The following is a 56,589-nucleotide window of genomic DNA, read 5'->3' as shown; positions in this document are numbered from 1 at the left end:
CCTGCAGATGGCCCAGATGCGCGCGCTCGAGGCCGGTCGCTGGATGATCCGCGCCACCAACAACGGCGTGACCGCGCTGATCGACCCGTTCGGCAGGATCACCGCGCAGATCCCGCAGTTCCAGAGGGCCGTGCTGTACGGCGAGGTGGTGCCGATGCAGCAGCTGACGCCTTACCTGCAATGGCGCTCGTGGCCGCTGGCAATTGTCTGCGTGCTGTTGCTGGGCTGGGCGCTGCTGGCCGGGCGGATCGCCAAGACCGTCTGAGCGACGACGCCTCCCGTGTAGGAGCGGCCTCGTGCCGCGAAAGGGCTGCGAAGCAGCCCCGGGGTCTTGGCGTACATGCACAGATCGCGGGGCCGCCTTGCGGCCCTTTCGCGGCACGAGGCCGCTCCTACAGAGGGCCGTGTGCGCTGGGCATCAGTAGAACAACCGATACCCCAGCAAACCCACCGCTTCATTCAGCAACTGCCCGCTCTGCCACATGGCCCGGCTTTCCGGCAGCAATCCCGCGAACGGTCTTGCATGATCGCGCCCGAGGAAACCCACCGGCGCCGGCACCACCTCGAACCCGGCCCGTTCAAAGCTCCAGCGTGCACGCTGCATGTGCCAGGCCTGGGTCACCACCACCACCCGCCGGATGCCCAATGGCTGCAACACCTTCGCGCTGAACTCGGCGTTTTCCCAGGTGGTGTGGCTGGCTTCCTCCTTCCAAGTGACCTTCACAGCGAAATCGGCCTGTAGCCGATCAGCCATCAGCTGAGCCTCGCTGGGTGGCGTGCCATAGTGCAGGCCACCACTGGTCAGCACCGGCAATCCCGAGGCCTTGGCCAGGTGGGCGGCATAGCGCATGCGCTCCAGTGCCACGTAGGTCGGCTGGTCAGTACCGGCCCACGCCGGATCACCGCGCTCGCGCCCGGCGCCCAGAACCACAATGGCATCGGCCCTGGCCGCCAGGCCCGCCCATTCATCCGCCATCAACGCAGGTTCTGTTTCAAGGGCCCGGGCCACCTGCTCGACGGTCAACGGCAGACTCATCAGCCACAAACCACCCACGCCCAGGGCAAAGCAGGCCGCCGCCAGGCGTGGACGGCGACGGCGCCACCACCAGGCGACCAGCAACAGCAGGAACAGGATGCCGGGCGGCATCAGCCATTGTTTGATGAAAAAGCGGATCGGCATCACACACCTCCATGGAAGGCGTGCAGCCTAAGAGGATCGGCACCGGGCCTCAAGGGCAACCGGCGCCGATCGATGCGTGCATTGTGAAAAACCGGCGCGTAGTACCGCGCCTGCAACCCTGAACGGCTATCGGGACGGCAACGTCCTGGAGCTGGCTGGGGCGCCGGAGCGCTTGCGGTCCTTGAGCCAGACGATCCTGGCCGAGGACGGCTCCGGTTGCGGGTAGGCACCGGCACTGGCAAAACGGCCCTCCGGGAGGGATTCCAGGTAGGCCTTGATGACCTCGAACTCGGCATGGCTCAGGCCACGCAACTCCAGTTCGGCAGGCATCTCGTCGCGCAATCGCACCGAGGTCCGGGCCACTTCCAGTGCCAGGCCCAGGCGGTCGATCAGGCGTTCGTAAAGCTCCGGCTTGTTTGCGGTTAGTTGCGACTCTCCCATCCGTTCACCTCATTGAAGGTAAGAATATCTCCCCCCACAGATGAGCTTAGCGTCACTCGCAAAAGCGGCCGGGCGCTGCGACCAACGGCCCGCGCGACGGGCGATGCAATCAGGGTTTCCCACGACGCGCGGCGCTCATGTATGCTACGGCGTTCACTCTCATAAGATCCCGGAGTGCCGGACGCAGCGAGGTCGAGCTGCCTGGAACATGTCTCTTATTCCTCTCAATACAAAGTAGCCATGCACGAACAATACACGCCCCGTGATGTAGAAGCCGCCGCCCAGAATGCCTGGGACGAGCAACAATCGTTCGCTGTCACCGAACAGCCAGGCAAAGACACGTACTACTGCCTATCGATGTTCCCGTACCCGAGCGGCAAGCTACACATGGGCCATGTGCGCAACTACACCATCGGTGACGTGATCGCCCGCTACCAGCGCATGCTGGGCAAGAACGTCCTGCAACCGATGGGCTGGGACGCTTTCGGCATGCCGGCGGAAAACGCCGCGATGAAGAACAACGTCGCTCCGGCCAAGTGGACCTACGAGAACATCGACTACATGAAGACCCAGCTCAAGAGCCTGGGTCTGGCCATCGACTGGTCGCGTGAAGTCACCACCTGCAAGCCGGACTACTACCGCTGGGAGCAGTGGCTGTTCACCCGCCTGTTCGAGAAAGGCATCATCTACCGCAAGAACGGCACCGTGAACTGGGACCCGGCGGACCAGACCGTACTGGCCAACGAGCAGGTCATCGACGGCCGTGGCTGGCGTTCGGGCGCGCTGATCGAAAAGCGCGAAATCCCGATGTACTACTTCCGCATCACCGACTACGCCGACGAGCTGCTGGAAAGCCTCGACGAGCTGCCGGGCTGGCCTGAGCAGGTCAAGACCATGCAGCGCAACTGGATCGGCAAGTCCCGCGGCATGGAAGTACAGTTCCCGTACGATCAGGCCAGCATCGGCCACGAAGGCACCCTGAAGGTCTTCACCACCCGTCCCGACACGCTGATGGGCGCCACCTACGTCGCCGTCGCCGCCGAGCACCCGCTGGCCACCCAGGCGGCCCAGGGCAACCCGGCGCTGCAAGCGTTCATCGACGAGTGCAAGAGCGGCAGCGTTGCCGAGGCCGACATGGCCACCCAGGAGAAGAAGGGCATGGCCACTTCCCTGTGCGTCGAGCACCCGCTGACCGGCGAGAAGCTGCCGGTATGGGTCGCCAACTACGTGCTGATGCACTACGGCGATGGCGCCGTGATGGCCGTGCCGGCCCACGACGAGCGCGACTTCGAGTTCGCCCACAAGTACAACCTGCCGGTCAAGGCAGTGGTGCGCACCAGCGTCGGCGACGAAGTCGGCAGCGAGTGGCTGGCCGCCTACGGCGAGCACGGCCAGCTGATCAACTCCGGTGAATTCGACGGCCTGGACTTCCAGGGCGCCTTCGACGCCATAGAAGCCGCGCTGATCCGCAAGGACCTGGGCAAATCCCGCACCCAGTTCCGCCTGCGCGACTGGGGCATCAGCCGCCAGCGCTACTGGGGCTGCCCGATCCCGATCATCCACTGCCCGTCCTGCGGCGATGTGCCGGTGCCGGAAGACCAGCTGCCGGTCACCCTGCCAGAAAACGTGGTGCCGGACGGCGCCGGTTCGCCGCTGGCGCGGATGCCCGAGTTCTACGAGTGCACCTGCCCGAAATGCGGCAGCGCGGCCAAGCGCGAAACCGACACCATGGACACCTTCGTCGAGTCGTCCTGGTACTTCGCCCGCTATGCCTCGCCGAATTACGACAAGGGCCTGGTCGATCCGAAAGCCGCCAACCACTGGCTGCCGGTGGACCAGTACATCGGCGGCATCGAACACGCGATCCTGCACCTGCTGTACGCGCGCTTCTTCCACAAGCTGATGCGTGACGAAGGCCTGGTCACCTCCAACGAGCCGTTCAAGAACCTGCTGACCCAGGGCATGGTCGTCGCCGAAACGTACTACCGTGTCGCCAGCAACGGCGGCAAGGACTGGTTCAACCCGGCCGATGTCGAGATCGAGCGTGACGCCAAGGCCAAGATCATCGGCGCGCGCCTGAAGACCGACGGCCTGCCGGTGGAAATCGGTGGCACCGAGAAGATGTCGAAATCGAAGAACAACGGTGTCGACCCGCAGTCGATGATCGAAGCCTACGGCGCCGACACCTGCCGCCTGTTCATGATGTTCGCCTCGCCACCCGACATGAGCCTGGAGTGGTCCGACTCCGGCGTCGAGGGTGCCAGCCGCTTCCTGCGCCGTGTCTGGCGCCTGGCCCAGGCCCATGTGGCCCAGGGCCTGCCGGGCCAGCTGGACATCGCCGCCCTGAGCGACGAGCAGAAGGTCATCCGCCGCGCCATCCATGCCGCCATCAAGCAGGCCAGCACCGACGTGGGCCAGTACCACAAGTTCAACACCGCCATCGCCCAGGTGATGACCGTGATGAACGTGCTGGAAAAGGCGCCACAGGCCAGCGCCCAGGACCGCGCCCTGCTGCAGGAAGGCCTCGAGGCCGTCACCCTGCTGCTGGCGCCGATCACCCCGCACATCTCCCACGAGCTGTGGAAGGCGCTGGGCCACGACCAGGCGGCAATCGACGCGGCCTGGCCGACGGTCGACGAAAGCGCCCTGGTGCAGGACACCGTGACACTGGTGGTGCAGGTCAACGGCAAGCTGCGTGGCCAGGTCGAGATGCCGGCCGCCGCCAGCCGCGAGGAAATCGAAGCCGCCGCCCGCAACAACGAGAACGTCCTGCGCTTCACCGACGGCCTGACCATCCGCAAGGTCATCGTCGTACCGGGCAAACTGGTCAACATCGTCGCCAACTGATGGCAACGCCCGCCTGCACACCCTGCAGGCGGGCGTAATCGGTCCACGAGGGAGCAACACACATGATCAAACGCAATCTGCTGGTAATGGGCCTGGCTGTCCTGCTCAGCGCCTGCGGTTTCCAGCTGCGCGGCACCGGCACCACCGAGCTGACCATCAAGGAGCTGGACCTCAGCGCACGCAACGCCTATGGCGAAACGGTCACCCAACTGCGCCGCACACTGCAGAACAGTGGCGTGAAGGTCTATACCGGCGCACCCTATAAGCTCGTGCTCACCAACGAGCAGGAATCCCAGCGTGCCGCCACCTACAGTGGTGGCAACCGCTCGGCGGAGTACGAGCTGACCGTCGTGCTGAACTACGCGGTCGAAGGCCAGAACGACACGATCCTGCTGGAAGACAAACTGCAGGTGCAGAAGTATTACGTGTACAACGGCAACAACATTACTGGTTCCGGCCAGGAAGCCGTCCAGGTACGCCAGGAAATCCGTCGTGACCTGGTACAAGGCATGATGGTCCGCCTCCAGCAATTGACCCCGGCACACCTCGACGACCTGCAGCGCAAGGCCAACGAGCGTGCCGAAGCCGAAGCCCGGGCCATGCAGGAAGCCCAGCGCATCCAGGACGAGACGCCCCAGCAGTCGCCGCTGGAAGTCCCGGCTCCCTGAGCCTGATCGGGGCACCTGAGGTGCCCCGCCTATTCCCATGAAGCTCGCTCCCGCCCAACTCAACAAGCACCTGCAAGGCCAGCTGGCGCCCGTCTACATCGTCAGCGGCGACGATCCGCTGCTGTGCCAGGAGGCCGCCGACGCCATCCGTAGCGCTGCTCGGCAGCAGGGTTACGACGAACGCCAGGTATTCAGCGCCGACGCCAACTTCGACTGGGGCAACCTGCTCCTGGCCGGCGCCAGCCTGTCACTGTTCGCCCAGCGCCGCCTGCTGGAACTGCGCCTGCCCTCGGGCAAACCCGGCGACAAGGGTGCCGCCGCGCTGATGGAATACTGCGCCAACCCGGCCGAGGACACGCTGCTGCTGATCAGCCTGCCCAAGCTCGATGGCAGTGCGCAGAAGACCAAGTGGGGCAAGGCCCTGATCGAAGGCGCGCACTGCCAGTTCATCCAGATCTGGCCGGTGGACGCCCAGCAGTTGCCACAGTGGATCAACCAGCGCCTGTCCCAGGCCGGTCTTTCGGCCCAGCGAGACGCCGTCGACCTGATCGCCGCCCGGGTCGAGGGCAACCTGCTGGCCGCCGCCCAGGAGATCGAGAAGCTCAAGCTGCTGGCCGAGGGTAACCAGATCACCGTGGAGACCGTCCAGGCCGCCGTCGCTGACAGCGCCCGCTTCGATGTCTTCGGCCTGGTGGATGCCATTCTCAACGGCGAGGCGGCCCACGCCTTGCGCATGCTCGAAGGGTTGCGCGGCGAAGGTGTCGAGCCTCCGGTGATTCTCTGGGCCCTGGCCCGCGAGCTGCGCCTGCTGGCAGGGCTTGCACAGCAGTTCAGCCAGGGGGTGCCACTGGACAAGGCGTTCAGCCAGGCACGCCCCCCGGTGTGGGACAAACGCCGCCCGCTGGTGAGCAAGGCCTTGCAGCGCCTGTCAGCTCAGCGCTGGGCCATGTTGCTGCAGGATGCCCAGCGTATTGATGCGCAGATCAAGGGGCAGGCCGAGGGCTCGCCCTGGACCAGCCTGGCGCGGTTGTCGCTGCTGATGGCCGGACAGCGATTGGCACTGCCTGCCGAGTAAAACTCATCGCGGGTCAAGCCCGCTCCCACAAAGATGTCGTGGGAGCGGGCTTGACCCGCGATGAGGCCCGCCGCCATAAACACAATCAATTGGCTCAGGTAGCGCTACAGGCCTAAAGTGCGCGCGCCATCCACCCAGACCGGGAACCCACCATGAGCAAGAAACCGAAAAAGCACGGCCCCAACAAGGCCAAGTCCATCGTCGCCCAACCGCTGTTCCGCTGCCGCCAGGAACGACCGGAAAAAGGCAAAGGCAGCTACCGCCGCGAAGCCTTCCAATCGAGAGATTGGGAGGCTTCCTGCTTTATGGCGGCATGAAAGGCATGAAATGCGCAGGCATGGTATGGTCGGCACCTGACCTGCAATTCTGGATCTGTGCATGCCCTCTCGTCTCACTCTCCGCTGGCAACCCCGCCAGCTGATCGCGGCCACAAGCTTCATCCTGCTCGTCGCCTGCGCCGAGAAACCCACCGCCGCCGACGCCCTGCCGCTGGCGCCCGCCCAGCCCGCCCCCGTCGCCACCCAGCCCGGCACCGCGCCCGAGGCCAACGGTGAAATCCAGCCCCTGCAGACCTTCGCCCAATGGCAGGCCGGCTTCCGCCAACAAGCCCTGCAAGCCGGTATCAGTGCCAGCCTGTTCGACCGCGCCTTCCTCGGCGTCACCCCGGACATGGACGTGATCAAGGCCGACCGTAGCCAACCCGAGTTCACCCGCCCGGTGTGGGAGTACCTGGACGGCGCCCTGTCGCCGCTACGCGTGCGCAACGGCAAGAAACTGCTCGAGCAGAACGCCGATCTGCTGACCCGCATCGAACAACGCTACGGTGTCGATCGCCAGGTTCTGGTCTCGGTATGGGGCATGGAAAGCAACTTCGGCCAGTTCCAGGGCAGCAAGTCGGTGATCCGCTCACTGGCCACCCTGGCCTATGAGGGCCGGCGTCCGCAGTTCGCCCAGGACCAGCTGATCGCCGCCCTGCAGATCCTGCAGAACGGCGATATCCAGCCCGATGCGATGCGTGGCTCCTGGGCTGGCGCCATGGGCCAGACCCAGTTCATCCCGACCACCTACCTGACCCACGCCGTGGACTTCGACGGTGACGGCCGTCGCGACATCTGGAACAGCACCGCCGACGCCCTGGCCTCCACCGCGCACTACCTGCAGGCGTCCGGCTGGAAACGTGGCCAACCCTGGGGCTTCGAGGTGCAGGTGCCCGCCGGCTTCGACTACTGGCTGGCCGATGGCAGCCAGCGCAAGAGCGTCAACGAGTGGCTGCAGCTGGGCGTGAAACTGCCGGCCGGCACCACCCTGCCAACCGGCAGCGACCAGCTGCCCGCCGCCCTGTTGCTGCCCGCAGGTGCCAAGGGGCCAGCATTCCTGGTACTGGACAACTTCCGCGCCATCCTCAAGTACAACAATTCGTCGTCCTACGCGCTGGCGGTGAGCCTGCTGGGGGATCGTTTCTCCGGATGGGGGTTCATTGCCGGCAGCTGGCCGAAAGAGGACCTGCCGCTGAGCCGCAGCGAACGAATCGAGTTGCAGACCTTGCTCAATGCCAACGGGCATGAAGCAGGCAATCCGGATGGGATCATCGGCGCCAATACCCGCAAGGCAATCCGCAATGCGCAGCAGGCCCAGGGTTGGCCGGCGGATGGTTATCCGACCCACAAGCTGCTTGATAGCCTGCGCCGCTAGAGAGCGCAGAGGGGCGCTTTGCGCCCCTTTCGCGGCACAAGGCCGCTCCTACAGGCGATTGCAATCCCCTGTAGGAGCGGCCTTGTGCCGCGAAAGGGCTGCAAAGCAGCCCCGGCGATCTCAACCCCTGAACAGATCCTGCAACAGCACCAGACTCTGCTCTTCAGCATCCAGTCGCACACTTGCCCCCATCGGCAAGCACACATTCGGATCACAGTGCCCACTGCGCCACCCGGCCAGCACCGGCACCCCGAGCGGGCCGAAGATGTCCAGCAGCAGCGGCGTCATCGCCGCCACCGTGATCCCGGCAAAGTCCCCCACCAGCACCCCTCGCACCTCTTCCAGCTTGCCGGCCAGGCGCAGTTGGGTCAGCAGTCGGTCGACACGGTAGAGCGGCTCGTTGACGTCCTCGATGAACAGGATGCTGTCCCGGGTGTCGACTTCCGCCAGCGTCCCCAGCGTGGAGCCGAGCAGCGACAGGTTGCCGCCAACCAGACGCCCGCTGGCAATCCCGGGCACCACGCTGGTGAGCGGGAACTCGACAGGGTGGTCAATCACATCACCCGCCCCCAGCCGCCCCCGTAGCTGTCCGAACAGTGAGCTGACGGTGGGCTCGAGCTTGCCCCCCTGCAGGTCGGCATTGAGCATTGCACCATGGAAGGCCAGCATCCCGGCATGTCGGTTGAGCGCCGAATGCAGGGCGGTGATGTCGCTGTAACCCACCAGCGGCTTGGGATGGCGTCGGATCAGTTCGAAGTCGATGCGGTCCAGCAGGCGCATGCTGCCGTAACCGCCGCGCATGCACAGGATGGCGTCGATGTCCGGGGCGCTGAATGCATCGTGCAGGTCACGCAGGCGTTGCTCGTCGCTGCCGGCAAGGTAACCGTCCGCCTGCAGCACCCCAGGGTAGATGCGGCACTGCTGGCCACGGCTTTCGAACCACTGACGGGCCTTGTCGGTGTCCAGCCGCGCCGGCCCGGCCGGGGCGACGATGGCGAAACGGGCGTTGTCAGGCAAGGCCTTGGGCAACAGGTATTCAGCAGTTTCCAGGCAATTCATCGCGCCACTCCTTGCAGCTTGTCGCTTGAAACAGATCGCTCAAAAACAAAAATGCCGATGCCGCCTTCCGGCGCGCATCGGCATGTCCCGCTCAAGCCCGGTTCAGAGCTTGATCTTGGCTTCGTGGGCCTGCTGGTCGGCGTGGTACGACGAGCGCACCAGCGGGCCGGAGGCGACGTTCTTGAAGCCCATCTTGTAACCTTCCTCGGCGAACCAGGCGAAGGTGTCCGGGTGCACGAAGCGCTGTACCGGCAGGTGGTTGCGCGACGGCTGCAGGTACTGGCCGAGGGTCAGCATGTCGATGTCATGCTCGCGCATGCGGTGCATGACCTCGATCACCTCGTCGTCGGTCTCGCCCAGGCCCAGCATCAGGCCGGACTTGGTCGGTACGTGCGGGACCATCTGCTTGAACTTCTGCAGCAGGTCCAGCGACCAGTCGTAGTCCGAGCCCGGACGCGCGGCCTTGTACAGGCGCGGTACGGTCTCGAGGTTGTGGTTGAACACGTCGGGCGGGGTCTGCGCGGTGATTTCCAGCGCCACGTCCATGCGCCCACGGTAGTCCGGCACCAGGGTCTCCAGCTGGACGCCCGGCGACAGCGCGCGGATTTCGCGGATGCAATCGGCGAAGTGCTGGGCACCGCCGTCACGCAGGTCATCGCGGTCCACCGAGGTGATCACCACGTACTTCAGGCGCAGGTCGGCGATGGCGATGGCCAGGTTCTTCGGCTCGTCCAGGTCCAGAGGCTTCGGACGGCCGTGGCCGACATCGCAGAACGGGCAGCGACGGGTGCAGATGTCGCCCATGATCATGAAGGTCGCGGTGCCGCCGGAGAAGCACTCGCCCAGGTTCGGGCAGGAGGCCTCTTCGCACACGCTGTGCAGTTTGTGCTTGCGCAGCAGTTGCTTGATGCGGTCGACCTCCGGCGAAACCGGGATGCGCACGCGAATCCAGTCAGGCTTTTTCGGCAGTTCTTCGGTGGGGATGATCTTCACCGGGATGCGCGCCACCTTCTCGGCGCCGCGCAGCTTCACGCCGGCCTCGACTTTCTTCGGCACAGGGCGCGGGGTCACGTCTTGCGTGGGGATCAGGTTCGGCACGGCTTCTTGCACAGTTGTCATAATCAGTCGATTCCGCCCGTCAGGGTCGTCTGCTCAGCATAGTCGAGGTGCCTGACCAGCTGTCCGCGCAGCCTTGTCCTGACCTCGTCAAGTTCGATCGGGCCTGCCAGGTCGCGCAGCTGGGTCATGGCCAGCCCCGCATACCCACAGGGGTTGATTCGGCGGAATGGCGCAAGGTCCATGTCCACGTTCAGGGCAAGGCCGTGGAAGGAACGACCGTTGCGGATTCGAAGGCCAAGGGACGCGATCTTCGCGCCATCGACGTAGACGCCCGGGGCATCGGGCTTGGCCACCGCCTGCACGCCGTAGCTGGCGAGCAGGTCGATGAGCGTCTGCTCGATGCGACTGACCAGCTCGCGCACGCCGATGCTCAGGCGCCGCACATCCAGCAGCAGGTAGGCCACCAGTTGGCCGGGGCCGTGATAAGTGACCTGGCCACCGCGATCGGTCTGTACCACCGGGATCTCCCCCGGGATCAGCAGGTGCTCGGCCTTGCCGGCCTGGCCCTGGGTGAAGACCGGCGGGTGCTCGACCAGCCAGACTTCGTCCTGGCTGTCCGGGCCGCGGTGCTCGGTAAAGCGGCGCATGGCCTGCAGCACCGGTTCATAGGGCTGCAGGCCAAGATCGCGAATACCGAGCACGCCGGACATCACAGCACCATTTTCACGATGCCGGTGGCACGCAGGGCACTGTTGATGTCGTGCAGCTGGTTTTCGCTCTCGGCAACGATATGCAGTTGCACCGTGGTGTACTTGCCTTCCTTGCTCTGGCGCTCGGCCAGGGTCGACAGGTCGACCTTGGCGTGCTTGCTGAGGATCTCGATCACGGTGTCGCGGAAACCGACAACGGTGTCACCGATCACCTTGATCGGGTAGTCCTCGCAGGGGAATTCGATCTTGTGCGACTTGACGTCTTCTTCGCTCATGGCGGAAACGGCCTCGTAAGCCGTGGCAGCAACATCGCCCCCGCCTGGTTCACGGGGGCGCGCTGGTCACGTATCAGTTGAACAAACCGTAGAAGAACAGGCGGATGCTATCCCACATACGGCCGAAGAAACCAGCTTCCTCCACGCCGTCAAGGGCGATGAGGTCGGCGCTGTGAACCACTTTCTCGTCCAGTTTGACTTCCACTTTGCCGATCACGTCACCTTTGGCGATCGGAGCGGTCAGTTGCGGGTTCATGGTCATCGAAGCCTGGAGGCGCTTCAATTGGCCTTTAGGCATGGTCATGGTCAGGTCGTTGGCCAAGCCGGCTTTCACCTGGTTGGTCGCGCCTTTCCATACCTGGGCCTGGGTCAGCTCGGTGCCTTTCTGGTAGAAGGTCTGGGTTTCGAAGAAGCGGAAACCGTAGGTCAGCAGCTTCTGGGTCTCGGCGGCGCGGGACTGCTCGCTGTTGGTGCCGAACACCACGGCGATCAGGCGCTGGCCGTCACGCACGGCCGAGGCGACCATGCAGTAGCCGGCTTCGTCGGTGTGGCCGGTCTTCAGGCCATCGACGGTCTTGTCGCGCCACAGCAGCAGGTTACGGTTCGGCTGCTTGATGTTGTTCCAGAAGAACTCTTTCTGCGAGTAGATGGCGTAGTGCGCCGGATCTTCGTTGATGATCGCGCGTGCCAGCAGGGCCATGTCGTGGGCCGAGGAGTAGTGCTCGGGGTTCGGCAGGCCGGTCGGGTTCATGAAGTGGCTGTTGGCCATGCCCAGGTCGGTGGCGGTCTTGTTCATCATGTCGGCGAAAGCGTCTTCGCTGCCGGCGATGTGCTCGGACAGGGCGACCGAGGCGTCGTTGCCGGACTGGATGATGATGCCGTGCAGCAGGTCGCTGACGGTGACCTGGCTGCCGACCTTGATGAACATGCGCGAACCACCGGTGCGCCAGGCGTTCTCGCTGACGGTGACCGGGTCGTTCTCGCCGATCTGGCCGCGACGGATGTCCAAGGTGGCGATGTAGGCGGTCATCAGCTTGGTCAGGCTGGCCGGCGGCAGGCGCTCGTCACCGTTGTTCTCGACCAGCACGTTGCCGCTGGACGCGTCCATGAGTACGTAGGACTTGGCGGCCAGTTGCGGTGGTGCCGGCATCATCTGCTCCGCTGCGAAGGCAGCAGGCATGATCATCAGCAGAACGGGCAGGCAAAGTCGTTTGGCAAGGTTGGTGATGTTCATCCGTCTCTCGTAAATCGCTAATGGTCTGATGTTCCGTGGGCAAGTTCGTTTGCCCAGCGCCCCGTCAGTCTAGTTTTATGGCCGGTGGCCTGGCCCGACAGTGCGACGTAATGCCGCTGCGGGCAAAAGCGGGCATTGTACATGTCATTGCCCGGCAATTCATGAACAAACCGACAGATCGGTGTGCTCTGCTTCGCGGGTGAACCCGCTCCCACAGGATCTGTGCAAAACCCTGTGGGAGCGGGTTTACCCGCGAAAGGTCCGACGCGTACGTCAGTCGGTCACGACCTTCGCCTGACCGAGGTTCGCCAGGCGAATGCTGTCCTGCGCCTGCTGGATCTCGCCCTGGCTGTTGATCGGCCCCAGGCGCACCCGGTGCAGGGTCTGCTGGTTACGCACCACGGAGCTGATGAACACCGGCGCGCTGACCATGGTGCTCAGCTTCGAGCGCAGCAGCTCGGCGGCATCCGGGTTGGCGAATGCGCCCACCTGCAGGATGCTGCCGCCACTTGCGTTCGGCACATTGTTGCCGCCCACCTGCACCGGCACCACCGGCGCCGCGTGCTGCTGCGGTGGCGGGGTCCACTGCTCGACCCGGCCGGTGCTCGCGGCAATCGGCTGGGCCTGGGCCACCTGCGGTTCCTTGAGCACCATCGGCGGCTGCTGGCCACGCTGGGCCCACCATTGCTGCGGGTCGATCCCTTCGACGCGCACGTGCGCGGTGCCGGTCTCGGCATAGCCGAGCTTCTTCGCCGCGGCGTAGGACAGGTCGATGATACGGTCGGAATAGAACGGGCCACGGTCATTGACCCGCAGGATCACACTGCGGCCGTTGGCCAGGTTGGTCACTCGCACATAGGCCGGCAGGGGCAGGGTCTTGTGCGCCGCGCTCATGCCGTACAGGTCGTACAGCTCGCCGTTGGCGGTGTTCTGGCCGTGGAACTTGGTGCCATACCACGACGCGGTGCCTTCGGCGCGGTAGTTGCGCGAGTCCTGCATCGGGTAGTAGGTCTTGCCCAGCACCGTGTAGGGGTTGGCCTTGTAGTTGCCAGTGTGCACGGTCGGCGTGGCGTCGGGGATCTTGTTGACGTCCACGTCCCACCAGGGCGCGCCGTCCTTGTGCGCACGATTGATGTCCAGGCCCGGCTGCGCGCGCACGGTGTTGCCGCTCTGCGGGGTGGAGGGCCGGCTCGACGAGCAGCTGGCCAGCACCAGGCCGACAGCGACGCAGGTGAGCAGTTTTGCGGTATTGACGGTGAAAAATTCGCGCATTTACTTGACGCCCCGTGCCAGAACCAGCTGTTCGGAAAGCTGATGCACCGCCATGGCATACATCACGCTGCGGTTGTAGCGAGTGATCGCGTAGAAGTTTTTCAGGCCCATCCAGTACTCGGGGCCATCGGCGCCTTCCAGGCGGAAGGCGGTGACCGGCAGATCATCGCGCAGCGCATCATGACCCGACCAGCCCAGCGCCCGCAACTGCGCGACCGTCCTGGTCGGCTCGATGCCGGTGGTCAGGCCTTCGTCGACCCGTGCGCCGGCCACGCTGGCGCGGCTGACCACAGGTTCCCCGGGTACCCAGCCATGACGCTTGAAGTAGCTGGCGACGCTGCCGATGGCATCGTCCGGGTTGTTCCAGATATTGATGTGGCCGTCGCCGTCGAAGTCCACGGCATAAGCGCGGAAGCTGCTCGGCATGAACTGCGGCAGGCCCATGGCGCCGGCATAGGAGCCCTTGAGCGTGAGCGGATCAAGCTGCTCCTCGCGGGCCAGCAGAAGGAACTCGCGCAGCTCCTTGCGGAAGAATTCGGCCCGTGGCGGGTAGTCGAAACCGAGCGTGGACAGGGCATCGATGACCCGGTAGTTGCCGGTGTTGCGACCGAAGAAGGTTTCCACGCCGATGATCGCGACGATGTACTGCGCCGGCACGCCGTATTCCTGTTCGGCGCGGGCCAGCACGGCCTCGTGCTGGCGCCAGAAGTCCACACCGCGGGCGATGCGCGCGTCGGTGATGAACATCGGGCGGTATTCCTTCCACGGCTTGACCCGCTCGGCCGGCCGCGATATCGCATCGAGGATCGCCTGCTTGCGCTGCACCTCGCGGAACACGCCCATCAGTTGCTCGCCGGCGAAGCCGTAGTCGCGAGTCATCTCGCCAACGAACTCGGCCACCTGGGGCGAGCCGTCGTAGTCACCGGCATTGGCCTGCTGGATTGCGCCGAGCAACCCCACTGCGCCGAAGAACGGCGCCAGGCGGGCAGCCCAGCCACGCACTGCTTGCATGAAATTCTTCACCTTTTTCAAACCTGTGCAATCCATTTACGGTGCGTATGGATCGACATCAGAACGCCAAACGCTGACAGCAGCGTCACCAACGAAGTTCCGCCATAGCTGATGAAGGGCAGCGGCACGCCCACCACGGGCAGTAGGCCGCTGACCATACCGATATTGACGAACACATAAACAAAGAAGGTCATGGTCAGGCTGCCCGCGAGCAGCTTGCCGAACAGGGTCTGGGCCTGGGCGGTGATCATCAGCCCGCGGCCGATCAGCAGGATGTAGATCAGCAGCAGCAGGCAGATGCCGACCAGGCCGAACTCCTCGCCGAGCACGGCGATGATGAAGTCGGTGTGGCTTTCCGGCAGGAAGTCCAGGTGCGACTGGGTGCCCAGCAGCCAGCCCTTGCCGAACACCCCGCCCGAACCGATCGCCGCCTTGGACTGGATGATGTTCCAGCCGGTGCCCAGCGGGTCGCTTTCCGGGTCGAGGAAGGTCAGTACGCGCTGCTTCTGGTAGTCGTGCATGACAAAGAACCACATCGCCACCGCCACCGGCACCGCCGCGGCGATCACGCTGACGATCCAGCGCCAGCGCAGCCCGCCCATGAACAGCACGAAGGCGCCCGAGGCGAGGATCAGCAAGGCCGTGCCCAGGTCAGGCTGGCGCACGATGAGGATGAACGGCACGCCGATCAGGACCAGGCTGATCGCCACATGCTTGAGCTGCGGCGGCAACGTGCGCTTGGCCAGGTACCAGGCGATGGTCGCCGGCATGATGATCTTCATGAATTCCGAGGGCTGGAAACGGATCACCCCGGGAATGTTGATCCAGCGCGTCGCGCCCATGGCGTTGTGGCCCATGACGTCCACCACGATCAGCAGGAACACCCCGGCCAGGTAGGCCAGCGGCACCCAGCGCGCCATGAAGCGCGGTTCGAGCTGGGCGATGATGAACATCGACACCAGGCCGATGCCGAAGGAACTGGCCTGCTTCATCAGCAGGTCCCAGTTCTTGCCGCTGGCCGAATAGAGCACGAACAGGCTGCCGGCGGCGAGCGTCAGCAGGATGAGCAGCAAGGGGCCGTCGATGTGGATGCGCTGCAGGAAGCTGGCGCGCCTGCGCATCACGTCCTCGCTGGAGAGCATGCGGTCGAAGTTGTTCTTCACGGGGCCGATTCCTGGGCGACTGTGGCGGGGGCGAACTCGGGCTTGAGCCGGCCGTTCTCGTCAAGCAGCCAGGCATCCATGACCTGGCGCACCACGGGGGCGGCGACGCCGGAACCGGACTCACCGTTCTCGACCATCACCGAAACCACGATCCTCGGATCGTCGGCCGGGGCGAAGGCGACGAACAAGGCGTGGTCGCGGTGGCGTTCCTGGAGTTTGTTACGGTCGTACTTCTCACCCTGCTTGATCGCCACCACCTGGGCCGTGCCGCTCTTGCCTGCGATGCGGTACTGCGAGCCGATGGCGGCCTTGCGGGCGGTGCCGCGGGCGCCGTGCATCACCTGCTCCATGCCATGAGTGACCCTGGCCCAGTCAGACTTGTCGCGCAGGACGATGTTTTCCATGGGGTTCTCGTCCACCGGAGGCTGGCCTTCGATGGTCTTGGCCAGGTGTGGACGGTTCCACACGCCTTTGTTGGCAATCAGCGCGGTGGCCTGGGCCAACTGCAGCGGCGTGGTCTGCATATAGCCCTGGCCGATGCCAAGGATCAGGGTTTCGCCGGGGAACCAGGCCTGACGGCGGGTGGCGCGCTTCCACTCACGGGACGGCATCAATCCGGGCGACTCTTCGAACATGTCCAGGGCGACCTTCTGCCCGATACCGAACTTGTTCATGTAGCTGGACAGCCGATCGATTCCCATCTTGTGCGCAAGATCGTAGAAGTACGTGTCGTTTGACCGCATGATCGCCACATCCAGGTCAACCCAGCCATCGCCGGTGCGGTTCCAGTTGCGGTATTTGTGATCGTAGTTGGGCAGTTGGTAGTAACCCGGGTCGAACACCCGGCTGCCTGCCGTCACCACGCCACTGTCGAGCCCGGCAATCGCCACTGCCGGCTTGATGGTCGAGCCAGGCGGATAAAGACCGCGCAGCACACGGTTGAACAGCGGCCGGTCGATCGAGTCGCGCAGTTCGGCGTAGGCCTTGAAGCCGATACCGGTGACGAACAGGTTGGGGTCGAAGCTCGGCTGGCTGACCATCGCCAGCACCTCGCCGGTGCGCGGGTCAAGGGCGACGATGGCGCCACGGCGCCCGCCCAGCGCCTGCTCGGCGGCTTCCTGCAGCTTGATATCCAAGCTCAGCACGATGTCCTTGCCCGGCTTCGGGTCGGTGCGCTTGAGCACTCGCAGCACGCGGCCACGGGCGTTGGTCTCGACTTCCTCGTACCCCACCTGGCCATGCAGCTCGTCTTCGTAGAAGCGCTCGATGCCAGTCTTGCCGATGTGGTGGGTGCCGCTGTAATTCACCGGGTCGAGGCTCTTGAGTTCCTTCTCGTTGATCCGCCCGACGTAGCCCACCGAATGGGCGAAATGCGCGCCCTGGGGGTAGTGGCGAACCAGCTGCGCCGCTACCTCCACGCCGGGCAGGCGGAACTGGTTGACCGCAATGCGGGCAATCTGCTCTTCGTTGAGCTCGAACAGGATCGGCACCGGCTCGAATGGCCGGCGCCCCTGCTTCATGCGCTTCTCGAACAGGGCACGGTCGTCGGGAGTGAGCTCGAGCACCTCGACGATCACATCCAGCACGTCCTGCCACTTGCCGGCATTGCCGGCGCGTTCGCGGGTCATCACCAGGCTGAAGCTGGGGCGGTTGTCCGCCACCACCACGCCGTTGCGGTCGAAGATCAGCCCACGGGTCGGCGGGATCGGCTGCACATGCACCCGGTTGTTCTCCGACAGCGTCGAGTGATAGTCGTACTGGATGACCTGCAGGTAATACAGCCGGGCGATCAGCACGCAGACGAGCAGAACCACCGCCACGGCGCCCACGACGACGCGGTTGCGCACCAGGCGGGCGTCTTTTTCGTGGTCCTTGAGGCGAATCTGCTGCGGCATCGGAGAGGCTTACAGGTTCATTTGTGGTAGGGATGCCCGGACAGCACGGTCCAGGCGCGGTAGATCTGCTCGCCGATGAGTATCCTTACCAACGGGTGCGGCAACGTCAGCGGCGACAGCGACCAGCGCTGTTCGCTGCGCGCGCAGACTTCCGGCGCCAGCCCTTCCGGGCCGCCCACCATCAGGTTGACCGTACGCGCGTCCAGGCGCCAACGGTCCAACTCGCCCGCCAGTTGCTCGGTGCTCCAGGGCTTGCCATGGACCTCGAGGGTGACGATGCGTTCCCCAGGCTGCACCTTGCTCAGCATCGCCTCGCCCTCCTGACGGATCAGGCGGGCGACATCGGCGTTCTTGCCGCGGGTGTTAAGCGGGATTTCCACCAGCTCCAGCGCAAGCTCCGGGGGCAGGCGCTTGGCATACTCATGCCAGCCTTCCTCGACCCACTTGGGCATGCGCGAGCCGACCGCGATCAGACGCAGACGCACGGCGCTTCCTTATTCCCGGTCTTTGAGCTTGTCGGTGAAGTAGTCGCTGGCGTTTTCCGGGCTGTGGTGCTTGGCATCGGCGGCACGGCTCTGCTCGGCACCCAGCCACAGGCGCTCCAGGTCGTAGAACTGGCGGGCAGCGGCGGTCATCATGTGCACGATGACGTCGTTCAGGTCCAGCAGGACCCAGTCGCTGTCGCCCTTGCCTTCTTCACCCAGGGGTTGCGCACCCTCTTTCTTCACCGCTTCACGGACCTTTTCCAGCATCGCGTTGATCTGGCGATTGGAGGTACCGGTGGCAATGATCATGTAGTCGGTCAGGCTGTGCTTTTCGCGCACGTCGATGACCTGGATGTCCTGGGCCTTGACGTCTTCCAGGGCGCTGATGGTCAGTTTGACCAGCTCTTCGCCACTGATGCCATTGATTTTCTGCTTGGTCATATAAAACTCGTTCAACTCATTGATTGAGGCGCCAGCGGGCGCCGTCAGTTGGACACACGATACAGGTCGTGTGCCTCGATATAGGCCAGTACTGCGTCCGGCACCAGGAACCGCACCGACTTGCCGCTGGCCAGCAGCTGCCGGATTTGCGTGGCGGACACCGCGAGCGGGGTCTGCCAGACGAACGAAATGTGCCCCGCCGGGCCGGACATGGCGGTGGGATCGCTCTCCGAGCGCGCCGCCAACAGGTTGCGCAACTCGTCAGGGGGTTCGACATCGGCATCCGGGCGCTGCAGCACCAGGATGTGACAGTGTTGCAGCAGCTCTTCCCAGCGATGCCAGCTGGGCAGGCCGCAGAACGCGTCCCAGCCCAGCACCAGGAACAGCTGGTCGTGCACGTTCAATTCAGAGCGGATCGATTCGAGCGTGTCGATGGTGTACGACGGTTTGTCGCGGGCCAGTTCACGGGCATCGACACTCAGGCAATCAACCCCGGCCACCGCGCCGCGCACCATGGCCAACCGATCCTGGGCCGACACCAGCGGCGTGTCGCGGTGCGGCGGGCGGGCGTTAGGCAGCAGGCGCAGCTCGTCCAGGCGCATGAACTCGGCCACTTCCAGCGCGCTGCGCAGGTGACCGATATGCACCGGATCGAAGGTACCGCCGAGAATGCCGATACGCCGGACTGCCACAGCGTTGCTCAACTCAGCACGACTCCTGGCCGCGCAGCTGGCCGTCGCCGATCACCACGTACTTCTCGCAGGTCAGGCCTTCCAGGCCGACCGGGCCGCGGGCGTGCAGCTTGTCGGTGGAGATGCCGATTTCCGCGCCCAGGCCGTACTCGAAGCCATCGGCGAAGCAGGTCGGGGTGTTGAGCATGACCGACGCCGAGTCTACCTCGGCGATGAAACGCCGGGACTGGCCCTGGTGCTCGGTAATGATCGAGTCGGTGTGGTGCGAGCCGTAGTGGTTGATGTGTTCGATGGCCTGCTCCAGGCCGTCGACGACGCGGATCGACAGGATCGCGTCAAGGTATTCGGTGTGCCAGTCGTCTTCACTGGCCGGCTTGGCGTCGATGATCGCCCGGGTGCGCTCGCAGCCGCGCAGCTCGACGCCCTTGTCGTGGAATCGGCGGGCCATTTCCGGCAGGAAGCGCTCGGCCACGGCCTGGTCCACCAACAGGGTTTCCATGGCGCCACAGATGCCGTAGCGGTAGGTCTTGGCGTTGAAGGCCACGCGCCATGCCTTGTCCAGGTCGGCATGGGCATCGACGAAGACATGGCAGATGCCGTCCAGATGCTTGATTACCGGTACCCGGGCGTCGCGACTGATGCGCTCGATCAGGCCACGGCCGCCACGCGGGACAATCACATCGACGAATTCCGGCATGCTGATCAGCGCGCCCACGGCCTCGCGGTCGGTGGTCTCGACCACTTGCACCACCGCCGGCGGCAGGCCGGCCTCGGCCAGGCCGCGCTGGATGCAGGCGGCGATGGCGCGGTTGGAGTGGATGGCCTCGGAGCCGCCGCGCAGGATGGTGGCGTTGCCCGACTTCAGACACAGGCTGGCGGCGTCGATGGTCACGTTGGGGCGCGACTCGTAGATGATGCCGATGACACCCAGCGGCACGCGCATCTTGCCGACCTGGATGCCCGACGGGCGGTAGCTCATGTCGCGGATGGCACCGACCGGATCCGCCAGGCTGGCCACCTGGCGCAGGCCGGTGATCATGCCGTCGATGCGCGCCGGGGTGAGTGCCAGGCGGTCGAGCAGCGCCGGCTCCAGGCCGTTCTTGCGACCGTTGGCCAGGTCCTGTTCGTTGGCTGCGGTGAGCGCGTCGCGAGCCGCGTCGAGGGCGTCGGCGGCGGCCTGCAGGGCGCGGTTCTTCTGCGCGGTGCTGGCACGGCCGATCACCCGCGAGGCCTCGCGGGCGGCGCGACCCAGGCGGGTCATGTAGTCAAGAACGGACTCGGTCATGGGTTCGGTGTCTTGGCAAAGGGGAAATCGGCTGATTATAACTGGAGCGCTCGGGTACGCCCAGCGGCGGGTGGCGGATGGTCGAAAATGGTGGGGGGAATGTGTTGGAAAGATGTAACGACCCGTATCAGCATTTCCTGCGCCTGATCCGGCCCTTTCGCGGGTAAACACGCTCCCACAGGCTCTGCGCATAACCTGTGGGAGCGGGTTTACCCGCGAAAGGGCCAATCACCGACTTGGCGATTCAGCCTCGATTAAGCCATTCATTGCTATCATCGCCGCCTCCATAGCCACGAACCGCGCGTATGTCCGTCCCAGCCCCCTGCCCGGCCCGGGCCTTGCCCGACAGCTTCTTCGACCGCGACGCCCAGACCCTCGCCCGCGAGCTGCTGGGCAAGGTCATCCGTCATCGCCACGGCGATCTCTGGCTGGCGGCGCGAATCATCGAGACCGAGGCCTACTACCTCACCGACAAGGGCAGCCACGCCTCCCTGGGCTTCACCGAGAAGCGCAAGGCGCTGTTCCTCGATGGCGGGCACATCTACATGTATTACGCCCGTGGCGGCGATTCACTGAACTTCAGCGCCCAGGGCCCGGGCAACGCGGTGCTGATCAAGTCCGCCTACCCCTGGACCGACGCCATCTCAGACGCCAACAGCCTGGCCCGGATGCAGCTGAACAACCCCGACGCCAGCGGCAACCTGCGCCCACCCGAGCGCCTGTGCAACGGCCAGACCCTGCTGTGCCGGGCCCTGGGCCTGAAGGTGCCGAACTGGGACGCCCGGCGCTTCGACCCCGAGCGCCTGTATGTCGAGGACTGCGCCATACAGGTACCAAGGGTGATCCAGACCACCCGGCTGGGCATCCCCCACGGCCGCGACGAACACCTGCCCTACCGCTTCGTCGATGCCGACTACGCGCGCTTCTGCAGCCGAAACCCGCTGCGCCGCGGCCAGGTCGAAGGCAAAGACTTCTTCATGCTCGAACAAGGAAACTGAACCATGGGCCAATGGCTCGACAGCCTGACCACCTGGCTTGGCGCCAATCCGCAGTGGCTCGGCCTGGCGATCTTCATCGTCGCCTGCATCGAATGCCTGGCGATCGCCGGCATCATCGTGCCCGGCACCGTGCTGCTGTTCGCCGTCGCCGTGCTGGCCGGCAGCGGCGCCTTCAGCCTCGGCGAGACGCTGTTGCTGGGCTTCCTCGGCGGGATGCTGGGCGATGCGATCTCCTACGGCATCGGCAAGTACTTCCACCAGAACATCCGCCGCCTGCCGCTGCTGCGCAGCCACCCGCAGTGGATCGGCAGCGCCGAGGCGTACTTCCAGCGCTACGGCATTGCCAGCCTGCTGGTCGGCCGCTTCATCGGCCCGCTGCGACCGATGCTGCCGATGGTCGCCGGCATGTTCGACATGCCGCTGCCACGCTTCATCGCCGTGAGCCTGGTGGCCGGCGCCGGCTGGTCGGTAGCCTACCTGCTGCCCGGCTGGGCCACCGGCGCGGCCATGCGCCTGCCACTGCCGGAAGGGTTCTGGCTGGACGCCGGGATCGTCGTCGGCACCCTGGCAGTGCTCATCGGCCTGAGCTTGAGCACCAGCATTCGCGACCAGCGCCACGGCACCCGGCTGATCGCCGCCCTCAGCGGCCTGGCCGTGGCCGCGCTGTTCATCGGCTGGCCATACCTGAGCGAGTTCGACCAGGGCGTGATGACCCTGGTTCAGGAACACCGCAGCCAGGCCATCGACGGCGCCGTGGTGCTGGTCACCCGCCTGGGCGACTTCCGCACCCAGTTCTTCCTGGGCGGCCTGCTCACCGGCTTGCTGCTGCTGGCCCGGCAATGGCGTCACGCCTTGTTCGCCGGCACCGCGCTGATCGGCACGGCCTTGGCCAACGGTACGCTGAAATGGCTGTTCGCCCGCGCCCGCCCCGAGGTGCTGGTCGATCCGCTGACCAGCTACAGCATGCCCAGCGGCCACAGCTCGGCGTCATTCGCCTTCTTCCTGGTGCTGGCGGTGCTGGCCGGACGCGGGCAGCCGCCGCGCATGCGCCTGACCTGGGTCATGCTGGGCTGCCTGCCGGCGCTGGCGATCGCCTTGTCGCGGGTTTACCTGGGCGCGCACTGGCCAACCGATATCCTCGCCGGAGCGTTGCTGGCGTGCTGCGTGTGCGCGGCGAGCCTGACCCTGGTGCAGCATCGCCAGCCGCTGGTGGCGCTGGCGCAACGGGTGTGGTGGCTGGTGCTGCCGGCATGCGTCGCGTTGCTGGCGTTCTTTGCCCTGCACGCGCTGCCAAAGGCGTTGTTGCGCTACCAGTATTGATACAGTCGCAAGTCCCTGTAGGAGCGGCCTTGTGCCGCGAAAGGGCTGCGAAGCGGCCCCGGGATTTCAGCGCTAAAGCAAAAATCGCCGGGGCCGCGTTGCGCCCCTTTCGCGGCACAAGGCCGCTCCTACAGGGATCGCATGGGCCGCTGGGCGGGCAATCCTGATCAGGCGAACAACTCGCCCTGGATCCGCTCGAGCAACGCCTGGATCGCCTCCAGCCTGAGCTGCGGCGAATCGATGGCCAGCAGGCCGAGCTTATCCTCTTCCATGAACGGCAGCAGGTACGCCAGCTGGTTGCCCAGCGACTGGCGCCCGTCCACGTCGCGCGGCATGTCCAGCGCTTCGACCATCGGGTGCTCGCCCAACGCCAGCAGCAGGGCCAGGAGGTCGTCGTCCTGCTCCAACAACGGGCTGTCCGCCAGGTCCGGCAGCCATTGCACCTCGGCGAGCATCAGCTGGTCCTTCTGCACCTCGGTCCGCTCGACGCGAAACCGCCGCACGCCCTCGACACGGATGCCCAGCAGGCCGTTGTCCTGCTGCACGAAATCGCGGATCAACGCCTCGCAGCCGAGCGAGGCCACCACTGGCGGCGCCTTGCCCACCTGTTCGCCTTCAAGGATGCACACCACGCCGAAACCGGCGCCCTGCTTCATGCAGCGGCCGATCATGTCCAGGTAGCGCGCCTCGAAGATCTGCAGGTCGAGCAGGCAACCGGGGAACAGCACGGTATTGAGGGGAAACAGCGGTAACGTCATCTCGATTCCTCAAGCCACCAGGCTGACCGCCAACGGCAGGAACACCGCCGTGGCCACCCCCATCAGGCTCATCGCCAGCGCGGCGAAGGCGCCGCATTCGTCACTTTCCTGCAAGGCCACCGAGGTACCCACCGCGTGGGCGGTCACCCCCAGCGCCATGCCTCGCGCCTCCGGGCTGAGCACGCCGCAGCGGGTCAACAGCGCCGGGCCGAAGATCGCGCCGATCACCCCGGTGATCAGCACGAACACCGCGGCCAGGGCCGCCACCCCGCCGATCTGCTCGGCCACCAGCATGGCGATCGGCGAAGTGACCGACTTCGGCGCCATGGTCATCAGGATCATGTGTTCGGCACCGAACCACCACCCCAGCGCCAGGCACGCCACGGTGGCGAACAGGCCTCCGACTACCAGCGTAGTAAATGTCGGCCAGAACAGCTGCCGAATACGCCGCAGGTTGAGGTAGAGCGGCACCGCCAGGGCCACGGTAGCCGGCCCCAGGAGGATGTTCATGATCTCGGTGCTCTTGCGGTACTCGGCGTAGTCGATGCCGCAGGCCAGGAGGATGCCGATCACCACCAGCATCGACACCAGCACCGGCTGCAGGAAGATCCAGCGGGTCCTCTCATAGCCCGCCAGCACCAGCTGGTAGGCGGCCAGGGTGATGCCGATGCCGAACAACGGATGGTGGATGACCGCCTCGAGCGCGCCGTGCCAGTCGAGGATCATGGCTGCTCCTCGCGCCTGCCCTGACGCTGGATCAACTTCTGCATCAGCACGCCGACGAACACCAGGGTCAGCAGGCAGGAAATCAGCAGGGCTCCGACAATGGCCCAGAAGTCGGCGGCGATGTCCCTGGCATAGACCATCACCCCCACCGCCGGCGGCACCAGCAGCAGCGGCAGGTAGCGCAACAGGCTGCCGGCGGCCTCGTTGAGTGGCTGGCCGACCTCGCCACGGATCATCAGGAAGGCCATCAGCAGCAACAGGCCGATGATGGGCCCGGGCAGGATGGGCAGCAACAGGTGGTTGATCGCCGTTCCCAGCAACTGGAACAGCACCAGCCAGGTCAAACCACGCAACAGCATATGGACCTCCCTCAGAGCATGGCGACCATTATAAGCACGCTAAGCAACTGCCTATAAGGCGATATTCGGCGAAAAGCGGGCAACTTGACTGAAACGGTTCGCCGTGCTGATCTTGCACACTCGTACCAAATGACAATCTGGAGATGTCGCGATGCCCTATGTACCCGTTACAGAGCTTTCGCAGTACGTTGGCAAGGAACTGGGACGTTCCGCCTGGCTGAAGATCGATCAGCAACGCATCAACCTGTTCGCCGAGGCCACTGGCGATTTCCAGTTCATCCATGTCGACCCGGTCAAAGCGGCCAAGACCCCGTTCGGCACCACCATCGCCCATGGTTTTCTCACCCTGTCGTTGATTCCCAAACTGATGGAAGACATCCTCGTGCTGCCCGAAGGGCTGAAGATGGTGGTCAACTACGGCCTGGACAGCGTGCGCTTCATCCAGCCGGTGAAGGTCGACAGCCAGGTACGACTGAAGGTCGACCTGACCGACGCCACCGAGAAGAAACCGGGGCAATGGCTGCTCAAGGCCACCGTCACCCTCGAGATCGAAGGCGAAGAAAAACCCGCCTACATCGCCGAACCGCTGTCGCTCTGCTTCGTCTGAGCCGCCCCAGGGGTCGCCACGCGGCCCCGATTCACGCACCTGCGCATTCTGCGGCATACTCGGCGCATCGATTGTCCCGGAACCCGCCATGCGCCGCCTGCTCCCCCTGACCCTGATCCTGCTGCTCGCCGCCTGCGGCGAAGGCGAACCACTGTCGCCCCCGGACGCCCGGCTGCCCGACGGCGGCCGCTACCGCGGCCAGGTGGTTGACGGCCTGCTGCAAGGCGAGGGGCGCATCGACTATCCCAACGGCAGCTGGTACGCCGGCACCTTCAAGGACGGCCAGTGGCATGGCCAGGGCGAATGGCACGGCAGCAACGGCGAGGTCTATCGCGGCCAATTCAGCGAAGGCCTGTTCCAGGGCCTGGGCGACCTGACCACCCCCGACAGCCATTATGCCGGCACCTTCAAGCATGGCCGCCGCGATGGCGAGGGCACGCTCAAACAAAACGACCAGACCTACCGCGGCCAGTTCAAGGACGACCAGTACGAAGGTGCCGGCCAGCTCGAACTGGCCGACGGCAGCCGCTACCAGGGCCTGTTCGCCAAGGGCAAGCCCAACGGCGCCGGGGTGCGCAGCGACGCCAGCGGCAACCAGTTCGGCGGCCACTTCATCGACGGCCAGCTGCAAGGCGCCGGCACCTACGACAGCGCCGACGGCGAGCAGTACATCGGCGAGTTCAAGGACAACCGCCTCGAAGGCCGAGGTCGCTACGAGAGCGCCGACGGCGACGTCTGGATCGGCGACTTCAAGGATGGGTCGCTGGTCGGCCAGGGCGAACTGCTGGGCAGCGACGGCAGCCGCTACAAGGGTGGTTTTCGCGACTGGCGCTTCGCCGGCAGCGGCACCTTGCAACTGGCCGACGGCAGCCAGTATGTCGGCGGTTTTGCCGACGACGCCTACCATGGTCGCGGCAAGCTGACCCACCCGGACGGACGGGTCGAGAGCGGCACCTGGGTCAACGGCGTGCGGGTGCGCGATGCCCAGGGCAAGCTGCTGCCCGACCCGCTGGACCTGGCCCTGCTCAACCAGGGCAAACTACTGGCCGATGCACTGGCCAAGGTGCCTGCGTCGGTACCGCCGGTGCAGCTGTACAGCCTGGTGGTGGCCGGTGACGGCCAGCAAAGCGTGTTCCTGCGTGAGGCCGACTATGTCAGCAACATGCTCAAGGTGCGCTTCGGCGCCCACGGCCAGGTGACCCTGGTCAATCATCGCGACCATCTGGCCGACCGCCCCATGGCCACACGCGAGAACATCACCCGTGCCGCCCGTACCCTGGCCGAGCGCAGCGGCCCGGAGGACCTGGTGTTCATCTACTTGACCAGCCACGGCAGCCATGACCACCAACTGGTGCTCGACCAGCCGCGCCTGCAACTGGCCGACCTGTCCGCCGACGAACTGGCCAGCGCCCTGGCACCACTGAAGGACCGCGACAAGGTGATCGTCATCTCCGCCTGTTATTCCGGTGGCTATATCGCCCCGCTCAAGGACGACCGCACCCTGGTCATGACCGCCGCGCGCCCCGACCGGGTGTCGTTCGGCTGCTCGGAAGAGGCCGACTTCACCTACTTCGGCGACGCCCTGTTCGCCCAGGCGCTGAACCAGACCGACGACCTGAAACAGGCGTTTGAACTGGCGCGGCAAAGCGTTGCCGAAAGAGAACGAAGGGAGGGCTTCGAAGCCTCGGAGCCACAGCTCTGGGCGCCGCCGCCAGTGATCAGCCACTGGCAGCGCCTGCGCCACCAACAGGCCGAGCAAGCCCTGCGCAATGAAGCCCAGCCAGCTTCGGGGGAACAGGCAAAAAAACCTGGCGCCCACTAAGCTGTGTAGTAACGAGGGAGAGACACCATGTACCTGACGCCTCAACATGTCCTGCTTGCCGGTGCCACGGGTCTGACGGGTGAACACCTGCTGGATCGCCTGCTCAACGAGCCCACCATCAGCCGCGTGCTGGCACCGACCCGTCGCCCCCTGGCCGAGCATCCGCACCTGGAAAACCCGGTGGGCGACCCGGCCGTGTTTCTCCCGCAACTGGCCGGTCGTGTCGATATCGCCTTCTGCTGCCTGGGCACCACGCTCAAGCAGGCAGGCTCGGAAAACGCCTTCCGCGCCGTCGACCTGGACATGGTCGTGGCCTTCAGCAAGCGTGCCCGCGAGATGGGTGCCCGTCACCTGCTGGTGATCAGCGCCCTGGGCGCCGATCCGAAGTCGTCGGTCTTCTACAACCGGGTCAAGGGCGAGATGGAAGAGGCGCTCAAGCAGCAGGACTGGCCGCAGTTGACCATCGTGCGGCCTTCGCTATTGCTCGGAGAGCGCATAGAGCCGCGCCTGGGTGAGCGCATGGCGGCGCCGTTTGCCCGTCTGATACCGGGCAAGTACCGGGGCATCGAGGCCTGCACCCTGGCCCGGGCGCTGTGGCGCCTGGCGCTGGAAGAGGAAGACGGGATTCGGGTGGTCGAGTCGGACGAGTTGCGAAAACTCGGCAAGAAATAAGTCGCCAATGCCGGCCTCATCGCGGGGCAAGCCCGCTCCCACGCTCCGGGTATCGTTCAAGGGCGTGGGAGCGGGCTTGCCCCGCGATTGCTTTATTACAGACCACCGGTGGCGTTGAAACCCACCCCCGCCGCAGTCAACAACGACAGCGGCAGCAACAAGGTATCCAGCAACGCGCTCCCCGGCAGGTCCAGCCCCGGATAAGCCGGCGCTTCGGCGCCAAAGCGGTCCTCGGGGCAACAACCGCCATTGATCACGTACAAGTCCAGGCGCGTTCCGGCATACACCACCGGCGCCCCCGGCTTGTTGGCATCGAGGGTGCGCACCGTGGCGCAACCGCCGAGCTGGGCCAGTATCACCAGCCCCGCCAACACCCGCTTCAATCATCGACCCCGTAATGATGCTCGCCCCAGCGCGGCAGCATGTCCTGCGGGATGTTCAGCAGGTTGAGGATGCGCGCCACGACGAAATCGACCAGGTCGTCGATGCTCTGCGGCTGGTGATAGAACCCCGGTGCCGCCGGCAGGATCACCGCGCCCATCTGCGACAGCTTGAGCATGTTCTCCAGGTGGATGGTGGAGAACGGCGCCTCGCGCGGCACCAGGATCAGTTGCCGACGTTCCTTGAGGGTCACGTCGGCGGCGCGCTCGATCAGGTTGTTGCAGGCACCCGTGGCGATCGCCGACAGGGTGCCGGTGGAACAGGGCACCACCACCATCGCCGCCGGCGCGCCGGAGCCCGAGGCCACCGGCGACATCCAGTCCTCCTTGCCGTACACGCGGATCTGCCCGTCGGCCGCGCCGGTGTACTCGGTGAGGAACGCCTGCATGGCCTGGGGCTTGGCCGGCAGCAGCACGTCGGTCTCGGTGGCCATCACCAACTGCGCGGCCTTGGAGATGAGGAAGTGCACCTCGCGGTCCTCGCGCACCAGGCAATCGAGCAGACGCAGGCCATACTGCGCCCCGGAGGCGCCGGTCATGGCCAGGGTGATGCGTTCCGGCCCGCTCACTTCAGCGCCTCGGCCAGCTTGCCGTGCAGGCCGCCGAAGCCGCCGTTGCTCATGATCACCACATGGGTGCCCGGGCGGGCCTGGCCCTTGATGCGCTCGATGATGGCTTCGAGGCTGTCGGCCACCACGCTCGGCACCTTGCACTGCGCGGCGGTGCCCGCCAGGTCCCAGCCCAGGTTGGGCGGCGCGTACCAGATCACCTGGTCGGCGTCGTTGATGCTTTCCGGCAGGCCATCGCGGTGGGCGCCAAGCTTCATGGAGTTGGAGCGCGGCTCGATCACCGCAATCACCGGCGCCTCGCCAACGCGCTTGCGCAGGCCATCGAGGGTGGTGGCAATGGCAGTCGGGTGGTGGGCGAAGTCATCGTAGATGGTCACGCCTTGAACTTCGGCGACCTTCTCCATACGCCGTTTGACGCTCTTGAACGCGCTCAGGCCCTCGATGCCCATGGCCGGGGCCACACCCACATGGCGGGCGGCCGCCAGGGTGGCCAGGGCGTTGGCAACGTTGTGCTGGCCAGTCAAGGCCCAGTCCACCACGCCTTGCGCCTCGTCCTCGAACAGCACTTCGAAGCGCGAACCGTCGGCGCTGAGCAGGCGCGCCTGCCACTGGCCACCAGCTCCGGTGGTCTGCACCGGGGTCCAGCAGCCCATGCCGATCACTCGCTCCAGCGCCTGCTCGGTGGTCGGGTGGATGACCAGGCCTTCGCTCGGGATGGTGCGCACCAGGTGATGGAACTGCCGCTCGATGGACGCCAGGTCCGGGAAGATGTCCGCGTGATCGAACTCGAGGTTGTTGAGGATCGCGGTGCGCGGGTGGTAGTGCACGAACTTTGAGCGCTTGTCGAAGAAGGCGCTGTCGTATTCGTCGGCCTCGACCACGAAGAACGGTGTGCCGCCCAGGCGCGCCGACACCGAGAAGTTCTGCGGCACGCCGCCGATCAGGAAGCCCGGGCTCATGCCGGCATGCTCCAGGACCCAGGCCAGCATGCTGCTGGTGGTGGTCTTGCCATGGGTACCGGCCACGGCCAGCACCCAGCGGCCCTGCAGCACATGGTCGGCCAGCCACTGCGGGCCGGACACATAGGGCAGGCCCTTGTTCAGCACGTACTCCACCGCCGGGTTGCCCCGCGACATGGCGTTGCCGATCACCACCAGGTCAGGTGCCGGCTCCAGCTGGGCCGGGTCGTAGCCCTGGGTCAGCTCGATGCCCTGGGCCTCGAGCTGGGTGCTCATCGGGGGATAGACGTTGGCATCGGAGCCGGTGACGCGGTGGCCCAGTTCCTTGGCCAGCACCGCCAGCGAACCCATGAAAGTGCCGCAAATACCGAGAATATGAATGTGCATGATCGACCTCGCAAAACGTCGAGGCAGGGTAGCCCAGGGCGAGGGAAATCGCACTCGCTGTTTCGCTCAACCAGCCCTGGCGATGCCGTGTTTGCGCAGTTTTCGATACAAGGTATTGCGGCTGATGCCCAGGTGTTCGGCGACGCGGGTCAAGTGCCAGCGGTTTGCCTCCAGTACGGCGAGCAATGCATCGCGCTCGGCGTGTAGGAGCGGCCTTGTGCCGCGAAAGGGCTGCGCAGCGGCCCCGGCGATTTCAGCGATATGGTCAGGATCCTGGGGCCGCTCTGCGGCCCTTTCGCGGCACAAGGCCGCTCCTACAGAGGGCGCGCCATGGCGGACAATTGCAGGGAGATCGGAAAACTCGATGTGCGCACCTTCGCACAACGCCACCAGCGTACGCAGCACATTCCTCATCTGCCGCACGTTACCCGGCCAGGTGAAGTCCAGCAGTGCCTGGCGGGCGGCCGGGTCGAGGCCGACGGGTTGGCCCTCGGCCTCCTGCGCCAGCAGGAAATCGAGCAACTGCGCCTTGTCGCTACGCTCGCGCAGCGCCGGCAGTGCAACCTCGAGGCCATTGAGGCGGTAATAGAGATCTTCGCGAAAGCCCCCCTGTTCAACCCGTTCCAGCAGGTCACGGTGGGTGGCGCTGACGATCCGCACATCCACCGCCTGCGGCTCGCCACCGATGGGCACCACCTGGCGTTCTTCGAGCACCCGCAGCAGGCGGGTCTGTAGCGCCAGCGGCATATCGCCGATCTCGTCCAGCAGCAAGGTGCCGCCATCGGCCTGCAACAGCTTGCCGCGCATGCCCTCCTTGCGCGCGCCGGTGAAGCTGCCGCCGCGATAGCCGAACAGCTCGCTCTCGATCAGGCTCTCGGGAATCGACGCGCAGTTGATCGCCACGAACGGCTTGTGCCGGCGCGAGCTGGCCTGGTGCACGGCCTGGGCGAAGGCCTCCTTGCCGCAGCCGGTCTCGCCGCGCAGCAGCAGCGGCACATCACGCTCGAACACCCGCACGGCGCGGCGAAAGTCCTCGCGCAGGGCCGGGTCGAGCAGGCAGATGCCGGGGTCGCTGGCCCGGGGCAAGGCCACCGGCACTGACCACACCGGCGTTCGGGCCTGGCCGCGCAAGCTGGCGAACACCTGGCGGCCATCGCGGGTGTGCAGCGGCCAGGCGCTGCTGCCCTGGGGCGTGGCGCGACTGAACAGCTCGTCGTGGCTGCAGGCGAAGAACCTGTCCAGGGGCTTGCCCAGCACGCCGCCTCGGATGGTCCCCAGCAGGTTCAAGGCGCTCTGGTTGGCGGCGCAAATCCGCCCGTCGCCATCGACGGCAAGCAACCCTTCGCTGAACAGGCCGACCGACTCGGCCTGCAGGTGGAAGCGCAGCAGCCACTGCTGCTCGAAATGACGCAGGAAATAACAGCTTTCGATCATCTTCGCCGACAGGTTGACCAGGGCCATGGTGTGGAACTGGCTCTGGCGCGAAACATCCGGCCGTGCCGATGACACGTCGAGTACCCCCAGCAGTTCACCGTGGGGGTCGAATACCGGGCTGGCCGAGCAGGTCAGGCCGGTATGGCGGCCACGAAAGTGCTCGTCCTGGTGAATGGTCAGGGCCTGGCGCTCGACCAGGCAGGTGCCGATGCCGTTGGTGCCCTCGCGGGCTTCGCTCCAGTCGGCGCCAAGCCACAGCCCGGCGCGCTCGAAGATGCGCCGCTCGCCGGGAGCGGTGACGCAGTTGAGGATCACCCCGCGGGCGTCGGTCAGCAACACCGCGTGCCCGCTGCCGGAGAGCTGCTGGTGCAGGCTGTTCATCTCGTTGTCGGCGATCTGCAGCACCTGGCGCAGGCGCTCGCGGCTCTCCAGCAGGCGGCCGTGCTCGAGCACCACCGGGGCCTGGGCCCGTGCCGGGTCGAGGTGGTAGTCCTCCAGGCAGCGCAGCCAGGAGCGGGCGATCGACGGGTCGCTGCCCGGCCCGCTGGCCTGGCCGTGGGCGACCGTGAGCACTTGCTGGGCATGGCGGCTGAACGGGTTGCTCTGCATTTGTAGTTGTTCTCCGCAGATAGAGCGTGTCGCCAGCATCCTCCAGGCGGGAACGCTTTGCAATGGTGCACTGACCCTGCGGTCACGACCCGTGTCGCAAACGGTACAAAGTGTCACCCAGGCCGTACCGGCCTTGGCACAGAGCATGGCCAACCGCTTACCGCCCTTGACCCAAGTCATTGATACACAAGGACCTCCAGGCGCTGGCCCGACCTTTGCTCTACGCTAGGAAACTCCGCAACAATCACAACGACCAGGAGACACACCATGCGTTACGCACATCCCGGTACCGAGGGCGCGAAGGTTTCCTTCAAGAGCCGCTACGGCAACTACATCGGTGGTGAGTTCGTTCCTCCGGTAAAGGGTGAGTACTTCACCAACACCTCGCCGGTGAACGGCCAGGCGATCGCCGAGTTCCCCCGCTCCAGCGCCGAAGACATCGAAAAGGCCCTCGACGCCGCCCATGCCGCCGCCGACGCCTGGGGCCGCACCTCGGTGCAGGACCGCTCCAACGTCCTGCTGCGCATCGCCGATCGCATCGAGCAGAACCTCGAACTGCTGGCCATCACCGAGACCTGGGACAACGGCAAGCCGATCCGCGAAACCCTCAACGCCGACATCCCGCTGGCGGTCGATCACTTCCGCTACTTCGCCGGCTGCATCCGCGCCCAGGAAGGCGGCGCCGCCGAGATCAACGAATCCACCGTGGCTTATCACATCCACGAGCCACTGGGCGTGGTCGGGCAGATCATCCCGTGGAACTTCCCGCTGCTGATGGCCGCCTGGAAGCTGGCCCCGGCCCTGGCCGCCGGCAACTGCGTGGTGCTCAAGCCTGCCGAGCAGACGCCGCTGGGCATCACCGTGCTGCTGGAGCTGATCGGCGACCTGCTGCCCAAGGGCGTGCTCAACGTGGTGCAAGGCTATGGCCGCGAGGCCGGTGAAGCCCTGGCCACCAGCAAGCGCATCGCCAAGATCGCCTTCACCGGCTCCACCCCGGTCGGCGCGCATATCATGAAATGCGCCGCCGAGAACATCATCCCGTCCACCGTCGAGCTGGGTGGCAAGTCGCCCAACGTCTACTTCGAGGACATCATGCAGGCCGAGCCGGCCTTCATCGACAAGGCCGCCGAAGGCATGGTGCTGGCGTTCTTCAACCAGGGTGAAGTATGCACCTGCCCGTCGCGCGCCCTGGTGCAGGAGTCGATCTACCCGCAGTTCATGGAAGTGGTGATGAAGAAGGTCCTGCAGATCAAGCGCGGCGACCCGCTGGACACCGACACCATGGTCGGCGCCCAGGCATCCCAACAGCAGTTCGAGAAGATCCAGTCGTACCTGAAGATTGCCCAGGAAGAAGGCGCCGAGCTGCTCACCGGCGGCAAGGTGGAGCAGCTCGAAGGCGCGCTGGCCAGCGGCTACTACATCCAGCCGACCCTGCTCAAGGGCAACAACAAGATGCGCGTGTTCCAGGAAGAAATCTTCGGCCCGGTGGTCAGCGTCACCACCTTCAAGGACGAAGCCGAGGCCCTGGCCATCGCCAACGACACCGAGTTCGGCCTCGGTGCCGGCGTGTGGACCCGTGACATCAACCGCGCCTACCGCATGGGCCGCGGTATCAAGGCCGGCCGCGTGTGGACCAACTGCTACCACCTGTACCCGGCGCACGCCGCGTTCGGTGGCTACAAGAAGTCCGGCGTCGGCCGTGAAACCCACAAGATGATGCTCGACCACTACCAGCAGACCAAGAACCTGCTGGTGAGCTACGACATCAACCCGCTGGGCTTCTTCTAAACCGCGTCGCCCTTTTCGCGGGTAAACCCGCTCCCACAGATACAGCATAAAATTCAAAATCAGTGCCGAATCTGTGGGAGCGGGCTTGCCCGCGAAGAGGCCAGACCTGCACAAACCAGAAACCAGGGCGGTTCCCGTGCATCAACCGCTCTGGCCCGCTTCCTGCAAAACGAATCACCAGTGGCCGGCAGTCCCTCCGGCAACCTAAGAAAAACAACAGGTGAACCCTATGCCAAGCGATCATTCCGGCAGCGCGCCGGCGAGTTCCTCCGTCGACTTCGAAAAAGTCGGATCGGACTATTTCCAGCAACGTGAACTGAAGAAAGGCGCCGCCGGCTGGGTCCTGCTGGTGGGCCTGGGCGTGGCCTACGTGATCTCCGGCGACTATGCCGGCTGGAACTTCGGCCTGGCCCAGGGTGGCTGGGGCGGCATGTTCCTCGCCACCCTGCTGATGGCCACCATGTACCTGTGCATGTGCTTCTCCCTGGCCGAACTTTCGTCGATGATCCCCACCGCCGGCGGCGGCTATGGCTTTGCCCGCAGCGCCTTCGGCCCCTGGGGCGGGTTCCTCACCGGCACGGCGATCCTCATCGAGTACGCCATTGCCCCCGCAGCCATCGCCGTGTTCATCGGCGCCTACTGCCAGTCGCTGTTCGGTATCGGCGGCTGGATGATCTACCTGGCCTTCTACATCGTGTTCATCGGCATCCACATCTTCGGGGTGGGCGAGGCGCTGAAGCTGATGTTCATCATCACCGCCGTCGCCGCCATCGCCCTGGCGGTGTTCCTGATCGGCATGGTGCCCCATTTCGATGCAGCCAACCTGTTCGACATCGCCAAGACTGACGCCGTGGGTGCCAGCAGCTTCCTGCCGTTCGGCTACGTCGGCGTGTGGGCGGCGATTCCCTACGCAATCTGGTTCTTCCTCGCGGTCGAGGGCGTGCCGCTGGCCGCCGAAGAGACCAAGAACCCGAAACGCGACCTGCCCCGCGGCCTGATCGGCGCGATGCTGGTGCTGCTGGCCTTCGCCCTGCTGATCCTGGTGGTCGGGCCCGGCGGCGCCGGTTCCGAAGCGCTGAAGGCCTCGGGCAACCCGCTGGTCGAGGCGCTGTCCAAGGCCTACGGCGGCTCCACCTGGATGGGCGGCTTCGTCAACCTGGTGGGCCTGGCCGGCCTGATCGCCAGCTTCTTCTCGATCATCTATGCCTATTCGCGGCAGATCTTCGCGCTTTCCCGTGCCGGCTACCTGCCGCGCAAGCTGTCGGAAACCAACAAGAGCAAGGCCCCGGTACTGGCCCTGGTGATCCCCGGCATCATCGGCTTCGCCCTGTCGCTGACTGGCCAGGGCGACCTGCTGATCCTGGTGGCGGTGTTCGGCGCCACGCTGTCCTACGTGCTGATGATGGCCGCGCACATCACCCTGCGTATCCGTCGCCCGAAAATGGAGCGCCCGTACCGCACCCCCGGCGGCATCTTCACCTCGGGCGTGGCCCTGGTGCTGGCCTGCATCGCCGTGGTCGCCGGGTTCCTGGTCGATCCGCGGGTGGTGATTGGCGCTGCGGTGATCTATGCAGTATTAATTGCCTACTTTGCTTTCTACAGCCGTCACCACCTGGTGGCGGGTACCCCGGAAGAGGAATTCGCCGCGATCCAGAAGGCCGAAGAGGCCCTGCACTGATCGCCGACTTGCGCCGCAGGCCAGGCCTGCGGCGCCCTGGAGATTCTGTATGGCAAGTTTCACGCATACGGTGGGCCACCAGGTCTACCGCTTCGACAGCCTCAAAGAGGTGATGGCCAAGGCCAGCCCGGCGCGTTCGGGCGACTACCTGGCGGGGGTCGCCGCCAGCAACGACGGCGAGCGGGTGGCGGCGCAGATGGCCCTGGCCAACATCCCGCTCAAGCACTTCCTCAGCGAGGCGCTGATTCCTTATGAACAGGACGAAGTCACCCGCCTGATCATCGACACCCACGATGCGCAGGCCTTCGCCGCCGTCAGCCACCTGACCGTCGGCGGCCTGCGCGACTGGCTGCTGGGCGAGCAGGCCGACGAGCACAGCCTGCGCGCCCTGGCGCCAGGCCTGACGCCGGAAATGGCGGCGGCGGTATCGAAGATCATGCGCGTGCAGGACCTGGTGCTGGTGGCGCAGAAAATCCGCGTGGTCACCGCCTTTCGCGGCACCATGGGGCTGCGCGGGCGGCTGTCGACGCGCCTGCAGCCCAACCACCCGACCGACGAACCGGCCGGCATCGCCGCGAGCATCCTCGACGGCCTGCTGTACGGCAACGGCGACGCCATGATCGGCATCAACCCGGCCACCGACAGCATCGCCTCGATCTGCGCACTGCTGGAGATGCTCGACGCGATCATCCAGCGCTACGACATCCCCACCCAGTCCTGTGTGCTGACCCACGTCACCACCTCGATCGAGGCGATCAACCGTGGCGTGCCGCTGGACCTGGTGTTCCAGTCCATCGCCGGCACCGAGGCGGCCAACGCCGGCTTCGGCATCAACCTCAACGTGCTCCAGGAAGGCTACGAGGCGGGCCTGTCGCTCAAGCGCGGCACGCTCGGGCAGAACCTGATGTACTTCGAGACCGGCCAGGGCAGCGCGTTGTCGGCCAACGCCCACCACGGCGTCGACCAGCAGACCTGCGAGACCCGCGCCTACGCCGTGGCCCGCCACTTCAAGCCGTTCCTGGTCAACACAGTGGTCGGCTTCATCGGCCCGGAATACCTGTACAACGGCAAGCAGATCATCCGCGCCGGCCTCGAGGACCACTTCTGCGGCAAGCTGCTGGGCGTGCCGATGGGCTGCGACATCTGCTACACCAACCACGCCGAGGCCGACCAGGACGACATGGACACCCTGCTGACCCTGCTGGGCGTGGCCGGGATCAACTTCATCATGGGCATCCCCGGCTCCGACGACATCATGCTCAACTACCAGACCACCTCGTTCCACGACGCGCTCTACGCGCGCCAGACCCTGGGCCTGAAGCCCGGGCCGGAATTCGAGGCGTGGCTGGAGCGCACCGACATCTTCACCCAGGCCGACGGCCGCATCCGCTTCGGCGACAACCTGCCGCCAGCCTTCCGCCAGGCCCTGGCACAGCTGGCCTAGAGGTGACCATGGAACGACACACCCCCACTCCGGACAATCCCTGGCTGGCCCTGCGCAACCTCACCCCGGCGCGCATCGCCCTCGGCCGCACCGGCATCAGCCTGCCGACCGGCGCCCAGCTGGACTTCCAGTTCGCCCACGCCCAGGCCCGCGATGCCGTGCATCTGCCGTTCGACCACGTCGGCCTGCGCCAGCAGCTTGGCGAGCGCGGCCGCGACAGCCTGCTGCTGCACAGCGCCGCCAGCGACCGCCATCAGTACCTGCAACGCCCGGACCTTGGCCGGCGCCTGCACGAGGACTCGGCGCAGCGCCTGCGCGAGCATGCCCAGGCCAACCCCGACGGCGTAGACCTGGCGATCGTCGTCGCCGATGGTCTGTCGGCGTTGGCCGTGCACCGCCACACCCTGCCCTTCCTGAGCCGCTTCGAGGAGCAGGCCGCCGCCGATGGCTGGACCAGCGCCCCGGTTATATTGGTGGAGCAAGGCCGGGTCGCGGTGGCCGACGAAGTCGGTGAGCTGCTTGGCGCACGCATGACAGTCATGTTGATCGGCGAACGCCCGGGCTTGAGTTCGCCCGACAGCCTGGGGCTGTACTTCACCTACGCGCCCAAGGTCGGCCTGACCGACGCCTACCGCAACTGCATTTCCAACGTGCGCCTGGAAGGCCTGAGCTACGGCATGGCCGCCCACCGCCTGCTGTACCTGATGCGCGAAGCGTGCCGACGCCAGCTCTCGGGGGTGAATCTGAAGGACGAAGCAGAGGTCCATAGTATCGACAGTGAAGACTCTGCCGGAAAAAGCTCAAACTTCCTGCTCGGTGAAGGGTAAACAACATGTCACGGAAGGCGGATTGCGCTTCTGGCCTGCTTTAGGCAGCATGCCAGAGGACGCTGCAGGCAATCCGCCGTATCCCCAATGGACTCAGAGGCCCGCCCATGCGCATCATCCAGGCAACCTTGGAACACCTCGACCTGCTCACCCCGCTGTTCGTGAAATATCGCGAGTTCTATGGGCAATTGCCTTACCCGGACAGCTCACGATCCTTTCTCGAGAAGCGCCTCGAGCGCAAGGAATCGATCATCTACCTCGCCCTGCCCGTTGACGACGACGGCAAGTTACTGGGTTTCTGCCAGCTCTACCCAAGCTTCTCCTCGCTGTCACTCAAGCGCGTGTGGATCCTCAATGACATCTACGTGGCCGAGGACTCACGACGCATGCTGGTAGCGGACAACCTGATGCGCGAGGCCAAGAAGATGGCCAAGCAATCCAACGCCGTGCGCATGCGCGTGTCCACCAGCAGCGACAACGAAGTGGCGCGCAAGACTTATGAGTCCATGGGTTTTCGCAAGGACACCGAGTTCGAGAACTATATCTTGCCGATCAGTCAGGATTGAGCGATGCACGGGGCCACCGGCATACAAGATGACCGTACACGTACGCCTGTAGGAGCGGCCTTGTGCCGCTCCTACAGAGAATGCGCCTGGTCTGAAAGAGTCGTAACCCCTCGCTACAAACTCTCCGGGCACAATCCGGACTTCGCCGTATAATCCCCTTCCTGTCATGTGCGAAAAGTTACCCGCCTAGCCGGTAAACCTTCCCCAACCATGGCGCTGTCCGTCATCGCGCGCCCGTAGTAGCGGGTCAAGAACACAGGTGCTGTACATGGATTTCAACCCGCTGGACCTCATCCTGCATCTCGATGCCTACCTCGATCTGCTGGTCAACAACTACGGTCCCTGGATCTACGCCATTCTCTTCGCCGTGATCTTCTGCGAGACCGGCCTGGTGGTGATGCCGTTCCTGCCGGGCGACTCGCTGCTGTTCATCGCCGGCGCCGTGGCCGCTGGCGGCGGCATGGATCCGGTGCTGCTGGCCGGCCTGCTGATGACTGCGGCGATCCTCGGCGACAGCACCAACTACGTGATCGGGCGCACGGCGGGCGAACGCCTGTTCCGCAACCCCAACTCGAAGATCTTCCGCCAGGACTACCTGCAGCGCACCCACGAGTTCTATGAACGCCATGGCGGCAAGACCGTCACCCTGGCGCGCTTCCTGCCGATCCTGCGCACTTTCGCGCCGTTCGTCGCCGGTATCGCCCACATGCACTACCCGCGTTTCCTGGCCTTCAGCGTGGCCGGCTCGCTGCTGTGGGTAGGTGGCCTGGTGACCCTGGGCTACTTCTTCGGCAACGTACCGTTCATCAAGCAGCACCTGTCGTTGATGGTGGTCGCCATCATCATCCTGTCGCTGGTGCCGATGATCCTCGGCCTGTTGCGCGGTCGCCTGGGCCGTACGGCCAAGGCCCACTGAGCGGCGCATGTGGTCCTTCAGCGCCTGGCGCCGCCGGCGCACCCTGGCCCGTTATCCAGTCGACCCGCGCATGTGGCAGGTGGTCCGCGAGCGCCTGCCGCTGCTGGATGGTATCAGCGACGAGGAAGACCGCTGGCTGCGTGAAGCCAGCGTGCTGTTCCTGCATGACAAGCACCTGACTACCCTGCCGGGCGTCGAGCTGGACGACGAGCAGCGCCTGTTCCTCGCCGCCCAGGCCCAATTGCCGCTGCTGCACCTGGGCGAGCTGAACTGGTACCAGGGCTTCCACGAGATCATCCTCTACCCCGACGACTTCAAGAGCCCTCAGCGCCACCGCGACGCCAGCGGCGTCGAGCACGTGTGGGATGCCGAGCACAGTGGCGAAGCCTGGCAGCAGGGCCCGGTGATCCTGGCCTGGCCCGGGGTCCTGGCCAGCGGCGGCTGGGAAGCCTACAACCTGGTGATCCACGAGCTGGCGCACAAGCTGGACATGCTCAACGGCGACGCCAACGGCCTGCCGCCCCTGCACCACGGCATGCGCGTCGAGGACTGGGCCCAGGCCATGCAGCAGGCCTATGACGCGATGAATCGCCAGCTCGATGCCGACCCGGACGCCGAAACGGCCATCGATCCCTACGCCGCGGAAAACCCTGCCGAGTTCTTTGCCGTCACCAGTGAATACTTCTTCAGCGCCCCCGATCTGCTGCACCAGGCTTACCCGCAGGTCTACCAGCAGCTGTCGCTGTTCTATCGCCAGGATCCGCTCGAGCGTCTGATGCACCTTCAGGCCGAACACCCGGACTACCGCGAAAGCCACGCCTGAACGCCCGCACATCAGGCCGGACGTGGCACCCACCGTGGGAATGTGCCTATAATCGCCGCCACTTTTTTGTTCAAACACGGGGGCATTGCCCAATGAGCTACAGCAAGATTCCAGCCGGCAAAGACCTGCCGAACGACATCTACGTCGCCATCGAAATCCCGGCCAACCACGCGCCGATCAAGTACGAGATCGACAAGGACAGCGATGCCCTGTTCGTCGACCGTTTCATGGCCACCCCGATGTTCTACCCGGCCAACTACGGCTACATCCCCAACACCCTGGCCGACGACGGTGATCCGCTGGACGTGCTGGTCGTTACCCCGTACCCGGTTGCCCCAGGCTCGGTGATCCGCGCCCGTCCGGTCGGCATCCTGAACATGACCGACGACGGCGGCGGCGACGCCAAGGTCATCGCTGTTCCGCACGACAAGCTGAGCCAGCTCTACGTTGACGTGAAGGAATACACCGACCTGCCAGCCCTGCTGATCCAGCAGATCGAGCACTTCTTCGCGAACTACAAGGATCTCGAGAAGGGCAAATGGGTCAAGATCGAAGGCTGGGAAGGCGCCGACGCCGCCCGCGCCGCGATCACCAAGTCGGTCGCTGCCTACAAGGGCTGAGCCTGACACAAGAAAAGCCCTGCTTCGGCAGGGCTTTTTCATGGGCGTTCGGCAACGGACATTGCCCAACGCAGGCGCTATAAAGGCGCAATATCAGGCCCTGAACTGCCCCAGGCTGGCCCGCAACTGCGCCGCCAGGTCGTCCAGCACCTTGCTGCTGGCCGTGGTCTGCATCACTACCTCGGCCGAACGCTCAGCCTGGGCATGGATGTTCTCCACCCGCCCACGTACCGCCTGCGCGCCATTGGCCTGCTGCTCCGCCGCACGGGTGGCCAGGCCGATCGCCGCATGCACCTGTTCCACTGCCGCCTGCACCGACTGCTGGCGCCGCTCGTTGTCGCGCAGCACCAGCAGGCCCTCGCTGGCCTGGCGCCCAGCCTGGCTGATGGTCGCCACCGCCTCCTTGGCCCCCTGCTGCAAGGCGGCGATATGCGACTGGATATCCCCGGTCGAACTCTGCGTCTTGCTCGCCAGCGCCCGCACCTCGTCGGCCACCACGGCGAAGCCGCGCCCGGTTTCCCCGGCCCGCGCCGCCTCAATGGCGGCGTTCAGCGCCAACAGATTGGTCTGCTCGGCGATACCATGGATCACCGTCAACACCACCTCGATCTGTTCGCTCTGCTTGGCCAGCCGCTCGATCACCTGGGAGCCCGTCTGTACCTCACCGGCCAGGTTCTCGATCAACCGCGCCAGCTGGGTAGAGGCGCGGCTGTTCTCATCGGTGGCCTGGCGAATGTCCACCACCTGCTGCAACGCCGCCTGCATGGCATGGCTCTCGGCCTGGGCCTCGTCGGCCATGCTCGACAGGTCGCGCAGGCTGGCCGCCACTTCGTCGCGCTGCAGCGCAGCGGCAGCATCGGCCCCCGCGTTGCGCTGGGCCATGCTGCCGATCTCCACGCCAGTGCGCTGTGCCACCTCACCGGCCTCGCGAACGATGGGCTGGAGCTTGTCGACGAAGCGGTTGACCGCCGAGGCCATGTCACCGATCTCGTCACGGCTGTCGAGCTTGACCCGCTTGGTCAGGTCGCCCTCGCCCGCGGCCAGGTCGTTCAGCGCGGCGATCAGCAGGCCGAGCTTGCTCAGTACCCGGCGCCCGAGCACCACCGCCACCACCAGCAGCACGCCCAACCCGACCAGCACCAGGCCCAGGCCGATGCGCCAGCGCAGCTCGGCGGCGGCATCGCGCACGGTCTGCGCGGTATTGGCCTGCATCGCCGTGGCGCTGTTCTGGGCCGTCTCCAACCGCGCGCGCAGGGCCTTGCCGCTGTCGGCGGCGGCAGCCACCAGGCTGTCGCCGACCAGTTGCTCGCCGCTGGCGATCAGTGCGGCGAATCGCTGGTCGAGGGCCTTGAGCTCCTGGTCGACGCCCGCGGTGGAGACGCCCATCAGCACCTTGCCGATCTCGGCACCGTTGGGGTTGATCGAGGCCTCGACGTAGTACACCGACGGGTCCTTGCGTGCGGCATCCAGCACCTTGTCCAGCGCCCGCTCGCCCTGCCCCTTGTCCATCAACGCCTGGTTGATCGGGTTCTGCCGGTTGAGGTAGCGGGTCAGGTGCTGGCCCTGGGCGTCGTCATAGATGACGAACAGCACGTTGGGATTGCGCTGGGCACGGCGGGCGAAGTCCGACAGCGTCGGCACGTCGTTGTCCCAGATCGCCCGCGGCGCTACCGAGGCCAGCAGCTCGGCCATGTCGTTGGCCGAATCCTTGAGGTTCTTCTCCAGGGTCGCGCGCAACTGTTGCTGTTCGCCCTGCAGCCGCTCGGAAAGGCCCGCGCTGAGGCGCTGGCGAGTACTGGCCGACAGGCTGTCGAGCCCGGCGCGGACATCCTGCCCGGCCTGCTCGAGTTCGGCGGCCAGTTTCTGGCTGTCGTTGCCCAGGCGCGCCCCCAAATCGGCCTCCAGGGCGGTGACCGTGCTCCGTGTCAGTGCAACGGCGACCAGCACCTGCACCAGAAGAGCGATACCAAGCGCAACAAACACAGGCCGCAAGAGGCGGCTTCGTAACAGTGAAAGGATGGCAGACACGTTGTAACCCTCGTGTTTCTGGCGCCATTACTTTGATGGCATCATCAGAAGCTTCTTACAGCAAGGGTTGTGCCGAAGGCAGCAGGTAAAAATGCCAGGTCGGGCGGCATCTGTACCTGTGACAGAGTTGAAAGCAAAGCAACATCTCTGTGGGAGCGGGTTTACCCGCGAATGCAATGCTGGATTCGCCGCCGCATTCGCGGGTAAACCCGCTCCCACAGAGACTCGACAGTACTGCCATACAGAAACAAAAACGCCGCGTTCCCTTGCGGGAACGCGGCGTTCAATCAGCTACCGAAGCGGCCGATCAGGCAAACGGATGACGCAGCACGATGGTCTCGTTGCGGTCCGGGCCGGTCGAGATGATGTCGATCGGCGCGCCGACCAGCTCCTCGATACGCTTGATGTAGTTGCGCGCGGCTTGCGGCAGCTCTTCCAGGGTTTTCACGCCCAGGGTCGACTCGCTCCAGCCCGGCATCTCTTCGTACACCGGCTCCAGGCCGATATAGCTGTCGGCATCGGACGGCGCGTCGATGACGGCACCGTTCTCGTTCTTGTAGCCAACGCAGATGTTGATGGTTTCCAGGCCGTCCAGTACGTCCAGCTTGGTCAGGCAGATGCCCGAGATGCTGTTGACGTCGATGGCGCGACGCAGGATGACGGCGTCGAACCAGCCGCAACGACGGGCGCGGCCGGTAGTCGAGCCGAACTCGTGACCACGCTTGGCCAGGGTGGCGCCGGTCTCGTCGAACAGTTCGGTCGGGAACGGACCGGAACCGACGCGAGTGGTGTACGCCTTGGTGATGCCCAGGATGTAGTCCAGGTACATCGGGCCAACGCCGGAACCGGTGGAGATGCCGCCGGCGGTGGTGTTGGAGCTGGTGACGTACGGGTAGGTACCGTGGTCGATGTCCAGCAGCGAGCCCTGGGCGCCTTCGAACATGATGTCCTTGCCGGCGCGGCGCAGGTTGTGCAGTTCGGCGGTGACGTCGAGCATCATCGGCTTGAGCTGCTCGGCGTAGGCCATGCACTCGTCCAGGGTCTGCTGGAAGTCGATGGCCGGCTCTTTGTAGTAGTTCACCAGCTGGAAGTTGTGGTAGTCCAGCAGCTCACCGAGCTTGGCGGCGAAACGCTCGCGGTGGAACAGGTCGCCGACGCGCAGGCCGCGACGGGCCACCTTGTCTTCGTAGGCCGGGCCGATGCCACGACCGGTGGTGCCGATCTTGGCTTCGCCACGGGCCTTCTCACGGGCCTGGTCGAGGGCCACATGGTACGACAGGATCAGCGGGGCGGCCGGGCTGATGCGCAGGCGCTCGCGCACTGGCACGCCCTTCTCTTCCAGCTTGGTGATTTCACGCATCAGGGCGTCAGGAGCAACGACCACGCCGTTGCCGATCAGGCACTGCACGCCTTCACGCAGGATGCCAGAGGGAATCAGGTGCAGAACGGTCTTCTCACCGTTGATCACCAGGGTGTGGCCCGCGTTGTGGCCACCTTGGTAGCGCACTACGGCGGCAGCATGTTCGGTCAGCAGATCGACGATCTTGCCTTTGCCCTCATCACCCCACTGGGTGCCCAGGACGACGACATTCTTACCCATAACACTTGTCCTCATTCACGCAACTTGGTTGCCGGCCCACTGCCGGCGAAGAATCTCAATGGGTCAGCGGCAGAACCTGCCAACGCCCGTCTTGCTGAATCAATTGCCGATCACAATCCGCTTCGAAGGCAGCACTCAACGGCTGGCCAGGCAGGGCCTGGACCACACGCTGGCCTTCGTTGCGCAACTGGCAGACTTGCTGCCAGAGGGCCGCATCGCTGCTGTCGGGCATCCAGATGCCGCCAGCAGGCAATACGACCTCCGCTCGCCCCAGTGTGACCAGGGTCTTCAAATCCGTGGAGAATCCGGTGGCCGGGCGTGCCCGGCCGAAATCGGCACCGATGTCGTCGTAGCGACCGCCCTGGGCGATCGACTGACCTTCGCCCGGCACGAACACCGCGAACACCACGCCGGTGTGATAGTTGTAGCCGCGCAGCTCGCCGAGGTCGAAGTACAACGGCAGGTCCGGGTAGCGCGACGCCAGGCGATCAGCGATCGCCAGCAGGTCGTCCAGCGCCGCCAGCACGCTGGCCGGGGCACGGCCCAGGCGCACACGGGCCTCGGCCAGCACTTCACGGCCGCCGCACAACTCGACCAGGGCGCGCAGCATGTTGCCCAGGTCCTTCGGCAGGTCGGCGGTGAGCGCCTGCACTTCGTCGACCGCCTTGCGCTGCAGGGCGTCGAACAGCTGCTGCTCGACCGCGCCAGACAGGTTGACGGCGCGGGCCAGGCCGCGGTAGATACCGACGTGGCCAAGGTCCATGTGCACATCCGGCACATCGGTCAGCTGCAGCGTGGCGAGCATCAGGCTGATGACCTCGACATCACTGGTGGGGCTGGCGTCGCCGTACAGCTCGGCGCCCAGTTGGATCGGGCTGCGCGAGGTGGACAGGGCACGCGGTTGCGCGTGCAGCACGCTGCCGGCGTAGCACAGGCGGCTCGGGCCTTCACGGCGCAAGGTGTGGGCGTCGATACGCGCCACCTGCGGGGTGAAGTCGGCACGGAAGCCCATCAGGCGGCCGGACTGTGGGTCGACGACCTTGAAGGTGCGCTGGTCCAGGTCCTGGCCGGCGCCGGTGAGCAGCGACTCCAGGTACTCGATATGCGGCGTGACGACCAGTTCGTAACCCCAACTCTGGAACAGGTCCAACACCTGACGCCGCGCGATCTCGATGCGCGCGGCCTCAGGTGGCAGTACTTCCTCGATGCCATCTGGCAGCAGCCAGCGGTCTACCGTTGCCATTACGCCATTTCCCCTCTGGTCCGGGCGGCCTGCCCGCAGGCGAGCCGTGAGTAAAGCAGGCGTTGGCGCACAATAGCGGGCAGCACCGATCCCAGCGCAACCACCGTACCCAACACCCTCGAATTGCCTTGCGTCCTGACCAAACCGTCAACAAGCCATGGGCCGATCAACCTTGCAGACGCAAAAAAGCCGGGAATTTCCCGGCTGCCGCATCATACACCCCTTTTCATTCAGGATGCACCCCGCCTGGCATTTTAGCTGCCAGACGGGGCGCCCCGTCATGAGAGCAGCATCAGGGCTTGCTCTTGTCCAGGTAACGGAAGAACTCGTTCTTCGGGTCCAGGACCAGTACGTCGCTCTTGCTCGAGAAGCTCTCGCGGTAGGCCTGCAGGCTACGGTGGAACGCATAGAAATCAGCGTCCTGGCTGTAGGCCTTGGCGTAGATGGAGGCCGCCTGGGCGTCGCCATCACCGCGGGTCTCTTCCGCTTCACGATACGCCTCGGCCAGCAGCACGCGGCGCTGACGGTCGGCGTCGGCACGAATACCTTCGGCCAGCTCGTTACCCTTGGCGCGGTGCTCGCGAGCCTCACGCTCACGCTCGGTGCTCATGCGGTCAAACACGCTACGGTTGACTTCCTTCGGCAGATCGATGGCCTTGACGCGAACGTCGACCACTTCGATACCCAGCTCCTTGCTGGCCATGCGGTTCAGCGAAGCGGTGATGTCAGCCATCAACGCGTCACGCTCACCGGACACCACTTCGTGCAGGGTGCGTTTACCGAACTGGTCACGCAGGCCGCTTTCCAGACGACGCGACAGACGCTCGTCGGCGATCTGCTTCATGCCCGAGGTCGCGGTGTAGAAGCGCTCGGCGTCCTTGACCCGCCACTTGGCGTAGGCATCGACCATCACCGCCTTCTTCTCCAGGGTCAGGAAACGCTGGGTCGGGGCGTCGAGGGTCATCAGGCGGGCATCGAACTTGCGCACCTGGTTCACGTACGGCACCTTCACGTGCAGGCCGGGCTGGACATCAGCCTTGACCACGCGGCCGAACTGCAGCAATACCGCGCGCTCGGTCTGCGAGACGATGTAGAAGCAGTTCCAGGCGACGATCGCCAGCACCACGGCGCCAATCAGGGCGAACAGCGATTTATTGCTCATCAGCGGCTCTCCCTGGAACGCAGCGGCGGTTGTTGTTGCAGGTCCTGCGCGGCACGTGCGGCGGCGTCGTTGACCGACGGCGAAACTCCGCTGACCGGCGCTGGCGTGCTGTTGCGGCTGCCTTCGACCATCTTGTCCAGTGGCAGGTAGAGCAGGTTGTTCTGCCCGTCCTTGGTCGCCACCATGACCTTGCTGGAGTTGCTGTACACCTCCTGCATGGTTTCCAGGTACAGACGCTGACGGGTCACGTCCGGCGCCTTGCGGTACTCGGCAACCAGCTTGGTGAAGCGATCGGCCTCACCCTTGGCACGGGCGATTACCTCATCGCGGTAGCCATTGGCGTCCTCGATGATGCGCTGCGCCTGACCGCGGGCCTCGGGCACCACGCCGTTGGCGTAGGACTCGGCCTGGTTGCGCGCACGCTGTTCGTCTTCACGGGCACGGATCACGTCGTCGAAGGCTTCCTGTACTTCACGCGGAGCTGCCGCGCTCTGCACGTTGACCTGGGTGACGGTGATACCGGTGCGGTAGGTGTCGAGGAAACGCTGCAGACGCTCGCGGATGTCCACGGCCATCTGCTCGCGGCCTTCGGTCAGCACCTGGTCCATCGAGGTGGAACCCACCACGTGGCGCAGGGCGCTGTCGGTCGCATGCTGCAGGCTGACTTCCGGCTGGTCGACGTTGAGCACGAAGTCCTGCAGGTTGCTGATGCGGTACTGCACGGTCAGCGGCACCTCGACGATGTTCTCGTCTTCGGTGAGCATCTGGCCCTGCTTGGTGTAAGCCCGCTCGCGAGTCACGTTTTCCATGTACTTGCGGTCGATCGGCGGGAAGTAGATGTTCAGGCCGGGACCGACGGTCTCGTAGTACTTGCCGAAGCGCAGCACCACGGCCTGCTCCTGCTCGTCCACCACGTACACGGCGTTGTACAGCCAGATGGCCGCCAGCACCGCCAGGCCGATACCCAGCAAGCCATAGCTGCCGCCCTTGCCGATATTGCGGTCGCCACCGCCACCGCGTTTCTTGCCACTGCCGAACATGCCGTTCAGGCTGTCCTGCAGCTTGCGGAAGGCCTCGTCGAGATCCGGTGGACCTTTCTTGTCGCCACCACCGCCGCCGCCGTTACGGCGACCGCCCCAGGGATCCTGATTGTTCGAGTTGCCACCCGGCTCGTTCCAAGCCATAGCGCTCTCCATCTGATAAAGCAAAGACGCGCCCACGGCGCGCCGTCCAATGCTACAGAATGCCTGTCACCGCTGCCCGACGACCTCGACGGGCATTTATTGCAAAGTGTGTTGCTCGACAAACACTTGCGGCTCCATGCCTTCGCGGCTGACCAGGCGATTCAACTCGACCCTGGGCAGTCGCACGCTCAGCAGGCTGCGCCCTTCTTCATCATGCTCTTCACTCTGCACGGCACCCAGGGCAAAGAATTGCGCGCGCAGGCGGGCAAACCGTTGCTCCAGGCACAGGGTTCCAACATACAGGTCGTCCCCCAGCAACTCGGCAATCGCCTGGCCAACCAGCTCCAGGCCTCGACCATCGCGTGCCGATACCCAGACCCGCTGCGGCTTGCCATCGGCATCGCGCTGGATCTGCGGCTCGACATCTTCGAGCAGGTCGAGTTTGTTATAGACCTCGAGGATCGGCAAGCTCTCGGCCCCGATCTCACCCAATACCGCCAGCACCTGCTCGATCTGCTCCATGCGCTCGGGCTCATGGGCGTCGATCACGTGCAGCAGCAGGTCGGAGTTGCTCGACTCTTCGAGCGTAGCCCGAAATGCCTCGACCAGCTTGTGCGGCAGGTGGCGAATGAAGCCCACGGTGTCGGCCAGCACGATCGGTCCCAGGTCGGCCAGTTCGAGCCGGCGCAAGGTCGGGTCGAGGGTGGCGAACAACTGGTCCGCGGCATACACGTCGGATTGCGTCAGGGCGTTGAACAAGGTCGACTTGCCGGCGTTGGTGTAGCCCACCAGCGAAACCGACGGAATGTCCGCGCGTTTGCGCCCGCGACGGGCCTGCTCACGCTGGCTGCGCACCTTCTCAAGGCGTGCCTTGATCTGGCGCAGACGCACCCGCAGCAGGCGGCGGTCGGTTTCCAGCTGGGTCTCGCCCGGGCCGCGCAGGCCAATACCACCTTTCTGTCGCTCAAGGTGGGTCCAGCCGCGCACCAGCCGCGTGCTCATGTGCTCGAGCTGGGCCAGTTCGACCTGCAGCTTGCCTTCGTGAGTACGCGCCCGTTGGGCGAAGATATCGAGAATCAGCCCGGTACGGTCCAGCACGCGACACTCGAAGACACGTTCGAGGTTGCGTTCCTGGCTGGGCGTGAGGGTGTGATTGAAAATCACCAGATCGGCTTCGGCCGAATGGACCAGGTCGCGTAGCTCCTCGACCTTGCCGCTGCCGATCAGAAACTTGGCGGTGGGCTGATGCCGCGCCACTGTTACCAGCGAAACGATATCGGCTCCGGCCGACAGCGCCAGCTCCTGAAACTCCTGCGGGTCTTCGCGCGCCTCAGGGTTCTGACCTTCCAAGTGAACGAGCAGCGCTCGCTCACCACCACCGTGGCGCTCAAAGAACAATGCAGGCTCCTACTATTTTCAAGCGTTGCCTGGCTCGCTGTCACCGTGCTCGGCATCGGTCGGGCTTGGCAGGCGAACCGGACGTGCCGGGACGACGGTCGAAATGGCGTGCTTGTAGACCATCTGGCTGACGGTATTCTTCAGCAGCACGACGAACTGGTCGAAGGATTCGATCTGGCCCTGCAGCTTGATCCCGTTGACCAGATAGATCGAAACCGGGACTTTTTCTTTTCTCAAGGTGTTCAAGTAAGGGTCTTGTAGCGAATGCCCTTTTGACATATGCCGCACTCCTGTAAGGATCAATAGTAGAAAAACTGGAAATTCGATGATTCATGCCGTTTTTCGTAAGAATAGACGGCTATAAGCAGGGACTCAGCTCAATATGGAGACGGCCCCAAGGTATTTCAAGGTGCGGGACAGATTGTCGCAGGCCAGGCTATCCAGCCAGTGCACGCCTTCCCAGCCGCGCAACCAGGTGAACTGCCGCTTGGCCAGCTGGCGCGTGGCAATGATACCGCGTTCACGCATCTCATTCTCAGTCAGCTGACCGTCGAGATAATCCCAGACCTGTCGATAGCCCACTGCCCGTATAGACGGCAGCCCCGCGTGCAAGTCACTTCTGGCACGCAGCGATCGGACCTCATCGACGAAGCCCTGTTCCAGCATCTGCGAAAATCGTAGCGCAATTCGCTGATGCAAAATGTGACGATCTGTAGGAGCAATCGCCAAACTCGCGACAGTATAGGGCAAATGCCCGTTCGCGCCTGCGTCTGCGTCGCGACTTTCCGCGAATTGACGCTGGCGGTGGGCGGTCATGCTCTCGCCGCTCACCCGGTATACCTCGAGCGCGCGGATAAGACGCTGCGGGTCATTCGGATGGATGCGCGCGGCTGATTCCGGGTCGACTTCGGCCAGTTGCCGATGCAATTCAGCCAGCCCCAGCGCACTTGCCTGCGCCTCGAGCTCGGCGCGCACGGCGGCGTCGGCCGGTGGCATGTCAGCCAGACCATCGACCAGGGCCTTGTAATAGAGCATGGTGCCGCCCACCAGCAGCGGGATCTTGCCGCGCGCGGTGATCTCGGCCATGGCTTCAAGGGCGTCGGTGCAGAACTGCTTGGCCGAATAGCTTTCGACCGGGTCAAGAATGTCGATCAGCCGATGCGGATGAGCGGCCAGGATCTCTTTCGAAGGTTTGGCAGTGCCAATATCCATGCCGCGATAGACCAACGCCGAATCGACGCTGATCAGCTCGCAGGGCAGCACCTGGGTCAGCTCGATGGCAAGGTCGGTCTTGCCGGCCGCAGTCGGTCCCATGAGGAATATCGCCGGGGGTTTTGCGCTCATCTTATCGGCCCCGCAGGAACAGCTTGTCCAGGTCGTCCAGGCCCATCTGGGTCCAGGTCGGCCGGCCATGGTTGCACTGGCCGCTGCGCTCGGTGTTCTCCATGTCGCGCAGCAGCGCGTTCATCTCCGGGATGGCCAGGCGCCGATTGGCGCGCACCGCGCCGTGGCAGGCCATGGTCCCGAGCAGTTCGTTCAGGTGCGCCTGGATACGGTCGCTGGTGCCGTATTCCATCAGGTCGGCAAGCACGTCCTGGACCAGACGGTTAGCCTCGGCCTGCTTGAGCAGCGCCGGGATCTGGCGGATCGCCAGGGTTTCCGGGCCCAGGCGCTGCAGCTCGAAGCCCAGGCGCTGGAACCACTGGGCGTGCTCCTCGGCGCAATCGGCCTCGCGCTGGCTCAGCGCCAGCGACTCGGGCACCAGCAGCGGCTGGCCGCTCAGGCCCTCGCTGGCCATGGCCACCTTCAGACGCTCGTACATGATCCGCTCATGGGCGGCGTGCATGTCCACCAGCACCAGGCCGACGGCGTTCTCGGCGAGGATATAGATACCCTTGAGCTGCGCCAGGGCGTAGCCCAGCGGCGGGATGTCGCCCTGGCTTTCCGGCAGCGCGTTTGGCGTGGCGGCAGCGTTGTCCAGCGGCGCGTAGAACTCGCGGTACACCGCCTGGGCCTCGCCGACGTTGACTGGCTGCGCGGGACGCGGGGTGTACTGGTACTGATAACCGGCGCCAGAGCCGCCGGAGGAAAAGGCCGGCCGCGCCTCGCCCTGGGGTTGTTCGAGCACCGGCGAAGCCAGGCGCATCTCGCCCTGCGGGCCGAACTCGCCGGCCTGCAGACCGCTAGGGCGAAGCATCTCGCTGGTCGCGGCGGGCGCGGCGAGCTGGTCCTCCGGACGCACGTCGGCCAGGGCGCGGTGCAGGGTGCCATAAAGGAAGTCGTGGACCGTGCGCCCTTCGCGGAAGCGCACCTCGTGCTTGGTCGGGTGTACGTTGACGTCCACCCCGGTCGGGTCGCACTCGAGGAACAGTACGAAAGTCGGGTGCCGGCCATTGAACAGCACGTCGCGATAGGCCTGGCGCACCGCGTGGGCGACCAGCTTGTCGCGCACGGCGCGGCCATTGACGAAGAAGTACTGCAGGTCGGCCTGGCTGCGCGAGAAGGTCGGCAGGCCGACCCAGCCCCACAGCCGCAGGCCGTTGCGCTCGACGTCGATCGGCAGCGCTTGTTCGAGAAAGCCCGGACCACAGATGGTGCCCACGCGCCGCGCGCGGGCCATCTCGTCGGCTGCTTCGTGCAGGCTGAAGATGGTCTTGCCGTTGTGGCGCAGGTGGAAGCCGACATCAAAGCGCGCCAGCGCCAGGCGCCGGATCACTTCCTGCAGGTGATCGAACTCGGTCTTCTCGGCCTTGAGAAACTTGCGTCGGGCCGGGGTGTTGAAAAACAGGTCGCGCACTTCGACCGAGGTGCCGACCGGATGCGCGGCAGGCTGCACCCGCGGCGTCATCTCGCGCCCTTCGGTTTCCACCTGCCAGGCTTCGCTGGCGTCGGCGGTACGCGAGGTCAGGGTCAGGCGCGCCACCGAGCTGATCGAGGCCAGGGCCTCGCCGCGAAAACCGAGGCTGAGCACGCCTTCGAGGTCCTCCAGTTCGCGGATCTTGCTGGTGGCGTGGCGCGCCAGGGCCAGCGGCAGGTCGTCCGGGGCGATGCCGCTGCCGTTGTCGCGCACCCGCAGCAACTTCACGCCACCCTGCTCGACCTCGACCTCGATGCGCCGGGCACCGGAGTCGAGGCTGTTTTCCAGCAGCTCCTTGGCCACCGACGCGGGGCGCTCGACCACCTCGCCGGCGGCGATCTGGTTGGCCAGCCGCGGGCTGAGCAGCTGGATACGCGAACCGCCACTCATTGCTGGGACGCCAGGGCGGTGGTGGGGATATCCAGGTGCTGGCCGACCTTCAGCTCGTCGGTTTTCAGGCTGTTGCTGCTGCGCAGGCTGGCAACGCTGACCTGGTAGCGCACCGCGATCATCGCCAGGGTCTCGCCGGGACGCACGGTGTGCTCACGCGGCCCCTGGGCGATCTTGCCGCTGTCGCGCAGCCAGGCGATGTAGGTGCCCGGTGGCGGGTTCTGCTGGAAGAACTGGCGCACGCCGGTGTGGATCGAGCGCGCCAGTGCCTGCTGATGGCTACGTGTCGCCAGCTTGGCGGCCTCGTTGGCGTTGGAGATGAAGCCGGTCTCGACCAGGATCGACGGAATGTCCGGCGATTTCAGCACCATGAATCCGGCCTGTTCCACGCGCTGCTTGTGCAGCGGCGTGACCCGCCCCATGTTGCCCAGCACCTTCTGGCCGACGTTGAGACTGGAGCTGAGGGTGGCGGTCATCGACAGGTCGAGCAGCACACCGGCCAGCATGCGGTCCTTGTCGTCGAGGCTGACATTGCCGGCACCGCCGATCAGGTCGGAGCGGTTTTCCGTGTCGGCCAGCCAGCGGGCGGTCTCGGAGGTGGCGCCACGGTCGGACAGGGCGAACACCGAGGCGCCGAAGGCGGCCTTGGACGGCGCGGCGTCGGCGTGGATCGAGACGAACAGGTCGGCGCCTTTCTTGCGGGCGATCTCGGTGCGCTTGCGCAGCGGGATGAAGTAATCGCCGGTACGGGTCAGCTCGGCGCGGTAGCCCTTCTCGGAGTTGATCTGGCGCTGCAGCTCCTTGGCGATATCCAGCACGATGTCTTTCTCGTGCTGGCCGCGCGAGCCGGACGCGCCCGGGTCTTCGCCACCGTGGCCGGCATCGATGGCAACCACGATGTCACGCTTGCCGGCCGGCGCCGGCGGCAGCTTGATCGCCGGTTGCGCCGGGGTGACCGGCACCGCCGGCGTGGTGGCCGGAGGCTGCGGCGTCGGTGGCGGGGTCGGGTTGCTGGCGGCGATAGCGTCAGCTTCCTGGTCGTACAGGTCGACCACCAGGCGGTTGCCGTACTGGGCATTCGGCGCCAGGACGAAGCTTTTGGGCGAGACGGCCTTTTTCAGGTCGACCACCACCCGCAGGTCGGTGGGCGTGCGTTGGGCCGAGCGCACGCTGGTGATCGGCGTGTTCGAGGTGGAGACGTTCAGCGGCGCGCCCAGGGTCGCGCCGTTGATGTCGATCACCAGGCGATCGGGTGCGGTCAGGGTAAAGACGCTGTGCTGCACAGGCCCGGACAGGTCGAAGACCAGCCGCGTGTTGTCCGGAGCGCGCCACAGGCGCATGCTCTTGACTTGAGTGACGGCCAGAGCGTCAACGGTCACCGCGGTCAGCAGCAGCCCAACGACGGCGACCAGTGCGCGTATGCGCATACCTTTCCCCACTTACTGTTTGAATTCTTTGGCCAGAACGGCACACCAGGCTTCGCCGCGTGCCCCCTGCGGCGACAGGTTCAGCGAACGTCCGCCCGCTTGCGGGCTTATGGTAATGGTCAGGTCGGGCTTTGGCAAAACGCCCGCGCCTTTATCCGGCCATTCGAACAGACACAACGCATCGCCCTCGAAATAGTCGCGAATGCCCAGGTACTCGAGCTCCTCCGGATCGACCAGACGATAGAGGTCGAAATGGAAGGCGCGGATGTCGCCTATCTCGTAGGGTTCGACCACGGTGAAAGTCGGGCTTTTCACCGGGCCGTCGTGGCCCAGGCCGCGGATCAGGCCACGGGACAGCGTGGTCTTGCCGGCGCCCAGGTCGCCTTCGAGAAAGATCACGCCATGACCTTTGGTCACTTCGGCCAGCTTGGCGCCAAAGGCGACGGTGGCTGGCTCGTCGGCCAGAAACAGGGTTACACCTGACACGCTGAATGCTCCTCCAATAACGCTCTAATGACCGGGACCAGATCACTGGCCGCCAGCCCTCTGCCTTTGACACCCAGGCGCTCGCCCGCGCAGGCATGCAACCATACCCCCAGGCACGCGGCCTGCCAGGCGTCCAGCCCCTGGGCCAGCAACGCCGCCAGCACGCCGGTAAGCACATCGCCCAACCCGGCACCAGCCATGGCCGGGTGCCCTCGCCCGCACTGCGCCAGTTGCCCGGCCGGGTCGGCCACCAGCGTGCCCGCGCCCTTGAGCACGCAGACGCTGGCGTAGCGCCGCGCCAGCTTGCGCGCGGCGCCCGGCCGGTCGGCCTGCACCGCCTCGGTGGAGATGCCCAGCAGCCGCGCCGCCTCGCCCGGGTGCGGGGTGAGGATGCTGCCGCTGGGCAACGCCAGTGGCGCAGCGGCCAGCAGATTGAGGGCATCGGCGTCCCACACCTGCGGCAGGTGCGCATGGCTCACCGCCGACAGCAGGCTGCGGCCCCAGGCCGCCTGGCCCAGGCCGGGACCGACCACCAGCACCGAGGCCCGTGCGAGCGGGCCAAGCAGCTGGTTGGCTGAGCTCACGCCCTGCCACATCACCTCCGGCAGGCGGGCCAGCCCTGCGCCGACGTGCTCGGCACGGGTCGCCACGCTGACCAGGCCGGCGCCGCAACGCAGCGCTGCCTCACTGCTGAGCATCACTGCGCCGCCGGTGCCCAGGTCGCCGCCAATCACCAGCACATGGCCGAAATCGCCCTTGTGGGCATCGGCGGCGCGGGGCGGCAGCCCGGCCAAGGTCAGGCTACTCAGCAGTAATGGGGGGTGTTTGGTCTGAGGCATGGGGTCAAAGGCTCCGATGTCTGGCAGAATTATACGCACCTCCGCTCGTAATGCTTGTTCATCCATGTCCGCCAATCTCCCAGACATCGCCACACTGGCCCAATCGATCAAGGATTGGGGCCGCGAACTCGGTTTTGCCCATGTCGGCATCGCCGGCGTCGACCTTGGCGAGCACGAACAGCACCTGCAGCGCTGGCTGGCTGCCGGCTACAACGGCGAGATGGAGTACATGGGCGACCATGGCCACAAGCGCTCGCGCCCGGCCGAGCTGATCCCCGGCACGCTGCGGGTGCTTTCGCTGCGCATGGACTACCTGCCCGGCGACACGCAGATGGCCAAGCGCCTGGCGGAACCGGAAAAGGCCTACATCTCGCGCTACGCCCTGGGCCGCGATTACCACAAGCTGGTGCGCAAACGCGTGCAGCACTTCGCCGATCGCATCCAGGAGGCCATCGGCCCCTTTGGCTACCGTGCCTTCGTCGACAGCGCCCCGGTGCTGGAGAAGGCCCTGGCCCAGGAGGCCGGCCTGGGCTGGATCGGCAAGAACACCCTGTTGCTCAACCGCAAGGCCGGCAGCTATTTCTTCCTGGCCGAGCTGTTCGTCGACCTGCCGCTGCCGATTGATGGCGTGCAAGGTAGCGACCATTGCGGGCGCTGCCAGGCGTGCCTGGACATCTGTCCGACCCAGGCTTTTGTTGGGCCTTACCAGCTCGATGCGCGGCGTTGCATTTCGTACCTGACTATCGAATTGCGCGGTGCCATTCCGCTGGAACTGCGGCCATTGATTGGTAACCGGGTGTTCGGTTGCGACGATTGCCAGATCGTCTGTCCTTGGAACCGTTTCGCCAAGACCACTACCGAAGACGACTTCATGCCCCGCCGGGGGCTGGACAATATCGAGCTGGCCGAGCTGTTCCTGTGGGATGAAAAGCGTTTTCTCGGCTGCACCGAGGGTTCGCCCCTGCGGCGGGCGGGGTATGAGCGGTTTTTGCGTAACCTGGCGGTGGGCCTGGGGAATGCGCCTTCGACCATTCCCGTCTTGGAAGCGCTCAACGCGCGGCGGGATGATCCTTCGGAGCTGGTACGCGAGCACGTGGAGTGGGCCCTGGCTCGCCACGACGCCCTTTGACGCTTGCTGCCTTTTGCTTTTGCTTTTGCTTTTGCTTTTG

54 protein-coding genes (1 of these 54 only partly in view) are annotated in these 56,589 nt (G+C 65.3%); 20 read left to right on the top strand and 34 right to left on the bottom strand.

The genetic code is table 11. The features are described from left to right. Positions 1–265, top strand: the end of a protein-coding gene (lnt, locus tag NMG10_RS19185; RefSeq protein ID WP_254464913.1) for an apolipoprotein N-acyltransferase. It extends 1,253 nt beyond the left edge of the window; 265 of the gene's 1,518 nt are visible here — the last part of the coding sequence; the start codon falls outside the window, past its left edge; it ends in the stop codon at positions 263–265. Between the two features lie 153 nt (positions 266–418). On the opposite strand, the gene NMG10_RS19180 is transcribed toward lnt, so the two are convergent. Together NMG10_RS19180 and NMG10_RS19175 are read right to left on the bottom strand one after the other, a co-directional pair. Then, positions 419–1,180 carry a YdcF family protein gene (locus tag NMG10_RS19180; protein WP_203648156.1) on the bottom strand — a complete coding sequence of 254 codons (762 nt, stop codon included), beginning with the start codon at positions 1,178–1,180 and terminating at the stop codon, positions 419–421. 126 nt (positions 1,181–1,306) lie between these two features. Then, a complete protein-coding gene (locus NMG10_RS19175) occupies positions 1,307–1,621 on the bottom strand; it encodes a hypothetical protein (protein ID WP_110737917.1) in 315 nt (104 codons plus the stop codon). A 240-nt stretch (positions 1,622–1,861) separates the two neighbouring features. Between NMG10_RS19175 and leuS the strand changes: the two genes are divergently transcribed. The 5 genes from leuS to NMG10_RS19150 all read left to right on the top strand — a co-directional run bounded on the left by leuS (position 1,862) and on the right by NMG10_RS19150 (position 7,903). After that, positions 1,862–4,468 carry a leucine--tRNA ligase gene (gene leuS, locus NMG10_RS19170; protein WP_203648157.1) on the top strand — a complete coding sequence of 869 codons (2,607 nt, stop codon included), beginning with the start codon at positions 1,862–1,864 and terminating at the stop codon, positions 4,466–4,468. Between the two features lie 62 nt (positions 4,469–4,530). Then, positions 4,531–5,136, top strand: a complete 606-nt coding sequence (lptE, locus tag NMG10_RS19165) for an LPS assembly lipoprotein LptE (protein WP_203648158.1) — start codon at positions 4,531–4,533, stop codon at positions 5,134–5,136. 37 nt (positions 5,137–5,173) lie between these two features. Next, positions 5,174–6,211, top strand: coding sequence for a DNA polymerase III subunit delta (holA, locus tag NMG10_RS19160; protein WP_069016289.1), 1,038 nt, complete (start codon positions 5,174–5,176; stop codon positions 6,209–6,211). Between the two features lie 152 nt (positions 6,212–6,363). Next, entirely contained in the window at positions 6,364–6,528 is a 165-nt protein-coding gene (arfA, locus tag NMG10_RS19155) for an alternative ribosome rescue factor ArfA (RefSeq protein WP_028690395.1), read from the top strand. Positions 6,529–6,589: 61 nt separating this feature from the next. Further along, a complete protein-coding gene (locus NMG10_RS19150) occupies positions 6,590–7,903 on the top strand; it encodes a lytic murein transglycosylase (RefSeq protein WP_232857385.1) in 1,314 nt (437 codons plus the stop codon). Positions 7,904–8,023: 120 nt separating this feature from the next. On the opposite strand, the gene NMG10_RS19145 is transcribed toward NMG10_RS19150, so the two are convergent. The 13 genes from NMG10_RS19145 to NMG10_RS19085 all read right to left on the bottom strand — a co-directional run bounded on the left by NMG10_RS19145 (position 8,024) and on the right by NMG10_RS19085 (position 20,484). After that, positions 8,024–8,962 carry an LD-carboxypeptidase gene (locus NMG10_RS19145; protein ID WP_254464912.1) on the bottom strand — a complete coding sequence of 313 codons (939 nt, stop codon included), beginning with the start codon at positions 8,960–8,962 and terminating at the stop codon, positions 8,024–8,026. Positions 8,963–9,064: 102 nt separating this feature from the next. After that, positions 9,065–10,081, bottom strand: a complete 1,017-nt coding sequence (gene lipA / locus NMG10_RS19140; protein WP_254464910.1) for a lipoyl synthase — start codon at positions 10,079–10,081, stop codon at positions 9,065–9,067. 2 nt (positions 10,082–10,083) lie between these two features. Then, positions 10,084–10,731 (bottom strand): lipoyl(octanoyl) transferase LipB, encoded by a 648-nt coding sequence (lipB, locus tag NMG10_RS19135; protein WP_203648160.1) that lies wholly within the window; start codon positions 10,729–10,731, stop codon positions 10,084–10,086. Further along, positions 10,731–11,006: a DUF493 domain-containing protein gene (locus NMG10_RS19130; RefSeq protein ID WP_011535839.1), complete on the bottom strand. Its 276-nt coding sequence runs from the start codon at positions 11,004–11,006 to the stop codon at positions 10,731–10,733. Before NMG10_RS19130 ends, lipB begins: the two co-directional genes overlap by 1 nt. Before the next feature lie 73 nt (positions 11,007–11,079). Then, on the bottom strand, positions 11,080–12,240 hold the full coding sequence (locus NMG10_RS19125; RefSeq protein ID WP_203648161.1) for a D-alanyl-D-alanine carboxypeptidase family protein: 1,161 nt from the start codon (positions 12,238–12,240) through the stop codon (positions 11,080–11,082). Positions 12,241–12,513: 273 nt separating this feature from the next. Then, entirely contained in the window at positions 12,514–13,512 is a 999-nt protein-coding gene (locus tag NMG10_RS19120) for a septal ring lytic transglycosylase RlpA family protein (RefSeq protein WP_203648162.1), read from the bottom strand. Further along, positions 13,513–14,523, bottom strand: a complete 1,011-nt coding sequence (gene mltB, locus NMG10_RS19115; protein WP_203648163.1) for a lytic murein transglycosylase B — start codon at positions 14,521–14,523, stop codon at positions 13,513–13,515. Between the two features lie 17 nt (positions 14,524–14,540). Further along, positions 14,541–15,644 (bottom strand): rod shape-determining protein RodA, encoded by a 1,104-nt coding sequence (rodA, locus tag NMG10_RS19110; protein WP_203652712.1) that lies wholly within the window; start codon positions 15,642–15,644, stop codon positions 14,541–14,543. Positions 15,645–15,682: 38 nt separating this feature from the next. After that, positions 15,683–17,581: a penicillin-binding protein 2 gene (gene mrdA, locus NMG10_RS19105; protein WP_203648164.1), complete on the bottom strand. Its 1,899-nt coding sequence runs from the start codon at positions 17,579–17,581 to the stop codon at positions 15,683–15,685. Positions 17,582–17,598: 17 nt separating this feature from the next. Then, positions 17,599–18,066: a 23S rRNA (pseudouridine(1915)-N(3))-methyltransferase RlmH gene (rlmH, locus tag NMG10_RS19100; protein ID WP_023631106.1), complete on the bottom strand. Its 468-nt coding sequence runs from the start codon at positions 18,064–18,066 to the stop codon at positions 17,599–17,601. A gap of 9 nt (positions 18,067–18,075) precedes the next feature. Then, positions 18,076–18,507 carry a ribosome silencing factor gene (rsfS, locus tag NMG10_RS19095; RefSeq protein ID WP_203648165.1) on the bottom strand — a complete coding sequence of 144 codons (432 nt, stop codon included), beginning with the start codon at positions 18,505–18,507 and terminating at the stop codon, positions 18,076–18,078. Positions 18,508–18,551: 44 nt separating this feature from the next. Beyond that, positions 18,552–19,211, bottom strand: a complete 660-nt coding sequence (gene nadD / locus NMG10_RS19090) for a nicotinate-nucleotide adenylyltransferase (RefSeq protein ID WP_203648166.1) — start codon at positions 19,209–19,211, stop codon at positions 18,552–18,554. A 1-nt stretch (position 19,212) separates the two neighbouring features. Then, positions 19,213–20,484 (bottom strand): glutamate-5-semialdehyde dehydrogenase, encoded by a 1,272-nt coding sequence (locus tag NMG10_RS19085; RefSeq protein ID WP_203648167.1) that lies wholly within the window; start codon positions 20,482–20,484, stop codon positions 19,213–19,215. A gap of 305 nt (positions 20,485–20,789) precedes the next feature. On the opposite strand from NMG10_RS19085, the gene NMG10_RS19080 reads away from it, so the two are divergent. Both NMG10_RS19080 and NMG10_RS19075 read left to right on the top strand, forming a co-directional pair. Beyond that, positions 20,790–21,482 carry a DNA-3-methyladenine glycosylase gene (locus NMG10_RS19080; protein WP_254464909.1) on the top strand — a complete coding sequence of 231 codons (693 nt, stop codon included), beginning with the start codon at positions 20,790–20,792 and terminating at the stop codon, positions 21,480–21,482. A gap of 3 nt (positions 21,483–21,485) precedes the next feature. Then, entirely contained in the window at positions 21,486–22,802 is a 1,317-nt protein-coding gene (locus tag NMG10_RS19075; protein WP_254464907.1) for a bifunctional DedA family/phosphatase PAP2 family protein, read from the top strand. 167 nt (positions 22,803–22,969) lie between these two features. Here NMG10_RS19075 and NMG10_RS19070 read toward each other — a convergent pair whose 3' ends face one another. From NMG10_RS19070 to NMG10_RS19060, 3 genes are read right to left on the bottom strand one after another with little or no spacing between them, the layout of a single operon-like run. After that, positions 22,970–23,560: an LON peptidase substrate-binding domain-containing protein gene (locus tag NMG10_RS19070; protein WP_203648170.1), complete on the bottom strand. Its 591-nt coding sequence runs from the start codon at positions 23,558–23,560 to the stop codon at positions 22,970–22,972. A 9-nt stretch (positions 23,561–23,569) separates the two neighbouring features. Continuing rightward, entirely contained in the window at positions 23,570–24,286 is a 717-nt protein-coding gene (locus NMG10_RS19065) for an LrgB family protein (protein ID WP_203648171.1), read from the bottom strand. After that, on the bottom strand, positions 24,283–24,645 hold the full coding sequence (locus tag NMG10_RS19060; RefSeq protein WP_203648172.1) for a CidA/LrgA family protein: 363 nt from the start codon (positions 24,643–24,645) through the stop codon (positions 24,283–24,285). The genes NMG10_RS19065 and NMG10_RS19060 overlap by 4 nt, the downstream gene beginning before the upstream one ends. A gap of 151 nt (positions 24,646–24,796) precedes the next feature. On the opposite strand from NMG10_RS19060, the gene NMG10_RS19055 reads away from it, so the two are divergent. From NMG10_RS19055 to NMG10_RS19045, 3 genes are all read left to right on the top strand, one after another. Next, entirely contained in the window at positions 24,797–25,252 is a 456-nt protein-coding gene (locus NMG10_RS19055) for a MaoC family dehydratase (protein WP_110737952.1), read from the top strand. Positions 25,253–25,340: 88 nt separating this feature from the next. Continuing rightward, positions 25,341–27,074, top strand: coding sequence for a C13 family peptidase (locus NMG10_RS19050; RefSeq protein WP_254464906.1), 1,734 nt, complete (start codon positions 25,341–25,343; stop codon positions 27,072–27,074). Positions 27,075–27,101: 27 nt separating this feature from the next. After that, a complete protein-coding gene (locus NMG10_RS19045) occupies positions 27,102–27,746 on the top strand; it encodes an oxidoreductase (RefSeq protein ID WP_028690375.1) in 645 nt (214 codons plus the stop codon). A 95-nt stretch (positions 27,747–27,841) separates the two neighbouring features. Here the strand turns inward: NMG10_RS19045 and NMG10_RS19040 are convergent, their stop codons facing one another. The 4 genes from NMG10_RS19040 to NMG10_RS19025 form a co-directional block, all read right to left on the bottom strand. Beyond that, complete coding sequence (locus NMG10_RS19040) at positions 27,842–28,129, bottom strand: YceK/YidQ family lipoprotein (protein ID WP_050707139.1); 288 nt, start codon at positions 28,127–28,129, stop codon at positions 27,842–27,844. Beyond that, positions 28,126–28,755, bottom strand: a complete 630-nt coding sequence (ubiX, locus tag NMG10_RS19035) for a flavin prenyltransferase UbiX (protein ID WP_198744903.1) — start codon at positions 28,753–28,755, stop codon at positions 28,126–28,128. Before ubiX ends, NMG10_RS19040 begins: the two co-directional genes overlap by 4 nt. Then, positions 28,752–30,101 (bottom strand): UDP-N-acetylmuramate:L-alanyl-gamma-D-glutamyl-meso-diaminopimelate ligase, encoded by a 1,350-nt coding sequence (mpl, locus tag NMG10_RS19030; RefSeq protein WP_254464904.1) that lies wholly within the window; start codon positions 30,099–30,101, stop codon positions 28,752–28,754. Before mpl ends, ubiX begins: the two co-directional genes overlap by 4 nt. A gap of 66 nt (positions 30,102–30,167) precedes the next feature. Then, entirely contained in the window at positions 30,168–32,144 is a 1,977-nt protein-coding gene (locus NMG10_RS19025; protein ID WP_234562436.1) for a sigma-54-dependent Fis family transcriptional regulator, read from the bottom strand. Between the two features lie 267 nt (positions 32,145–32,411). On the opposite strand from NMG10_RS19025, the gene NMG10_RS19020 reads away from it, so the two are divergent. From NMG10_RS19020 to ppa, 8 genes are all read left to right on the top strand, one after another. Next, a complete protein-coding gene (locus NMG10_RS19020; protein WP_203648175.1) occupies positions 32,412–33,932 on the top strand; it encodes an aldehyde dehydrogenase family protein in 1,521 nt (506 codons plus the stop codon). Between the two features lie 229 nt (positions 33,933–34,161). Next, a complete protein-coding gene (gene eat / locus NMG10_RS19015; protein ID WP_028690369.1) occupies positions 34,162–35,610 on the top strand; it encodes an ethanolamine permease in 1,449 nt (482 codons plus the stop codon). Positions 35,611–35,659: 49 nt separating this feature from the next. After that, positions 35,660–37,054: an ethanolamine ammonia-lyase subunit EutB gene (locus tag NMG10_RS19010; RefSeq protein WP_254464903.1), complete on the top strand. Its 1,395-nt coding sequence runs from the start codon at positions 35,660–35,662 to the stop codon at positions 37,052–37,054. 8 nt (positions 37,055–37,062) lie between these two features. Next, positions 37,063–37,881: an ethanolamine ammonia-lyase subunit EutC gene (gene eutC / locus NMG10_RS19005; RefSeq protein ID WP_232857392.1), complete on the top strand. Its 819-nt coding sequence runs from the start codon at positions 37,063–37,065 to the stop codon at positions 37,879–37,881. A 107-nt stretch (positions 37,882–37,988) separates the two neighbouring features. Further along, entirely contained in the window at positions 37,989–38,447 is a 459-nt protein-coding gene (locus NMG10_RS19000; protein ID WP_203648178.1) for a GNAT family N-acetyltransferase, read from the top strand. A gap of 268 nt (positions 38,448–38,715) precedes the next feature. Then, positions 38,716–39,363 carry a DedA family protein gene (locus NMG10_RS18995; protein WP_234562164.1) on the top strand — a complete coding sequence of 216 codons (648 nt, stop codon included), beginning with the start codon at positions 38,716–38,718 and terminating at the stop codon, positions 39,361–39,363. A 7-nt stretch (positions 39,364–39,370) separates the two neighbouring features. After that, complete coding sequence (locus NMG10_RS18990; RefSeq protein WP_203648180.1) at positions 39,371–40,186, top strand: zinc-dependent peptidase; 816 nt, start codon at positions 39,371–39,373, stop codon at positions 40,184–40,186. A gap of 92 nt (positions 40,187–40,278) precedes the next feature. Then, complete coding sequence (ppa, locus tag NMG10_RS18985) at positions 40,279–40,806, top strand: inorganic diphosphatase (RefSeq protein WP_203648181.1); 528 nt, start codon at positions 40,279–40,281, stop codon at positions 40,804–40,806. 93 nt (positions 40,807–40,899) lie between these two features. Here the strand turns inward: ppa and NMG10_RS18980 are convergent, their stop codons facing one another. The 12 genes from NMG10_RS18980 to NMG10_RS18925 all read right to left on the bottom strand — a co-directional run bounded on the left by NMG10_RS18980 (position 40,900) and on the right by NMG10_RS18925 (position 55,420). Continuing rightward, positions 40,900–42,834 (bottom strand): methyl-accepting chemotaxis protein, encoded by a 1,935-nt coding sequence (locus NMG10_RS18980; RefSeq protein WP_050707136.1) that lies wholly within the window; start codon positions 42,832–42,834, stop codon positions 40,900–40,902. Between the two features lie 307 nt (positions 42,835–43,141). Beyond that, positions 43,142–44,434: an adenylosuccinate synthase gene (locus tag NMG10_RS18975; protein WP_028688256.1), complete on the bottom strand. Its 1,293-nt coding sequence runs from the start codon at positions 44,432–44,434 to the stop codon at positions 43,142–43,144. 55 nt (positions 44,435–44,489) lie between these two features. Further along, positions 44,490–45,677, bottom strand: coding sequence for an ATP phosphoribosyltransferase regulatory subunit (locus tag NMG10_RS18970; protein WP_254464901.1), 1,188 nt, complete (start codon positions 45,675–45,677; stop codon positions 44,490–44,492). A 292-nt stretch (positions 45,678–45,969) separates the two neighbouring features. After that, the gene (hflC, locus tag NMG10_RS18965) at positions 45,970–46,839 is read right to left on the bottom strand and encodes a protease modulator HflC (protein WP_203648182.1); all 870 of its coding nucleotides are present in this window, start codon (positions 46,837–46,839) and stop codon (positions 45,970–45,972) included. Beyond that, positions 46,839–48,023, bottom strand: a complete 1,185-nt coding sequence (hflK, locus tag NMG10_RS18960) for an FtsH protease activity modulator HflK (RefSeq protein ID WP_110734900.1) — start codon at positions 48,021–48,023, stop codon at positions 46,839–46,841. Before hflK ends, hflC begins: the two co-directional genes overlap by 1 nt. 96 nt (positions 48,024–48,119) lie before the next feature. Then, entirely contained in the window at positions 48,120–49,421 is a 1,302-nt protein-coding gene (hflX, locus tag NMG10_RS18955; protein ID WP_023629895.1) for a ribosome rescue GTPase HflX, read from the bottom strand. Positions 49,422–49,439: 18 nt separating this feature from the next. Next, the gene (gene hfq, locus NMG10_RS18950) at positions 49,440–49,700 is read right to left on the bottom strand and encodes an RNA chaperone Hfq (RefSeq protein ID WP_203648183.1); all 261 of its coding nucleotides are present in this window, start codon (positions 49,698–49,700) and stop codon (positions 49,440–49,442) included. 93 nt (positions 49,701–49,793) lie between these two features. Beyond that, positions 49,794–50,765: a tRNA (adenosine(37)-N6)-dimethylallyltransferase MiaA gene (gene miaA, locus NMG10_RS18945; protein ID WP_203648184.1), complete on the bottom strand. Its 972-nt coding sequence runs from the start codon at positions 50,763–50,765 to the stop codon at positions 49,794–49,796. Position 50,766: 1 nt separating this feature from the next. Beyond that, positions 50,767–52,668, bottom strand: coding sequence for a DNA mismatch repair endonuclease MutL (gene mutL, locus NMG10_RS18940; protein WP_254464899.1), 1,902 nt, complete (start codon positions 52,666–52,668; stop codon positions 50,767–50,769). After that, positions 52,665–54,095 (bottom strand): N-acetylmuramoyl-L-alanine amidase, encoded by a 1,431-nt coding sequence (locus tag NMG10_RS18935; protein ID WP_203648186.1) that lies wholly within the window; start codon positions 54,093–54,095, stop codon positions 52,665–52,667. The genes mutL and NMG10_RS18935 overlap by 4 nt, the downstream gene beginning before the upstream one ends. 12 nt (positions 54,096–54,107) lie before the next feature. Continuing rightward, a complete protein-coding gene (gene tsaE / locus NMG10_RS18930) occupies positions 54,108–54,581 on the bottom strand; it encodes a tRNA (adenosine(37)-N6)-threonylcarbamoyltransferase complex ATPase subunit type 1 TsaE (RefSeq protein ID WP_203648187.1) in 474 nt (157 codons plus the stop codon). After that, positions 54,569–55,420, bottom strand: a complete 852-nt coding sequence (locus NMG10_RS18925; RefSeq protein ID WP_232857396.1) for an NAD(P)H-hydrate dehydratase — start codon at positions 55,418–55,420, stop codon at positions 54,569–54,571. The genes tsaE and NMG10_RS18925 overlap by 13 nt, the downstream gene beginning before the upstream one ends. A gap of 64 nt (positions 55,421–55,484) precedes the next feature. On the opposite strand from NMG10_RS18925, the gene queG reads away from it, so the two are divergent. Next, on the top strand, positions 55,485–56,549 hold the full coding sequence (gene queG, locus NMG10_RS18920) for a tRNA epoxyqueuosine(34) reductase QueG (protein ID WP_232857398.1): 1,065 nt from the start codon (positions 55,485–55,487) through the stop codon (positions 56,547–56,549). The last annotated feature ends 40 nt before the right edge of the window (positions 56,550–56,589 follow it).

Source organism: Pseudomonas sp. DVZ6 (genome assembly GCF_024259445.1).
Taxonomy (GTDB): domain Bacteria; phylum Pseudomonadota; class Gammaproteobacteria; order Pseudomonadales; family Pseudomonadaceae; genus Aquipseudomonas; species Aquipseudomonas peradeniyensis.
This window is presented reverse-complemented; position numbering and strand designations above follow the sequence as displayed.

What these genes read in the sequence shown, in the direction of transcription:
- lptE (WP_203648158.1), top strand. Translation starts at nt 4,531, where the DNA reads ATGATCAAACGCAATCTGCTGGTAATGGGCCTGGCTGTCCTGCTCAGC.
- NMG10_RS18925 (WP_232857396.1), bottom strand. Translation starts at nt 55,420, where the DNA reads ATGCCTCAGACCAAACACCCCCCATTACTGCTGAGTAGCCTGACCTTG.
- rsfS (WP_203648165.1), bottom strand. Translation starts at nt 18,507, where the DNA reads ATGACCAAGCAGAAAATCAATGGCATCAGTGGCGAAGAGCTGGTCAAA.
- NMG10_RS19180 (WP_203648156.1), bottom strand. Translation starts at nt 1,180, where the DNA reads ATGCCGATCCGCTTTTTCATCAAACAATGGCTGATGCCGCCCGGCATC.
- NMG10_RS19080 (WP_254464909.1), top strand. Translation starts at nt 20,790, where the DNA reads ATGTCCGTCCCAGCCCCCTGCCCGGCCCGGGCCTTGCCCGACAGCTTC.
- NMG10_RS18970 (WP_254464901.1), bottom strand. Translation starts at nt 45,677, where the DNA reads ATGGCAACGGTAGACCGCTGGCTGCTGCCAGATGGCATCGAGGAAGTA.
- NMG10_RS19020 (WP_203648175.1), top strand. Translation starts at nt 32,412, where the DNA reads ATGCGTTACGCACATCCCGGTACCGAGGGCGCGAAGGTTTCCTTCAAG.
- lipB (WP_203648160.1), bottom strand. Translation starts at nt 10,731, where the DNA reads ATGTCCGGCGTGCTCGGTATTCGCGATCTTGGCCTGCAGCCCTATGAA.
- NMG10_RS19055 (WP_110737952.1), top strand. Translation starts at nt 24,797, where the DNA reads ATGCCCTATGTACCCGTTACAGAGCTTTCGCAGTACGTTGGCAAGGAA.
- NMG10_RS19025 (WP_234562436.1), bottom strand. Translation starts at nt 32,144, where the DNA reads ATGCAGAGCAACCCGTTCAGCCGCCATGCCCAGCAAGTGCTCACGGTC.
- NMG10_RS19070 (WP_203648170.1), bottom strand. Translation starts at nt 23,560, where the DNA reads ATGACGTTACCGCTGTTTCCCCTCAATACCGTGCTGTTCCCCGGTTGC.
- mpl (WP_254464904.1), bottom strand. Translation starts at nt 30,101, where the DNA reads ATGCACATTCATATTCTCGGTATTTGCGGCACTTTCATGGGTTCGCTG.
- hfq (WP_203648183.1), bottom strand. Translation starts at nt 49,700, where the DNA reads ATGTCAAAAGGGCATTCGCTACAAGACCCTTACTTGAACACCTTGAGA.
- eat (WP_028690369.1), top strand. Translation starts at nt 34,162, where the DNA reads ATGCCAAGCGATCATTCCGGCAGCGCGCCGGCGAGTTCCTCCGTCGAC.
- NMG10_RS19120 (WP_203648162.1), bottom strand. Translation starts at nt 13,512, where the DNA reads ATGCGCGAATTTTTCACCGTCAATACCGCAAAACTGCTCACCTGCGTC.
- arfA (WP_028690395.1), top strand. Translation starts at nt 6,364, where the DNA reads ATGAGCAAGAAACCGAAAAAGCACGGCCCCAACAAGGCCAAGTCCATC.
- mltB (WP_203648163.1), bottom strand. Translation starts at nt 14,523, where the DNA reads ATGCAAGCAGTGCGTGGCTGGGCTGCCCGCCTGGCGCCGTTCTTCGGC.
- holA (WP_069016289.1), top strand. Translation starts at nt 5,174, where the DNA reads ATGAAGCTCGCTCCCGCCCAACTCAACAAGCACCTGCAAGGCCAGCTG.
- NMG10_RS19050 (WP_254464906.1), top strand. Translation starts at nt 25,341, where the DNA reads ATGCGCCGCCTGCTCCCCCTGACCCTGATCCTGCTGCTCGCCGCCTGC.
- NMG10_RS19175 (WP_110737917.1), bottom strand. Translation starts at nt 1,621, where the DNA reads ATGGGAGAGTCGCAACTAACCGCAAACAAGCCGGAGCTTTACGAACGC.
- lipA (WP_254464910.1), bottom strand. Translation starts at nt 10,081, where the DNA reads ATGACAACTGTGCAAGAAGCCGTGCCGAACCTGATCCCCACGCAAGAC.
- rodA (WP_203652712.1), bottom strand. Translation starts at nt 15,644, where the DNA reads ATGCGCAGGCGCGCCAGCTTCCTGCAGCGCATCCACATCGACGGCCCC.
- NMG10_RS18995 (WP_234562164.1), top strand. Translation starts at nt 38,716, where the DNA reads ATGGATTTCAACCCGCTGGACCTCATCCTGCATCTCGATGCCTACCTC.
- NMG10_RS18935 (WP_203648186.1), bottom strand. Translation starts at nt 54,095, where the DNA reads ATGCGCATACGCGCACTGGTCGCCGTCGTTGGGCTGCTGCTGACCGCG.
- NMG10_RS19085 (WP_203648167.1), bottom strand. Translation starts at nt 20,484, where the DNA reads ATGACCGAGTCCGTTCTTGACTACATGACCCGCCTGGGTCGCGCCGCC.
- NMG10_RS18990 (WP_203648180.1), top strand. Translation starts at nt 39,371, where the DNA reads ATGTGGTCCTTCAGCGCCTGGCGCCGCCGGCGCACCCTGGCCCGTTAT.
- queG (WP_232857398.1), top strand. Translation starts at nt 55,485, where the DNA reads ATGTCCGCCAATCTCCCAGACATCGCCACACTGGCCCAATCGATCAAG.
- ppa (WP_203648181.1), top strand. Translation starts at nt 40,279, where the DNA reads ATGAGCTACAGCAAGATTCCAGCCGGCAAAGACCTGCCGAACGACATC.
- mutL (WP_254464899.1), bottom strand. Translation starts at nt 52,668, where the DNA reads ATGAGTGGCGGTTCGCGTATCCAGCTGCTCAGCCCGCGGCTGGCCAAC.
- leuS (WP_203648157.1), top strand. Translation starts at nt 1,862, where the DNA reads ATGCACGAACAATACACGCCCCGTGATGTAGAAGCCGCCGCCCAGAAT.
- NMG10_RS19060 (WP_203648172.1), bottom strand. Translation starts at nt 24,645, where the DNA reads ATGCTGTTGCGTGGTTTGACCTGGCTGGTGCTGTTCCAGTTGCTGGGA.
- miaA (WP_203648184.1), bottom strand. Translation starts at nt 50,765, where the DNA reads ATGAGCGCAAAACCCCCGGCGATATTCCTCATGGGACCGACTGCGGCC.
- NMG10_RS19150 (WP_232857385.1), top strand. Translation starts at nt 6,590, where the DNA reads ATGCCCTCTCGTCTCACTCTCCGCTGGCAACCCCGCCAGCTGATCGCG.
- NMG10_RS19075 (WP_254464907.1), top strand. Translation starts at nt 21,486, where the DNA reads ATGGGCCAATGGCTCGACAGCCTGACCACCTGGCTTGGCGCCAATCCG.
- NMG10_RS19010 (WP_254464903.1), top strand. Translation starts at nt 35,660, where the DNA reads ATGGCAAGTTTCACGCATACGGTGGGCCACCAGGTCTACCGCTTCGAC.
- NMG10_RS19045 (WP_028690375.1), top strand. Translation starts at nt 27,102, where the DNA reads ATGTACCTGACGCCTCAACATGTCCTGCTTGCCGGTGCCACGGGTCTG.
- hflC (WP_203648182.1), bottom strand. Translation starts at nt 46,839, where the DNA reads ATGAGCAATAAATCGCTGTTCGCCCTGATTGGCGCCGTGGTGCTGGCG.
- mrdA (WP_203648164.1), bottom strand. Translation starts at nt 17,581, where the DNA reads ATGCCGCAGCAGATTCGCCTCAAGGACCACGAAAAAGACGCCCGCCTG.
- hflK (WP_110734900.1), bottom strand. Translation starts at nt 48,023, where the DNA reads ATGGCTTGGAACGAGCCGGGTGGCAACTCGAACAATCAGGATCCCTGG.
- NMG10_RS18975 (WP_028688256.1), bottom strand. Translation starts at nt 44,434, where the DNA reads ATGGGTAAGAATGTCGTCGTCCTGGGCACCCAGTGGGGTGATGAGGGC.
- NMG10_RS19130 (WP_011535839.1), bottom strand. Translation starts at nt 11,006, where the DNA reads ATGAGCGAAGAAGACGTCAAGTCGCACAAGATCGAATTCCCCTGCGAG.
- NMG10_RS19145 (WP_254464912.1), bottom strand. Translation starts at nt 8,962, where the DNA reads ATGAATTGCCTGGAAACTGCTGAATACCTGTTGCCCAAGGCCTTGCCT.
- NMG10_RS19000 (WP_203648178.1), top strand. Translation starts at nt 37,989, where the DNA reads ATGCGCATCATCCAGGCAACCTTGGAACACCTCGACCTGCTCACCCCG.
- NMG10_RS19065 (WP_203648171.1), bottom strand. Translation starts at nt 24,286, where the DNA reads ATGATCCTCGACTGGCACGGCGCGCTCGAGGCGGTCATCCACCATCCG.
- NMG10_RS19125 (WP_203648161.1), bottom strand. Translation starts at nt 12,240, where the DNA reads ATGAACATCACCAACCTTGCCAAACGACTTTGCCTGCCCGTTCTGCTG.
- eutC (WP_232857392.1), top strand. Translation starts at nt 37,063, where the DNA reads ATGGAACGACACACCCCCACTCCGGACAATCCCTGGCTGGCCCTGCGC.